Source organism: Prochlorococcus sp. MIT 1307, from assembly GCF_034092395.1.
GTDB lineage: Bacteria > Cyanobacteriota > Cyanobacteriia > PCC-6307 > Cyanobiaceae > AG-363-K07.
The window spans coordinates 1437424-1494439 of record NZ_CP139301.1 but is presented as its reverse complement, the minus strand read 5'-3'; the positions used below and the strand labels follow the sequence as shown (position 1 = coordinate 1494439).

General features: G+C 41.5%; 58 protein-coding genes, 2 tRNA genes, 1 other RNA gene and 1 riboswitch (2 of these 62 running past the window's edge). Of the genes, 17 read left to right on the top strand and 44 right to left on the bottom strand.

Features of this window, described 5'->3' with window-relative positions:
* Positions 1-942, bottom strand: partial view of a lipid-A-disaccharide synthase-related protein gene (locus SOI82_RS07590; RefSeq protein WP_320668388.1) — the 5' portion only. 372 nt of this gene lie to the left of the window's left edge; only the first 942 of its 1314 coding nucleotides appear in the window; the start codon lies at positions 940-942; the stop codon falls past the left edge of the window.
* On the opposite strand from SOI82_RS07590, the gene SOI82_RS07585 reads away from it, so the two are divergent.
* Positions 907-977, top strand: a tRNA-Cys gene (locus SOI82_RS07585). The genes SOI82_RS07590 and SOI82_RS07585 overlap by 36 nt on opposite strands.
* 438 nt (positions 978-1415) lie before the next feature.
* Here SOI82_RS07585 and SOI82_RS07580 read toward each other — a convergent pair.
* Entirely contained in the window at positions 1416-1727 is a 312-nt protein-coding gene (locus SOI82_RS07580; protein ID WP_320666834.1) for a hypothetical protein, read from the bottom strand.
* Positions 1728-2949: 1222 nt separating this feature from the next.
* Between SOI82_RS07580 and SOI82_RS07575 the strand changes: the two genes are divergently transcribed.
* Entirely contained in the window at positions 2950-3381 is a 432-nt protein-coding gene (locus SOI82_RS07575) for a hypothetical protein (protein ID WP_320666833.1), read from the top strand.
* 55 nt (positions 3382-3436) lie between these two features.
* Here the strand turns inward: SOI82_RS07575 and SOI82_RS07570 are convergent, their stop codons facing one another.
* From SOI82_RS07570 to purM, 4 genes are all read right to left on the bottom strand, one after another.
* Positions 3437-3823 (bottom strand): hypothetical protein, encoded by a 387-nt coding sequence (locus tag SOI82_RS07570; protein WP_320666832.1) that lies wholly within the window; start codon positions 3821-3823, stop codon positions 3437-3439.
* A gap of 339 nt (positions 3824-4162) precedes the next feature.
* Positions 4163-4330: a hypothetical protein gene (locus SOI82_RS07565; protein WP_320666831.1), complete on the bottom strand. Its 168-nt coding sequence runs from the start codon at positions 4328-4330 to the stop codon at positions 4163-4165.
* Positions 4331-4432: 102 nt separating this feature from the next.
* Entirely contained in the window at positions 4433-5083 is a 651-nt protein-coding gene (locus SOI82_RS07560) for a histidine phosphotransferase (protein WP_320668387.1), read from the bottom strand.
* Between the two features lie 158 nt (positions 5084-5241).
* Positions 5242-6279: a phosphoribosylformylglycinamidine cyclo-ligase gene (purM, locus tag SOI82_RS07555; RefSeq protein WP_320666830.1), complete on the bottom strand. Its 1038-nt coding sequence runs from the start codon at positions 6277-6279 to the stop codon at positions 5242-5244.
* Positions 6280-6418: 139 nt separating this feature from the next.
* On the opposite strand from purM, the gene SOI82_RS07550 reads away from it, so the two are divergent.
* Positions 6419-7966, top strand: coding sequence for a bifunctional pantoate--beta-alanine ligase/(d)CMP kinase (locus SOI82_RS07550; protein ID WP_320668386.1), 1548 nt, complete (start codon positions 6419-6421; stop codon positions 7964-7966).
* Here SOI82_RS07550 and SOI82_RS07545 read toward each other — a convergent pair.
* The 4 genes from SOI82_RS07545 to SOI82_RS07530 form a co-directional block, all read right to left on the bottom strand.
* The gene (locus tag SOI82_RS07545) at positions 7950-8429 is read right to left on the bottom strand and encodes a low molecular weight protein-tyrosine-phosphatase (protein WP_320666829.1); all 480 of its coding nucleotides are present in this window, start codon (positions 8427-8429) and stop codon (positions 7950-7952) included. The two genes, SOI82_RS07550 and SOI82_RS07545, sit on opposite strands and share 17 nt — an antisense overlap.
* 89 nt (positions 8430-8518) lie before the next feature.
* Complete coding sequence (locus SOI82_RS07540; protein WP_320666828.1) at positions 8519-9304, bottom strand: phycoerythrobilin:ferredoxin oxidoreductase; 786 nt, start codon at positions 9302-9304, stop codon at positions 8519-8521.
* A 31-nt stretch (positions 9305-9335) separates the two neighbouring features.
* On the bottom strand, positions 9336-10043 hold the full coding sequence (locus tag SOI82_RS07535; protein WP_320666827.1) for a 15,16-dihydrobiliverdin:ferredoxin oxidoreductase: 708 nt from the start codon (positions 10041-10043) through the stop codon (positions 9336-9338).
* A gap of 137 nt (positions 10044-10180) precedes the next feature.
* Positions 10181-10894 (bottom strand): heme oxygenase (biliverdin-producing), encoded by a 714-nt coding sequence (locus tag SOI82_RS07530; RefSeq protein WP_320666826.1) that lies wholly within the window; start codon positions 10892-10894, stop codon positions 10181-10183.
* Between the two features lie 307 nt (positions 10895-11201).
* Between SOI82_RS07530 and SOI82_RS07525 the strand changes: the two genes are divergently transcribed.
* A complete protein-coding gene (locus tag SOI82_RS07525; RefSeq protein ID WP_320666825.1) occupies positions 11202-12626 on the top strand; it encodes an NADP-dependent isocitrate dehydrogenase in 1425 nt (474 codons plus the stop codon).
* Positions 12627-12701: 75 nt separating this feature from the next.
* Here the strand turns inward: SOI82_RS07525 and SOI82_RS07520 are convergent, their stop codons facing one another.
* From SOI82_RS07520 to SOI82_RS07495, 6 genes are all read right to left on the bottom strand, one after another.
* The gene (locus SOI82_RS07520) at positions 12702-14060 is read right to left on the bottom strand and encodes a four-carbon acid sugar kinase family protein (RefSeq protein WP_320666824.1); all 1359 of its coding nucleotides are present in this window, start codon (positions 14058-14060) and stop codon (positions 12702-12704) included.
* A 44-nt stretch (positions 14061-14104) separates the two neighbouring features.
* Positions 14105-15283: an alpha-hydroxy acid oxidase gene (locus tag SOI82_RS07515; protein WP_320666823.1), complete on the bottom strand. Its 1179-nt coding sequence runs from the start codon at positions 15281-15283 to the stop codon at positions 14105-14107.
* A 112-nt stretch (positions 15284-15395) separates the two neighbouring features.
* Complete coding sequence (gene dld / locus SOI82_RS07510) at positions 15396-17096, bottom strand: D-lactate dehydrogenase (RefSeq protein WP_320666822.1); 1701 nt, start codon at positions 17094-17096, stop codon at positions 15396-15398.
* A 162-nt stretch (positions 17097-17258) separates the two neighbouring features.
* On the bottom strand, positions 17259-18113 hold the full coding sequence (locus SOI82_RS07505) for a galactose mutarotase (RefSeq protein ID WP_320666821.1): 855 nt from the start codon (positions 18111-18113) through the stop codon (positions 17259-17261).
* A 64-nt stretch (positions 18114-18177) separates the two neighbouring features.
* Entirely contained in the window at positions 18178-19131 is a 954-nt protein-coding gene (locus tag SOI82_RS07500; protein ID WP_320666820.1) for an alpha/beta fold hydrolase, read from the bottom strand.
* Positions 19132-19261: 130 nt separating this feature from the next.
* Complete coding sequence (locus SOI82_RS07495) at positions 19262-20635, bottom strand: cation:proton antiporter (RefSeq protein WP_320666819.1); 1374 nt, start codon at positions 20633-20635, stop codon at positions 19262-19264.
* 230 nt (positions 20636-20865) lie between these two features.
* On the opposite strand from SOI82_RS07495, the gene SOI82_RS07490 reads away from it, so the two are divergent.
* A complete protein-coding gene (locus SOI82_RS07490) occupies positions 20866-23418 on the top strand; it encodes a glycogen/starch/alpha-glucan phosphorylase (RefSeq protein WP_320666818.1) in 2553 nt (850 codons plus the stop codon).
* A gap of 92 nt (positions 23419-23510) precedes the next feature.
* Here the strand turns inward: SOI82_RS07490 and SOI82_RS07485 are convergent, their stop codons facing one another.
* The 3 genes from SOI82_RS07485 to SOI82_RS07475 all read right to left on the bottom strand — a co-directional run bounded on the left by SOI82_RS07485 (position 23511) and on the right by SOI82_RS07475 (position 24515).
* Positions 23511-23975 carry a hypothetical protein gene (locus SOI82_RS07485; RefSeq protein WP_320666817.1) on the bottom strand — a complete coding sequence of 155 codons (465 nt, stop codon included), beginning with the start codon at positions 23973-23975 and terminating at the stop codon, positions 23511-23513.
* A 38-nt stretch (positions 23976-24013) separates the two neighbouring features.
* Positions 24014-24343 carry a hypothetical protein gene (locus tag SOI82_RS07480; RefSeq protein WP_320666816.1) on the bottom strand — a complete coding sequence of 110 codons (330 nt, stop codon included), beginning with the start codon at positions 24341-24343 and terminating at the stop codon, positions 24014-24016.
* A 98-nt stretch (positions 24344-24441) separates the two neighbouring features.
* Positions 24442-24515 (bottom strand) — tRNA-Arg (locus SOI82_RS07475).
* A 38-nt stretch (positions 24516-24553) separates the two neighbouring features.
* Between SOI82_RS07475 and rnpB the strand changes: the two genes are divergently transcribed.
* Both rnpB and rnc read left to right on the top strand, forming a co-directional pair.
* Positions 24554-24962, top strand: an RNA gene (gene rnpB / locus SOI82_RS07470) — RNase P RNA component class A.
* A 64-nt stretch (positions 24963-25026) separates the two neighbouring features.
* Entirely contained in the window at positions 25027-25767 is a 741-nt protein-coding gene (gene rnc / locus SOI82_RS07465) for a ribonuclease III (RefSeq protein ID WP_320666815.1), read from the top strand.
* A 37-nt stretch (positions 25768-25804) separates the two neighbouring features.
* Here rnc and SOI82_RS07460 read toward each other — a convergent pair whose 3' ends face one another.
* Positions 25805-25990, bottom strand: coding sequence for an NAD(P)H dehydrogenase subunit NdhS (locus SOI82_RS07460; protein WP_320666814.1), 186 nt, complete (start codon positions 25988-25990; stop codon positions 25805-25807).
* A gap of 51 nt (positions 25991-26041) precedes the next feature.
* Here SOI82_RS07460 and rimM point away from each other — a divergent pair, with 51 nt between their 5' ends.
* Both rimM and SOI82_RS07450 read left to right on the top strand, forming a co-directional pair.
* Entirely contained in the window at positions 26042-26575 is a 534-nt protein-coding gene (rimM, locus tag SOI82_RS07455; protein WP_320666813.1) for a ribosome maturation factor RimM, read from the top strand.
* Between the two features lie 64 nt (positions 26576-26639).
* The gene (locus SOI82_RS07450) at positions 26640-28109 is read left to right on the top strand and encodes a mannose-1-phosphate guanylyltransferase/mannose-6-phosphate isomerase (RefSeq protein WP_320666812.1); all 1470 of its coding nucleotides are present in this window, start codon (positions 26640-26642) and stop codon (positions 28107-28109) included.
* On the opposite strand, the gene glmS is transcribed toward SOI82_RS07450, so the two are convergent.
* Together glmS and psaC are read right to left on the bottom strand one after the other, a co-directional pair.
* Entirely contained in the window at positions 28096-30000 is a 1905-nt protein-coding gene (gene glmS, locus SOI82_RS07445; RefSeq protein WP_320666811.1) for a glutamine--fructose-6-phosphate transaminase (isomerizing), read from the bottom strand. The two genes, SOI82_RS07450 and glmS, sit on opposite strands and share 14 nt — an antisense overlap.
* A gap of 83 nt (positions 30001-30083) precedes the next feature.
* On the bottom strand, positions 30084-30329 hold the full coding sequence (gene psaC, locus SOI82_RS07440; protein WP_320666810.1) for a photosystem I iron-sulfur center protein PsaC: 246 nt from the start codon (positions 30327-30329) through the stop codon (positions 30084-30086).
* Between the two features lie 137 nt (positions 30330-30466).
* On the opposite strand from psaC, the gene acpP reads away from it, so the two are divergent.
* The 3 genes from acpP to tkt are packed head-to-tail and all read left to right on the top strand — an operon-like array spanning position 30467 to position 34029.
* Positions 30467-30709 (top strand): acyl carrier protein, encoded by a 243-nt coding sequence (acpP, locus tag SOI82_RS07435; protein ID WP_320666809.1) that lies wholly within the window; start codon positions 30467-30469, stop codon positions 30707-30709.
* 7 nt (positions 30710-30716) lie between these two features.
* Positions 30717-31964 (top strand): beta-ketoacyl-ACP synthase II, encoded by a 1248-nt coding sequence (fabF, locus tag SOI82_RS07430; RefSeq protein WP_320666808.1) that lies wholly within the window; start codon positions 30717-30719, stop codon positions 31962-31964.
* A 55-nt stretch (positions 31965-32019) separates the two neighbouring features.
* Positions 32020-34029, top strand: a complete 2010-nt coding sequence (gene tkt / locus SOI82_RS07425; RefSeq protein WP_320666807.1) for a transketolase — start codon at positions 32020-32022, stop codon at positions 34027-34029.
* Positions 34030-34183: 154 nt separating this feature from the next.
* Here the strand turns inward: tkt and thiC are convergent, their stop codons facing one another.
* From thiC to ruvB, 5 genes are all read right to left on the bottom strand, one after another.
* Positions 34184-35584 carry a phosphomethylpyrimidine synthase ThiC gene (thiC, locus tag SOI82_RS07420; protein WP_320666806.1) on the bottom strand — a complete coding sequence of 467 codons (1401 nt, stop codon included), beginning with the start codon at positions 35582-35584 and terminating at the stop codon, positions 34184-34186.
* Between the two features lie 47 nt (positions 35585-35631).
* Positions 35632-35736: riboswitch (TPP riboswitch) on the bottom strand.
* A 206-nt stretch (positions 35737-35942) separates the two neighbouring features.
* The gene (locus SOI82_RS07415; RefSeq protein WP_320666805.1) at positions 35943-36161 is read right to left on the bottom strand and encodes a DUF3188 domain-containing protein; all 219 of its coding nucleotides are present in this window, start codon (positions 36159-36161) and stop codon (positions 35943-35945) included.
* The gene (locus SOI82_RS07410) at positions 36158-37354 is read right to left on the bottom strand and encodes an amidohydrolase (RefSeq protein ID WP_320666804.1); all 1197 of its coding nucleotides are present in this window, start codon (positions 37352-37354) and stop codon (positions 36158-36160) included. The genes SOI82_RS07415 and SOI82_RS07410 overlap by 4 nt, the downstream gene beginning before the upstream one ends.
* The gene (locus tag SOI82_RS07405) at positions 37351-38142 is read right to left on the bottom strand and encodes a tetratricopeptide repeat protein (protein WP_414153505.1); all 792 of its coding nucleotides are present in this window, start codon (positions 38140-38142) and stop codon (positions 37351-37353) included. Before SOI82_RS07405 ends, SOI82_RS07410 begins: the two co-directional genes overlap by 4 nt.
* A gap of 13 nt (positions 38143-38155) precedes the next feature.
* Positions 38156-39211, bottom strand: a complete 1056-nt coding sequence (gene ruvB, locus SOI82_RS07400) for a Holliday junction branch migration DNA helicase RuvB (RefSeq protein WP_320666803.1) — start codon at positions 39209-39211, stop codon at positions 38156-38158.
* 50 nt (positions 39212-39261) lie between these two features.
* Between ruvB and smpB the strand changes: the two genes are divergently transcribed.
* Entirely contained in the window at positions 39262-39759 is a 498-nt protein-coding gene (gene smpB / locus SOI82_RS07395) for an SsrA-binding protein SmpB (protein ID WP_320666802.1), read from the top strand.
* A 159-nt stretch (positions 39760-39918) separates the two neighbouring features.
* On the opposite strand, the gene SOI82_RS07390 is transcribed toward smpB, so the two are convergent.
* The 6 genes from SOI82_RS07390 to SOI82_RS07365 form a co-directional block, all read right to left on the bottom strand.
* Entirely contained in the window at positions 39919-40176 is a 258-nt protein-coding gene (locus tag SOI82_RS07390; RefSeq protein ID WP_320666801.1) for a hypothetical protein, read from the bottom strand.
* A 62-nt stretch (positions 40177-40238) separates the two neighbouring features.
* Positions 40239-41729, bottom strand: coding sequence for a lysine--tRNA ligase (gene lysS, locus SOI82_RS07385; RefSeq protein WP_320666800.1), 1491 nt, complete (start codon positions 41727-41729; stop codon positions 40239-40241).
* A 72-nt stretch (positions 41730-41801) separates the two neighbouring features.
* Positions 41802-42614: a response regulator transcription factor RpaB gene (gene rpaB, locus SOI82_RS07380; protein ID WP_320666799.1), complete on the bottom strand. Its 813-nt coding sequence runs from the start codon at positions 42612-42614 to the stop codon at positions 41802-41804.
* Between the two features lie 491 nt (positions 42615-43105).
* Positions 43106-43627, bottom strand: coding sequence for a rod shape-determining protein MreD (mreD, locus tag SOI82_RS07375; RefSeq protein WP_414153504.1), 522 nt, complete (start codon positions 43625-43627; stop codon positions 43106-43108).
* Positions 43627-44370: a rod shape-determining protein MreC gene (gene mreC, locus SOI82_RS07370; protein ID WP_320666797.1), complete on the bottom strand. Its 744-nt coding sequence runs from the start codon at positions 44368-44370 to the stop codon at positions 43627-43629. The genes mreD and mreC overlap by 1 nt, the downstream gene beginning before the upstream one ends.
* A gap of 4 nt (positions 44371-44374) precedes the next feature.
* Complete coding sequence (locus tag SOI82_RS07365; RefSeq protein ID WP_320668384.1) at positions 44375-45427, bottom strand: rod shape-determining protein; 1053 nt, start codon at positions 45425-45427, stop codon at positions 44375-44377.
* A gap of 139 nt (positions 45428-45566) precedes the next feature.
* Here SOI82_RS07365 and SOI82_RS07360 point away from each other — a divergent pair, with 139 nt between their 5' ends.
* On the top strand, positions 45567-45956 hold the full coding sequence (locus tag SOI82_RS07360; protein WP_320666796.1) for a single-stranded DNA-binding protein: 390 nt from the start codon (positions 45567-45569) through the stop codon (positions 45954-45956).
* A gap of 3 nt (positions 45957-45959) precedes the next feature.
* Here the strand turns inward: SOI82_RS07360 and SOI82_RS07355 are convergent, their stop codons facing one another.
* Both SOI82_RS07355 and ahcY read right to left on the bottom strand, forming a co-directional pair.
* On the bottom strand, positions 45960-46619 hold the full coding sequence (locus SOI82_RS07355; RefSeq protein WP_320666795.1) for a DedA family protein: 660 nt from the start codon (positions 46617-46619) through the stop codon (positions 45960-45962).
* Positions 46620-46670: 51 nt separating this feature from the next.
* Positions 46671-48092 carry an adenosylhomocysteinase gene (gene ahcY / locus SOI82_RS07350; RefSeq protein ID WP_414153503.1) on the bottom strand — a complete coding sequence of 474 codons (1422 nt, stop codon included), beginning with the start codon at positions 48090-48092 and terminating at the stop codon, positions 46671-46673.
* A gap of 58 nt (positions 48093-48150) precedes the next feature.
* On the opposite strand from ahcY, the gene tsaE reads away from it, so the two are divergent.
* The gene (gene tsaE, locus SOI82_RS07345) at positions 48151-48651 is read left to right on the top strand and encodes a tRNA (adenosine(37)-N6)-threonylcarbamoyltransferase complex ATPase subunit type 1 TsaE (protein WP_320666793.1); all 501 of its coding nucleotides are present in this window, start codon (positions 48151-48153) and stop codon (positions 48649-48651) included.
* Here tsaE and SOI82_RS07340 read toward each other — a convergent pair.
* The gene (locus SOI82_RS07340; RefSeq protein WP_320666792.1) at positions 48611-49633 is read right to left on the bottom strand and encodes a carbohydrate kinase; all 1023 of its coding nucleotides are present in this window, start codon (positions 49631-49633) and stop codon (positions 48611-48613) included. The two genes, tsaE and SOI82_RS07340, sit on opposite strands and share 41 nt — an antisense overlap.
* Positions 49634-49674: 41 nt before the next feature.
* Positions 49675-50862, bottom strand: a complete 1188-nt coding sequence (gene mutT, locus SOI82_RS07335; RefSeq protein ID WP_414153502.1) for an 8-oxo-dGTP diphosphatase MutT — start codon at positions 50860-50862, stop codon at positions 49675-49677.
* A gap of 47 nt (positions 50863-50909) precedes the next feature.
* On the opposite strand from mutT, the gene SOI82_RS07330 reads away from it, so the two are divergent.
* Positions 50910-51827: an alpha/beta fold hydrolase gene (locus SOI82_RS07330; RefSeq protein WP_320666791.1), complete on the top strand. Its 918-nt coding sequence runs from the start codon at positions 50910-50912 to the stop codon at positions 51825-51827.
* Here the strand turns inward: SOI82_RS07330 and SOI82_RS07325 are convergent.
* Entirely contained in the window at positions 51812-52780 is a 969-nt protein-coding gene (locus SOI82_RS07325; protein ID WP_320668382.1) for an RpoD/SigA family RNA polymerase sigma factor, read from the bottom strand. The genes SOI82_RS07330 and SOI82_RS07325 overlap by 16 nt on opposite strands.
* Before the next feature lie 130 nt (positions 52781-52910).
* Entirely contained in the window at positions 52911-54332 is a 1422-nt protein-coding gene (gene mgtE / locus SOI82_RS07320) for a magnesium transporter (protein ID WP_320666790.1), read from the bottom strand.
* A 62-nt stretch (positions 54333-54394) separates the two neighbouring features.
* Here mgtE and SOI82_RS07315 point away from each other — a divergent pair, with 62 nt between their 5' ends.
* Positions 54395-54874, top strand: a complete 480-nt coding sequence (locus tag SOI82_RS07315) for a glutathione peroxidase (RefSeq protein WP_320666789.1) — start codon at positions 54395-54397, stop codon at positions 54872-54874.
* On the opposite strand, the gene SOI82_RS07310 is transcribed toward SOI82_RS07315, so the two are convergent.
* The 5 genes in view from SOI82_RS07310 to gyrB are tightly spaced (at most 23 nt apart) and all read right to left on the bottom strand, a layout consistent with a single transcriptional unit that may run on beyond the window.
* A complete protein-coding gene (locus SOI82_RS07310) occupies positions 54849-55223 on the bottom strand; it encodes a fluoride efflux transporter FluC (RefSeq protein ID WP_320666788.1) in 375 nt (124 codons plus the stop codon). The genes SOI82_RS07315 and SOI82_RS07310 overlap by 26 nt on opposite strands.
* The gene (locus tag SOI82_RS07305; RefSeq protein ID WP_414153528.1) at positions 55213-55395 is read right to left on the bottom strand and encodes a CrcB family protein; all 183 of its coding nucleotides are present in this window, start codon (positions 55393-55395) and stop codon (positions 55213-55215) included. The genes SOI82_RS07310 and SOI82_RS07305 overlap by 11 nt, the downstream gene beginning before the upstream one ends.
* A 23-nt stretch (positions 55396-55418) precedes the next feature.
* Positions 55419-55619, bottom strand: coding sequence for a FluC/FEX family fluoride channel (locus SOI82_RS10535; RefSeq protein ID WP_414153501.1), 201 nt, complete (start codon positions 55617-55619; stop codon positions 55419-55421).
* Positions 55612-55935, bottom strand: a complete 324-nt coding sequence (locus tag SOI82_RS07300) for an SH3 domain-containing protein (protein WP_414153500.1) — start codon at positions 55933-55935, stop codon at positions 55612-55614. The genes SOI82_RS10535 and SOI82_RS07300 overlap by 8 nt, the downstream gene beginning before the upstream one ends.
* An 8-nt stretch (positions 55936-55943) precedes the next feature.
* Positions 55944-57016 carry the 3' portion of a DNA topoisomerase (ATP-hydrolyzing) subunit B gene (gene gyrB, locus SOI82_RS07295; protein ID WP_320666785.1) on the bottom strand. Its footprint extends 904 nt past the window's final position, so only the last 1073 of its 1977 coding nucleotides appear in the window; its start codon lies beyond the right edge, outside the window — the gene reads right to left on this strand; the stop codon is at positions 55944-55946.

Here is a 57016-nt window from a genome sequence, read left to right as displayed (position 1 = left end):
CCAAAAGGTATTTACGCCAATTTGATTGCCAGGACATGAAAATTGTCGATATCCCAATTCATCCAATAACTCTTCAAGTTCAGTTACTGAAGGTGAGGAGCCCAAGGGGACCAAAATCTTGATCGGAGTTTTGCTGTTTAAAAATGAAATGGCATGTATGAGGCGTTTAAAATTAACCTTCGCCTCTGGGACCCGACTACCACAAAGTAATAACAAACGACGAAAGCCTTTTAAAGCTTGAGGTAATTCAACTCCCTGAAGGTTATCCATCATGGGATTACCAGGGAAATAAGCTGCCACTCCATGCTTTCTTAATCCACGTGCAGTCAAATGATCCCGTACTGCAACCATCTTGCAGCGAGAAGACCGCATAAGGGCATACTCCCAAGGATCCCATTCAGTACCTTTCCATGAATGGTAATAATCACTAAGTGCATAAGCAGGACCACTTCTCCAGGTGTAATCACTCTTTGGAGTCCCTATAAATCCAAATGAGGCTCCGCTGCACCATCCAAAAAGTAATGGCAAAAAGTCACCAACAGCAATAATGACTCTTCCGTTACGAGCCTTGGTCTTAATACAACACCATTGCTCCCAAGTACCCTTCACAAGCCCCGCGAAAATATCCTGAACTAGTCCCCGAAAACTCTGATTGCTAAAACCACCACTAGGCAAACGCAGCGAAGGGCCAACTCGACGAAGCCACCCTTCAGAGATTGCAGTCGCATATGCCTTGCCTTCTCCCACCAGAGGTAATACCTCTAAATTCAAGCTAGGGTGAAGTTGATGCAAAGATTGAAGAACTTGGAGAGCTATTAAGTCCTCACCATGTCCATTCGAGAGAAATAATAGATTCGCAGGAGTGTGACTGATACGATCCGCTAAAGAGCTTAAATGCTCAGAATTGGCGGCATGGCCAAGTGGTAAGGCAGAGGATTGCAAATCCTTTATCCCCAGTTCGAATCTGGGTGCCGCCTCCTTACCTTTCCCGCAAATCAACTGCAGAAACTCGATTATTAAATCTCTCTTCCTAATTGACACGGTAAGTAGCCGGTAGCTAAGTCAGTTCGCAACTGAGTAGACCTATAGATCCAATTCTTACCTACCAACGCGCAAAAAGATACTCTCTGACTGGACCAATCCAGATCATCTTGCTCAAAGATACCCACCATCTAAAAATCCTTGGATACGTAAGTCAGGATTTATTGCTGTACAAACCACCCAAAGGTTCGTTATAAGAGCTCCAGCAATCCAAACAAGACAGGAAAAGCCTTAGTAAACAAGGTTCAATCATCTTTCAAGAAACAGACGATTTGAAAGAAAAAATCAGTCAACAAATTATTGGTTACGAGGTAATTAGTACTTCACATCAAGCCACTGAACGTCAAGTTGATATTTTCCAAGAAAGTCGTGACTCAATTAGATACAAGGAATACTCTCTGCCTAATAGCTTGCCTCTCATTCCTTCTCATAAATAGAGTATTTATACCCAGCATCTGCATCATTGCTGGAATAACAAATCTCTTCCATTTTTCATTCAGTACTTCCTGTTTATTGTCACCACCCAAGAGAGTGCGGATACATGTATGGCATGAGCGATTCAAACCTGAATTATCGCAAGGTATCCATCGATAGAGATAGAGGGCCAGAAGAACAGGCATGAAAAAGGGCGTCCTCATCGAGCAACGCCCATACCGACAAACTTGTGTGAGGAGTGTCGTATACATGTTCTAATGCTTTGATGAGTATTTGTCAGCGAGTGGTATGAAATATCTGCAAACAAAAGGCTAAAAAAAGCATCCTGCTTGCTCACTGGTAGATAACTGGATGCCTTTTTAAGCATCAGTCTCACAAGAAGAGCTGTTCGAACTTTCTCATCGATCTAGCCCGAAAGAATCTGAACATCAAACAAGGATTGGAGCCACAAAAGCTCTGATCACTCACTCATCCATTTCCAAGCCACCTCATCAATTTTCAAAATCACCATCGTCCAAGAAATCAATTTTGCTCATATTCATTACCCAGGAATGAAACAGGTCTTGCTCTCTCCCGAATCAGCAGGATCATTGAAGGAGAACCTACCCAATACATGCACCAAAGAACTAATGACAAGACAAGTCATTTGACAGAAGGCTTGCAATGTTGAAAAACCTCTTTCTTGGCACACTGCTGATCATCGTTTGGACTTCACCAGGCTTAAGATCAGTGACCGCCAATGGTTTGCGATCCCTGGCCAATTTAATTGAATCCAAAGAGCCGCAAAGGAACTCCCAAAAACACTTCAAGATACCCAACCCCTTCTATTCCGAAGAACAAGGGGAAAGTACCAAGTTTGAAAAATCTCACAAAGTTCAATAGTAACCATAAGAGCCCTGCTAATACTTGCACCGCCTTTTAGACAAATAAGCATTTAAAGCGGTTGAGAAAACATTAAGAACTCAGGATTATGAGGAGTAAGTCAACAAAGTTAAGCTTAATTTATCGTACTAAATATTTTTCTAATTGCAAAATCATTGATAAAGAAAAGAAATAGGGATTTAAAGACACAGCTCTTTACTTATCCTGTCTCCCATCGCTAGATTATTTATCTGAAGACATGCCTTTCATACATTCCTCAGAAAAGCATAATGCACAACATTTTACAGTTAGCCATCTTACGAAGAAGAAGAAAGAGTTAAATAACAATTATAGTGCCAAAAAAAGACAAGCAATTTAATATTACACCTCAATATTGCTTTAAAGAAGGTTACAATTAATTTTCCAAAATTTAATCACGGTAAAGCTATTTACAAAAAATTGCCCTTCCTTCTAAGAAATAATGCAATCTAACGTGATAAGCAGTCATCAAAAAGCTGATTTACTAAAAATTACTTCCCAAAAGGGATGCAAAGGTCATAAGGCAACAGTACTAAATTTCAGTAGTATGGTCGATATTGCCTGACCTCTATTGTGGAAAAACCAGTTGAATTCAGCAAATTTTATAGGGTTCTATATGCAGCTAAGGAAGGGGAAGAGGGCAAGAGCATCGAATTAGAATCAATGTTAAAGCAATATGAGGCATCAGAAGAAAGCGAAGGCCCTTTACATCAACTAGGTGAGATTTTCTTATATGTGGGGATAATGGAGCTATATAAATACTCTGGATTAAAAGATATTCAAGCGATTGGTTTATTAGATACAGAAAGTTGGGATAAATTAGCAGAAGAAAACAAGGCAGACCTCCCACCACTACTTGCGAATACTATGATTAGATACTCAAAAACCAATAAATTATCTAAGAAAATATCAACAAAATGGGGTACAGCAAAGCGTGATATCGACAATAATATAATGCAAATGGCTAGATATATTACAGAAGGTATAATAGATGCCTTAGAGTAATAAGTAGAAATCGCTCAAAGCATATTTCATAGAAAAACATGAAGCCGTTCTTTCTCTAATTAATCTTCGAAGAAGAAGCCTCTTCATAAGGAGTTTTTTCACTCCCATTTCTTAAGGTTACATACCCTGTAAGAATCAAAAGAACCAGCAAAATCAAGCCAGTAAATATCTTACCCAGAGAAGACCATGTAACAAGGATTTCCTGATGATCCTTATCAGAATTATTTTGATAGTATCTCTGAGTTCTACTTAATAACAAATCAGATTTAGTGGGAAAGTCCTGAAATGCACTTTCTGTGAGAAGTTTATAAGGCTTTGTGGAAGGTGATTTGAACTTCTCCAAATCAAAGCAAGACCTACATAAGATTCTGTCTTTATTCCAAGAATGGCGAGAAGTTAAAACTTGCTTACCACACAATGGACAGAGTTCGAGCTCAGGCACATCCAAAAGTCTCTAATACAATTCCTAGGGTGCGGCTTTTTCAACAAGATGACAAGGCAAATATTTACAAGCAGATTACTAAAAAGCAATCTTGCATTTGAATTTTCTGAAACAAAGACCTTGAATCACATTAGAGTCTCGTTTAGCCTAGAAATATGAATTATCCAATAATTAAGTATAAAAAGTTTCCTACGTTTAAAAGCTTCTTTAATTAATTTCTCTTATATAAATATAAAATCCAAAACAGCCACTCTCCTCTAGAAGATCAATGCAATTTCTCTTACTAAAAACTATCTGATCTAACCCTATTTGACCTATGCAATATTCAGGTAATGGATCTTAATATTCACTATCTGCCACACACTTGCCAATACATCTCTTTGAGTTCTTTAGCGTTCGCAAGCAATGATGGCAAAGAACCTTATTTTCATCAACTATTTCAGAGGCTGCAAACTCGCCAAGCAACGAAAGATTATTTAAGTCAGTAGTTATTGGATTCGTTTCCATTTAAATAACTAATACAACCAAGACCACTAATAAAATCAACTTTCAAAGAAACTATCTTATGTGTAAAGCGTGACCTCGTAAAAGAAGTAAGTTCCTAACTCCTCAAGCAATTGTTGTATTTTTGAGGTTTGGGTCAGGACTGACGACGACAGGCATACTATTGGAATTGGAGCGTATAGGAACAACCTTCACAGGTGGTGGTGATTGCGTTGGTGTTGGTGTTGGAGGTTCATCCTTAGCTTGTTCCTCTTGAGCACAGGCTTCTAAGGCTTCTCGTAAAAGAGAGTCAAAAGTTGAACCAGGCAATCTATGCCTAGCAACTTCAAGAAATGTACGAGGCAAGGATTCAGCTGCGGCACTCTTTAATGCTGGATTATTACGGCGATGATCCTGCTCATCTTGAATAGCTCTAATAAAACGGAGAGTTACATCTCGTTTCGTAGATGCCTTAATTAAAGTGTCATTATCACCTAAACCATTGGCAGCATCACGCTCCAAATCACTAAGCCGTCTTTCAAGACTAGTAAGCACCTCTTCAGCTTCATTACGAATATGTGCTAATTGTCCATCCGAGAGATTTGGTAAATCCGCCACATAAACCTTGCCATGATCTCTCAAAGTCAAGAAAGTCGGTCTTGGACCTTGACGATGAGGGCTCATGCCATCTAATCCATTTCCCAAAGGACGTCTGGGTGGCACGGGACCTGCTGAGCTACGTCGACGCGTGAGACGCTGAGGATTCTCAAAGGGCATAGAAATAATAGATAGATCTAACTTCGCAGCTGCTAAAAACTCAGCTTGCATTTAATACCTAATTTTACTAGGACAATTGACAGTTTGTGGACATAAGTTTCTGCTTGTTGAACTCCGAAGCAATACAACTGATGCCAAAGCAACCAAATGCAGCTCAATTAAAAAGGCAAGCCAAGCAAGCCTTTGCTATTAGAGGTAATTGAGTCTTGAACTCGCCCCATAATCCATGCTCCAAATCCATTATCACAACAAATATCGACTGTAGCTTGTGCATCTTCAGAAGGAACAACTAGGCAAAATCCAACTCCAAGGTTAAAAGTATTCCACAAATCTATTTCAGGAATATTTCCAACATTCTGAAGCCACTTAAAAACCTCAGGTCTCTCCCATGTCGTGATGTCAATCGAAGCTTGAAGGCCTTTTGGTAAACACCGAGGTAAATTTTCTGGCAAGCCCCCACCAGTGATATGCGCCATAGCACGAATTGGAATTCCCTCTCCCAAAAGAGCTTTTACTAGCTGAACGTAAAGAGATGTTGGCCTAAGCAAAGCATCAATCACAGGCAATCCATCAGAAATCAAATCGCCTTTATCATGAATTGGACAATCATTTAAGACCTTGCGCACAAGACTAAAGCCATTACTGTGCACTCCATTACTTGAAACACCAACAATCTGATCACCACTTTTAATCTCAGTGCCATCAATCAGATCAGCTTCTTCCACCACCGCAACACAAAAACCGGCCAAGTCATATCTCCCTTTTGCATAAAAGCCTGGCATCTCTGCTGTTTCACCTCCTAACAATGCACATCCACTCAACTGACATCCCTTAGCAATGCCCTCCACAACTTCGGCCATAGCCTCTGGAGTCAAAACACCTGTAGCGATGTAATCAAGAAAAAACAATGGCTGTGCACCACTTGTAATGACATCGTTGACGCACATAGCAACCAAATCAATGCCCACACCAAAGTGGGCTTGATAATCCTGAGCCAATTCCAATTTTGTACCTACACCATCAGCCCCTGCGACTAAAAGAGGACTAGATAGTCCACTAGGCAAACGCATCACCCCTCCAAAACCACCTAGACCTCCAAGTACCCCTGGCAAATGAGTAGCTTCAACACTGGACCTAATGCGATCAACAAAAGCCCTTCCCGCTTCGACATCAACACCAGCAGTCTTGTAATCCATAGTTTTAAATGATTCCTATGTTGTTGTTGTCCTGCACTTTCTCGATAGGTATCTACTGGGCCAGTATGCAACAAATCCTTTAAAGGGTGAAAGCAAACCGAAAAGCTAAAAAAACTCACATCATTGGCAAGGCATTGTGCTGAACTTTTCTGTAATCCGAACTCAAACCGAACTGTTGAATTGGCGCAAGCAACAAGAATCTCCAGTGAGCTTCGTTCCAACTATGGGCGGGCTACACCTTGGTCATGAAAAGCTAATTAAAGCCGCTAAAAGTAATTACTCGAATGATGCGCCAAGCGTGCTAGTCAGCATTTTTATAAATCCTTTGCAATTTGGAGCTGAAGAAGATTTCAACGATTATCCAAGAAACCTGGAAAGTGATATTGAAACTGCAAATCAATCTGGTGCGAATGCAATCTGGGCTCCTGCAATCAATGAAATTTACCCTGGCGGACCAGAAGAAAATTTCAAAGTAAAAGTCCCTACGGGACTCAATTCAAAATTATGTGGATCCATACGAAAAGATCACTTCGACGGCGTAGCTTCAGTCATGCTTCATCTATTAAGACGCATCAAGCCAAACTTGCTGGTGCTTGGTGAAAAAGATTGGCAACAATTTGTGATTCTGCGCAAACTCATTAAAGATCTAGATCTCCCAATTAAAATTCGTGGAGTGGCAACTGTCAGGGACTTTGATGGACTCGCATACAGTTCTCGTAACCAATACTTAAACCATGCAGAACGAGAACAATCCTTGGCCCTACCCAATGAATTAGCACAAGCAGCTCAAGATGTACTTAAAGGGAAAAAATTAAACCTTCAAGCAATGAAATCTAATTTGGAACTCAAGGGTTTAAAAGTGGAGTATCTAGATGTCGTAGATCCAGCAACCCTACAAGCAACAAATCCTGATAAACATTTTTCTCTATTAGCTGCAGCCGTGCGCTGTGGAAAAACACGTCTCATTGATCACACCTTCCTTATGACTCGCAAACCGATTGTTGCCATCGATGGACCTGCTGGTGCAGGGAAAAGCACAGTTACAAAAGCTTTTGCAGAAAAGCTAGGGCTTCTTTATCTGGATACAGGGGCTATGTATAGAGCTGTCACATGGCTGATTCAGCAAAAAGGGATAGACCCAAAAAATCAATCTGCTGTAGCAAAATCAATTGAAAATCTGAAACTCGAAATAGAACCATTTGGCAAAAATCCTCAGATCATCATTAATGGAAACAACGTTACTGAAGCAATTCGCTCTCCAATAGTCACATCCCTAGTCTCGGAAATTGCCACCCAAGGGTCAGTGCGAGAAGCTCTGACTACTCAGCAAAAAGAAATTGGGAAGTCAGGAGGACTTGTGGCAGAAGGCAGAGATATTGGCAGTGCTGTTTTTCCAAATGCAGAACTAAAGGTCTTCTTAACTGCAAGTGCATCAGAGCGTGCACGAAGACGAGTTATTGATTTGCAAAATCAAGGTTATTCAATTCCAAGTTTGAATGAATTGGCAGCCCAAATTAAAATGCGTGATCAAATGGATATCTCGAGAAAAATTTCTCCCTTAGTTAAAGCTAAAGATGCAAAAGAAGTAGTAACAGATGGAATGCAGATTGAGGCAGTGATCGAAAAAATAGAAGAATTATTCCGCCTGGTAGTGCCAGAAGAAGTTTGGCCTACTCCTTCAAAATAAGCTGCTCGAGCAATCCATCACATGCATCCTCCAATAAATCTAGAACCTTTTCAAAGCCAGTTTCTCCTCCATAGTAAGGGTCAGGAACTTCAATTAAGTTTGTATTCCTTGCATAATCAAGAATTAGTTTAATTGTTTGAGAATCTTGAGTTCCAAACTCTTGAGAAAATGAGTTCAGAGATTCTAAATTATCATTATCCATAGCAAGAATTACATCAAAAGATTCCAAGTCATCTAAATGTATCTGCCTAGCAATGCTATCAATTTGTATTCCTCTTTTTTGAGCTGCCTTTATCATTCTGCCATCAGCTTTGTGCCCTACATGCCATCCTCCAGTACCTGCAGAGTCAACAAAGAATTGTCCTGCAAGACCTTTCTTTTTGATCAAGTGTAAAAAAACAGCCTCAGCTGCAGGTGATCTACAAATATTACCTAGACAAACAAATAGGATTTTTTTTTGCATTAAAAAAATATCATCGCAAAGACGATAACATAAAATAATTAAGCGAAGGCATTAAAAGTGGAAAATCAAAATCTTATAATCCCAAAAGTTCATTTTTCTTCTGACAAGTCAAACAAGACATCATGTATATAAAACTCTGTCCATTCTTTGCCGAAGAAACTAGTTAACATTCTTCTGGCAGGATCTTTCTCTGCACGATATCTCATATAAGATTCCTGCCCTAATAAAAGATCAGAGGACCTGCCTTTAGTTACTTCTATCGCATTATTTACTAAATTTAAGTATAGAGAAAAATAATCTTTAAAAGCAGGCATAATCACCTCTGAAATTATTCTATCTGCTTCAAGGCCTAAAGGCAGTCTTGTCCAAAGAAAACCTGGTGAAAAATAAGGTTCAGCCTCTTTAGGAATAGGACCTCCAGGCGGTAATATAGATTGCCAGCGCGCATGCATAGGGAGTAAATCCCTCCAAACAGCTTGTGTATGTAACTTGTCACTTTTAATAACTGGTTGCAAATCTAGTGCTAATAGATGACCAGAGGAAAGAGTTACAAAATCAGCACCAAAAAAAGGAAGATCATAACTCTCTAATGGATGCACAAGAAAATTCAACACTGAAGCTGTGCCTGATGCTTCAACACAAGCAGCTCGTACATGTCTTAATTTATTTGTTCGACAAGCCCAGGTTTGGGTCTGCACTTTTTGAGGCTTTATCTTGGATCCAAAGGTGGATTCTTTGTTCAGGAAGTCAGCTGCAATAGGAGATATTGTCGGCTGCAAAGATGAAAAAGAATGGATTATCTCATTGAGGAATGGAGCCCATCGCCATCCCTCAAGTTCTACAGGGTCTAAACTTGTAAGTCGTTTATAACTCATATGGTTGATCTAATTCACCTGAGGAAGCATATTAATTAACTGAACTAGATGGGAAGAGAAACTCATTAACAAAACGTTCGGTCCATTCTTTACCGAAATAACTAGTAAACAAACTGTGAGCAGGATCCCTCTCAGAACTATATTGATCGTAAGCAATTTGTAAGCGTTTCACATCTCCAGGCCGCATGATCGAAGAACGATTCATTGAGCTTTGATGTAAAGCCCAATAGGACTCCAAAAAAGCTGGAAAGGCTTCTGAAATTAGTTTCTTTGCCTGTTGAAGGCCTCCTCGGCAAAACAGCAACCAAGGGGAAAAATATTTATGTGGATCAAATGAACGCATGATTTCTTCATTGCATAGTTCTGGAAAGCGTTTTCGTAAAGACTTCAAGCCACAAAAGTAACGGTCAAAGTAATCCTCTTCTTGAAGCAGTGGCTGAAAATCTAGGACTGCAACAAGCTTGGATGTTTTTCCAAACCACAAAAGGTCAATTCCCATCAAAGGCTGTTCATTCATGTAATCGGGATATGCCACAGAGTTCAAAACTTGCAAACCCTCTCCTCCATCAAGTCTTGTAACCCTCCAGCGACGAAAGCCAGGGACCGTCCAGAGCCAATTACGAATAACACTGTTTCCTTTCAGGGAAGAACATTCATTCAATCCATAAGGGATCTCTTGAGGTACGCCTCCTCGAGCCTGGATACTTCTATTCAATTGCTCAAGCAAAGGGTCAAACATCTACCTCACCTAACGAGTGTGATCTTAAGCAAATTGATCTAAGTATGGATCTCCAATCTTTCTTAAAAAAAAGCTCATTTTGTAGTATTCAACTAACCAATGGGATCATCTTCAAAGGTATCTCAAAATCTTTAATGTCAGGTCTTTTCAGTGCTGCCCTTACGTTTTCTCCTAGTCAGGAAGCCAAATAGGACTTTACCAATAGCAGCAATAAGATTACCTTCTAACTCTTTAAAGATCTCCATATTCCATTTAAAAGCTTGATTGGCTTCCTCAACAATCAAGTCTGCAGTTGTTTGATTGATCGGTAATGAGTCCAAAGTTGCGCTGTATTGTTTTTTAAAGCCCTTTTCATCATCGATACTATCAAACTCATAAAATCTCAATCCATCTTGCTCTGGCAGATTCATAGCTTTCTGAGCAATGTTTTTCAGAATTTGTCCTCCTGATAAGTCGCCTATATATCTTGTGTAGTGATGGCCAACCAACAATTCAGGAGAATTCTTGGCAACTTGGCGAATTCGCTCTACATAAGCTTTTGCGGAACTAGTTGGCTCCAAACTTTTTAACCAATCTGCACCAAAATAAAAAGTGAGGTCTTGCTCAAGAGATTCTCGCCGATTGAGCTCTGGGTAGGAAATGCGGCTAACAACAGGGTGTCCATCTAAGGCAAGCCTGCCAATTTCCTCTTCCATCGCTCTATAAACAAAATAAAGATCTGCTAATAATTTGCGATAAGTCGACTTATCCACAACACCTTTCAGGAAGCAACTCACAAAGCCTGTATTTTCGGCCATTGTGTGAGCTTTTTTCGTTCCTTCTCTAAGTTGGCTCGCTAGGGCTAGAGACATTGGGGAGAAGCAATGAAAGAATTAAACGAAGCTATAAGCACCCATAGACTTTAAAATCTTGAGTCCGATGGGTTCAACAAATCCCTTGATTACGAAGGAGAGAGTATCAAGTTATACAAATGCAGCCATCAAAGCCTGCAGAATCGACTTTCACTCTCCAAATGATTAGGGATTACAACTCTCAAAGGTCAAGCATATCCTAGATATATCTGCATTATGAACATGAAAGCATAGTGCTTATAGAACTTAGAGGACCTCATTTAGTCATAGGCTCCCTTAGGTCAAATAATCGCCTAATTCAATCTTTATGGCCCAGTTTGAGAAACTCAGCACTCCCAGGCAAGGCACAGCGATTCGTTTCGTTAACGGTAATCCGGAAGTTCCCAATGATCCAATCATCCCTTTCATTAGGGGAGATGGTACTGGTGTAGATATCTGGCCTGCAACACAAGCGGTAATTGATGCAGCAATCAATAAAGCCTATGGGACTAAACGACGAATCGAATGGTTCAAAGTCTATGCAGGCGATGAAGCATGCGACCTTTACGGAACTTATCAATACCTTCCTCAAGATACTCTTACCGCAATTGAGACTTATGGAGTGGCCATTAAAGGTCCACTAACTACTCCAGTAGGTGGCGGAATACGTTCATTAAATGTTGCCCTGAGACAAATATTTGATCTTTATTCATGTGTTCGTCCATGTCGCTATTACAAAGGCACGCCAAGTCCTCATAAGCGCCCTCAAGATCTCGATGTCATTGTTTATCGAGAAAATACAGAAGATATTTATATGGGAATCGAATGGGAAGCCAATGATGAAACTGGAATTAACTTAATTGATCACCTCAACTCTAAAGTTATCCCTGCAAACGGAAAACTTGGCAAAAGGCAAATCCCTCAAGGTTCAGGTATAGGGATCAAACCAGTGAGCAAAGCTGGAAGTCAAAGACATATTCGCAAAGCTATTCAACATGCACTAAAGCTTTCAGGTGATCGACGTCACGTGACTCTTGTACATAAAGGAAATATCATGAAATTTACTGAAGGTGCCTTTCGAGATTGGGGCTATGAATTAGCAACAGATGAATTTCGTAAGGAGTGCATCACAGAACGGGAAAGTTGGATACTAGACAATGCAGAAAAGAACCTTTCAATCAATATTGAAAATAATGCAAAGATGATTGATCCTGGCTATGAATCACTAACTCAAGAGAAAAAAGATGCTATTTGTTTAGAGGTTAAATCAATTTTAGAAAACATAGGAGCAAGTCATGGGAATGGAAAATGGCGACAAATGGTTATGGTTGATGATCGAATTGCCGACAGTATTTTTCAACAAATTCAAACCAGACCTCAAGAGTACTCAATCCTTGCAACATTGAATCTCAATGGTGACTATATTTCTGATGCAGCAGCTGCAATTGTAGGCGGACTTGGAATGGCGCCTGGCGCCAACATTGGTGATAAGGCAGCCATATTTGAAGCAACACATGGAACTGCACCTAAACATGCTGGATTAGATCGAATAAACCCAGGATCATTAATGCTTAGTGGAGTCATGATGTTGGAATTCCTAGGATGGCAAAAAGCAGCTGATCTAATTACGAAAGGAATTAGTCAATCAATTGCAGATCAAAAAGTCACTTATGATCTAGCTCGTCTTATGGAGCCAAAGGTAGAACCCTTAAGCTGTAGTGGATTTGCAACTTCTGTGATTGAAAGGTATTAATTAAAAAGCAAAAAATTATATGTGAACTTTATTGATGGTCAGAAACAACAAAAAGTATTAATCAGTTAAAAATATTTACCTATCATTCTCCATTAGTTGCCATGCAGACAGGAGAGTATCTTTAAAACCTAAATTACCTGGGAAAGTAACAATTGGAAGTCCCTCTGCTAATGAATAGTCTGTCGCACATACAACAGATAAGCCTGGCAATAATTGTCCTTTCAATTCAACTGAAGCTAAGTTTAAGCCTTTCTCAAGAAAAGTATGAGTTGTAACACCACCCTTGCTAATTACATACCCCAACTTAATGATTACTTTCTTGACTACACTAGCCATGAATTCTGCCAAGAAATTTCCAAAATTGATTCTGGCTTCTATTGATGAAAAATAAATTTCTCCGCGAGTAGTGTAAATTACTGGTGTTTTTCTTGAAGCTAAAATAAGATTTAACTTGTATAAAACCTCAGTCTCGAAATCAGAAAGCAAAGTGTCTGCCAAGTCTCCCAAAAAAACACTTGCGATTTGCTTTGCAGGGAACTCAATGCCTTCACAACAATCTTGCTTCAGTAATAGTTCCAACTGCTCATCTGCAAGGCGAACATGAGAACCAACCATCACCAACCCAGGCTTTAAATCTCCAGAACTTTCTTTAAGTCTTAAAGACGCAAACTCCTCAGCATTATGAGTTTTTCCAGGCAGGTTAGATAAGCCATTAATCAAGCTTGCAGCCGAACGAAAAAGAAAACGTTTTCTTCCAATCAAAGTTCTAACTACCTTTCCTAAAACTTCCAACTGTGAAGGATGTTGAGCATCAACTACAACAGGTCTATTACCAGACAAGGCCAATAGGAAATCAATAAGATTCTTCAGGCCAGTCTTTGAGTTAATTGCTGCATCAAGTGAAGCAAAATTTAGTCGATCAACATTTTGAGCAACAATCTTTCCCCTACTCTTCTCTTGTAACCATAAATCTAAATCACTCGTTGAATATCCAAAAGCTTTATCTCGAGCAAACTCAGTAGTATGAACCGGTTTTCCATGTAAAAAATGCACACCATTTACAGTAGTCCTTCCACCTTCTAGAAACGCTGGCACATGCAATGTTGCATCAAAAGGTCCGAGTAAACTATTAATTACTTCTGGCTCAAGAGTACCATGTCCTCGCAAAGTTGAGTCTCCTCGACTAACAAAACAAATATTTTCCAAGAGAATTTCTTGCTCAATTAATACTTGTTTTATAGATTGACAAATTTCACCTATTCTTTTCTCTGCTAAAACTGGATTCATAGAGCGAGTATTTGCCAAAAGGAATAATAAAGGTGAAGGATGATTAATAGCTTGAACTAAACTAGATTTATCCCAACGCAAAAGTAAAGGGCAACCATAAACAGTTTGAGAACCTGTAGGGTCATCATCAAAAACAACAATCTTCATCCAAAAAACCTTTAATTATGAGTCAAGCTATGATTAAATTGGATTTAATATTGCTTCCAACTTTCAGGGAAAGTAACAAAGGATGAATCTAACTTATTAACTGAGTCACAACCCAAAAGCTTCATTGTGCGCAAAATATCAGTACGAATTATCTCAATTGCTCTTGCTACTCCAGGCCCCCCTCCTGCAGCAAGTCCATAAGCATACGCTCTACCAATGAGGACTCCCTTTGCACCAAGACATAAAGCCTTTACAACATCCCCGCCTCTACGTATACCTCCATCTAAAAGAACATCTATTTGACCATTCACAGCTTTCACAATTTCAGGTAGAACCCTAATTGTTGGCGCAACACTATCAAGCTGTCGAGCACCATGGTTAGAAACAACAATCGCATCAACTCCTAAGTCAGCAGCCTTTCTGGCATCATCACCTACATGCACACCTTTAACAATAATTTTGCCTCCCCATGCTTCACGAATCCAATCCAAATCATCCCAAGTAACAACTGATTGCTCTAAAGCTGGGCCTATTTCTGTATAACCCATTGGCCCATCATCTAGTTCAACATTTGGAAAATTCATCAACCCCCCATCCCCAAGCCATTGAGTAAGCCAACAAGGTTTTATTAACATCTGGGAGATATAAGGAAGCATAGAAAATGGGTTCATAGAGAGCAATTCTTTTGTCCCATTTCGTACATCACGTTCACGCAATCCAGAAACAGGAGTATCAATAGTCACCACGATTGCTGAAAAACCTGCAGATTTAGCTCTTTGAATTGTTTTTAATGCCACATCCCTACCACCAAGCAGATATAACTGGTACCAAGCAGGAAAATTTGTTGCTTCCTTTACATCTTCTAACCTGCATCCTGAAAGAGTCGAAAGGGTATAACCAGTTCCAGCAATTCCTGCCTCACGTGCTGCAACAATTTCACCTTTTGGATAAAACATCCTGCTACTACCTACTGGTGCCAAAAGGAAGGGTAATTGGAATTTCTGATCAAGAACTTTAATCGACAAGTCACAAGAAGGAGTGGCTACTGCACATCTAGGCCGGAAATAAATTTCGTTAAAGGCTGTGCAATTTTGCAATAAAGTTTGTTCTCTATCAGCACCACTATCTATATAGTCGAAAACCATCTGAGGTAAACGATTCTTCGCCAAATCCCTAAGATCTCGGACATTTACAACCTTTGGTGCTGAGACATTGCCAGCCATCTTAATAAACGTAAGAATTAATTATATATTCTAAAATATAGCATCAGTTTCCGTAGGAAAAAATTATTAAAAATCAAATCTCAAATTAGCAAAAATTTGAATCGACTTAGAACTACTCATAGTGCTTCTTTTTCGATGTTTTGCCTATCCCAGGGTTAAAGCTATTAGTCGGATCCAAACTTCTATAAAAGCTCTCTAGGCACTCATCAGCCTTATACAAATGACCAACATTATGCTCAGCAGGATACTTTGCATTATTTTTATCTAAAATTGTTAAAATTTGTTCTTTCAAATCATTTAGATTTGCTCCTTTCTTTAACACAAAATCCCAATGAAAAACCATACACAGGAAATGACCCATTTGGAATGATTCTGCCATTTGGCTTATAATCTCACGTGGAAGAATTTGATACCAAGAAGTACAATTTCTTGGAAGTGCAACATCCAGAGGAAGCAATTCTCCAACCTTTGAAGAATTAATAATTCGATATCTAACTGGCGCTGCTCCAGCTACATACCTATGCAAAAGGAGATCCTTACCTTCCGAAGATGTGCATTTAATGTAATCATAATCATCCTCAAGTGATATTGCTAAATCTAATAAATTCTGAGTTGGTTCAATAGATTTATCACTAGTCAAAAGAACCATGTAATGTTCGTATTTTCTGCGAATATCTCTTATTCTTTCAGGAAGGTGGTCAGGAAATATATTCGCTATAAATTGCAAAACTTTATCAGAAAAGTGTTTTGGTAAAAAGCGAGTTTTAACAGCTATGTAATCTAACTTCCTCTTGATAGCTAAAAGTTTAGGAAGGAACCTTGTGCCAAAATATTTAATAATCAAAAATGTATCCTTGCAATATTTATCTGAGCCATCGAAATAGCTACGGTGCATATATTCACCCATATCAGGTAAATGATCAAAAGTTAAAAGAATCTTTTCTCTCAACTCAGTAAATCTCCTAGGGTTATTCGTTCCTACAAGGAATACTTGCTCATCTTTTGGTAGTGGAAAAGTATCTAGCCTCACAGCAAAAACGGCGATTTTCCCTGCACAGCCACTAGCCTCATAATGGCGCCGTTTGTCTGCATTAAATCTAGAAGGTGTAATCGCATGAAAATCACGTACTCTTTTCTGATATGTACGATCAGATGCCATTCTGTCAGAATCTTGTAAACCTTTTTTCTTAAAATTTGCCGATTCGAGATTAGTTAAAATCTTCTCGGGTGAGTCTCCTAGCTCAATATCAAGATGATTGACTAATTCTAATTGCCCTTTTTGATTTAATCTTGCAAATAAAGATAATTCAGTATACGCAGGGCCCCGATTAACTAAATTTCCTCCAGAGTTGTTGCATACACCTCCTACAACTGATGCCCCAATGCACGAGGAACCAATGACGGAGTGTGGTCCTCTCCCGAGAGGAAGCAATTGCTCTTCTAATTGAAATAATGTTGTCCCTGGGAGCGCAATAACTTGAGAGCCATTATTCAAAATAAATAACTTGTCCAAGTGAAGAGTATTAATAATAACAACATCACGATCATAATTATTACCATCTGGAGTCGAACCACCAGTCAAACCTGTATTTGCAGCCTGAAGAAGAATAATTTTGTCGAAAGATATTGCTGTTTCCAATATTTTCCAAAGTTGTATCAAGTCTTTAGGGAAAACGACTGCACAAGCATCACCAAAACCAACACGAATTCCGGTACTATAAAATCGAATCTTGCTTTGCTCAGTAATTACTTTTTCACTTCCAACAATCGCAATTAACTCTTGCCTGAAATCCAACAAACGATAATTTCTCATCTCTTAATACCTCATAAGAGGTTATCCAATCACCTATAAGAGTAAATCCATCAAGTAGAGATGTAAATCACTATGAAATGAAGTTTCATGAGTAAGATAATTATTTGGATATTGGAAATGCTTTAAAAAAGATTTGAAATAAGCAAGCTCGTCAGCATTAAATTAATCAGTCATAAGTCTACAATCTAACTTTTGGATCGCTCCTGGCTCCAGTAAAAGTATACGTTCTCCATTAATCAACGACTCACGTGGGCTTGTCCAAGGCTCTAAACAAATCATTTTTCTAGGTGGGTCCGTCCATAAAACAGTTAGATTCATGGGCTCTTGTTGTTGCAAATGAACTCGGGTACGAGTTAACAAATCAACCACAGTTACAAGTTTAGAAGGGCCACAAATAAAATCTATCCCATCTGAAATAACAGCCAGTTGTTTTTTAGTATCATCTTCTAACATATTCAAGTGATTAATACATTTAGAGGGCAATCCATCAACTTCTATTTTCCCCAAGTCCGTTACATTAAAATAGGGGTGCATACCAAAAGAAAAAGGCATTTTTTCTTTACTACGATTTTCAATATTAATTAAAAAATTAATAGCATTAATCTCTAGTTTAAACTTAATTTCAACCAGGAAAGAATATGGATACATTGCACGCGAAGCTTCATTATCACACAAACTTAAAACACAACATTTATCATGATGCATGAAATCTATTTTCCAAGGAAGATCTCTCGAGAAACCGTGTTGTGGGAGCCTATATTCATGATTACCTGATTTCCAAGAATTACCAGGCAAATTTCCGCAAATAGGGAATAAAATAGGGATTCCACCACGAACACTTTGGCCGATTTGGTTAAATCGCTCGTAGTCAAAATAAAGAACCTCTCGTCCATTACAAAACCATTCAGTGATCAAGCCGCCTCGCTCTGGAACTATTCTTATACGATCACAACTATCAATATCCAAAAGTTCCCAATGATGATAGGGCACTTCTTTTCTAGTAAAAGTGATTGGCATAAATCAATTCTTACGAATAATCCAAATGGTCAGCTAGAAGCTTATTTCTCAACCCGACAAATTACTAACCTTTCAACCACGTAAGCATTGCTTCATTTACCTTATCGGGCACCTCATCATGAGGGCAATGACCAGCCTTTAGAAGAACCTCTTTAACTTCTAAAGAAGCTTTTTGAGCAAATGCCCGAAATTTATCTTGTTTGGCTTTTGCATTCCTCAGCCAAGGGTCACTATCACCCCAAAGCAAAAGGAGAGGCGCTTTTAAATCTTTAAATAATTCATCTATCGGTTTACCCTTCAATCCACGTGCTTGAAAAACTTTACGAAACACCTGAAATGCTCCTGGATCCAAAGAAGGCCGACGAATCGACTCAATTAAATAATCATCAACATTAGTAGGATCTATATAAACCTGTTGGAGAGTACTCCGAATAACACCAGGTCTACGTAAATTTTCAAAAATCAAGCGTTGCATTAAAGGATAAACAACCCACTTAACCAAAAGATCCCTTGAAAGGCCCAAGCCAACCATTTGACGCAACTTTGCTCCAAAATCCTTTGGCTTAGAGGGGAACTTCTCATCACTGAAATATCCCGCTGCATTTAATAAAACCACACCAGCAGAATCAGATTCCAATGCAGCTCCTGCAGCCAAAGCGGCATAACCACCAAGAGAGTTACCAACAATCACCGTAGGTCTTCCTATTCGCTCTTTTACATATGCAACAACCTGTTCCTTCCATAACTCTCCCCCATATTCCAATTCTGAAGGTTTTGCACTTCTGCCAAAACCAAGCAAATCAATGGCATGAACCTCATAAGTTCGAGCAAGTACTGGAATGTTGTAACGCCAATGGTCTGTTGATGCCCCAAACCCATGAACTAGCAAGACTGCTGGGCTCTCTTTGTTAAAGCTTGCCACCTGCAAAGGAGCATCAGCAGGGCTACAGCTCACCGAATAAACGTCATGACCTAAATAGCTCCAAGGGGCATTAGGCGTACCAGCTAAAGCAGACATCGAAAGAGTGAGCTGACTGAACTAAAGAATGAGATGTTAGGCAACCAACTCTCATCTCGGACGGTAATTATTTAATTGCTCATCCTTATCTCCAAAGTCAATCCTGTGCCTGGATTGAACAGTAAAGATGTTAGACAAGTCCAACAGGGTTAGCTGCTACATCATCAGGGATGGTATTACCACCACCTGGGGTTTTATCTTTAAGCACAATTCGGAGCAAAACTGGTGCAAGAAAAGTGGTTCCTATAACCATTAATAAAACTGCTGCTTCTAATGAAGGACCTAGCAGGCCTGCACTGGTTCCCAATCCAAGAAAAATCAAACCAACCTCTCCACGAGGCATCATTCCCAAACCAACCACTAATCGATCAGTAGGCTTGTCAATAACGAAACACCAACCTGCAGCTATCTTCCCAACAATTGCAACTAATAACATAAATCCTGCTACTACCAATGCTGAGCGACTGCTGGGATCAAGTGGATTAATAACTGAAAGATCCATTCCTGCGCCTACAAGCACAAAGAAAATAGTTGCAAAAAGAGAGACAAGTGGTAATACGGACTGTTGAATGGCGTGATTGTTTTTAGAACTACTGAGGATCAAGCCAGCGGCAAAGGCTCCTAACGCTGCTTCCAACCCAATTGCAGTTGCAACAAAACAACTCAACACAAGAATTACGAACGAAGCCACCACGACAGCTCCTGGAGCTTTCAGTCTTTCTAGTACCCAATCAAAAGCAGGTGCAGCTGTTCTACTAAGAACTATTGCCCCAACTACAAATACAGTGGCCGCCAAAACAAGTTTGACAATGGGAGCAATCTGCAGTGAGCCTCCTGTAGCCAAAGCAACGACCACCGCAAGGATGACGATGCCCAAAATGTCATCAAGCACTGCCGCGCCTATAACAATCTGTCCTTCTCGAGTTTTGAGATAACCAAGTTCCCCAAAAACACTGGCAGTAATACCAATACTTGTTGCTGTCATAGAAGCACCAGCAAAAACCGCAGGTATCAAATCAACCTGAAAGATAAACATCAAGCCAACAGTTCCAGCGACAAAAGGCAAAATCACACCTGCCATGGCGACTGTGAAAGCTTGCGCACCAACAGCAACGAGTTCTTCTAACTCGCTCTCTAAACCAGTTAGGAAAAGCAGCGCATATAAGCCAAGAGTTGCAACTGCCTGCAGCGAAGGAAAAGTTTCGAAATAAAGATCAGGAACAGCCTCAGGGGGAACTGACGCCAACGAACTAATCACATTTACAAAGCCCGCATTTAATTGCGCCCCAGTAGTTGGAGGTATTAACAAATGCAATCCCGAAGCTCCAATCAGCACCCCAGCCAAAAGCTCCCCAACAATCGTTGGCAAATTAATCCTGACTAGAACCTCAGCCAAAGTCCTTGCGGCTAAGAAGATCAAGAGGAAATTAATTACACCGATTAAGGTTTCTGCTACTTCGACTTCATGCGTGCTGAGCACTGAAAACACTTGAGGCAAATCCATAGATTGAAGTTTTCAAACTCTTTTCCTTCTTGAAACATAAAGGACCGAGAAACATTATCTTGCCATTTCATACGAAAATAATCTTCCGCTCACTTCCAATCAGGTGTGGATCTGAAGTCAAGAAGATTCCCACTTCAAAAGTAGAGCTACCGTCTTCGAATATTAATCACAAATATCCCTGAACACTGCGGGAACAATCTCTAAGAAGCCAATCAATCTCTTATTTCGTTATGAGCAGCACCAAGCCTTTAGAACTAAAGCTTCCAACACCAGGTTGTTACTCCGACCATGAAAGAGCAGGCATAGGAGCTGATGCAGTATTTGATGGCATCACCGAGCATTTATTTTTCACGCTTGGGAAACTAGCTCCAACTGCAAGTCTGCATGATCTTTATATGGCACTGAGTTATGCAGTCCGAGATAGGCTCATGACGCGGTATCTAGCAAGCCAAGAGGCCATACGTGCAAAGCCACAAAAAACAGTGGCCTATCTATCTGCTGAATTCCTCATTGGTCCACAATTAAATAACAACCTTTTAAATCTTGGAATACAGAAGGAAGCCGAGACCGCATTAAAACGATTTGGTATTCAATCTCTAGGTCACATTCTGGAAGTAGAAGAAGAACCAGGCCTAGGGAATGGAGGGTTAGGACGTCTTGCAGCTTGCTATATGGAATCACTCGCAAGCTTGCAAATTCCAGCTACTGGTTATGGCATTAGATACGAGTTTGGAATTTTCAATCAACTCATTAGAGATGGCTGGCAGGTTGAAGTAACAGACAAATGGCTTAAAGGAGGCTGGCCTTGGGAGCTTCCTCAACCTGATGAAGCTTGCTTTGTTGGCTTTGGTGGAAGAACAGAAAATTACATAGACGAAAATGGTAAATACCGATCACGGTGGATACCAACAGAACACGCAATTGGTATTCCGCATGATGTTCCTGTTCTTGGATATCAAGTAAATACTTGCAACCGTTTAAGGCTTTGGAGAGCAGACGCTACAGAAAGTTTTGATTTCTACGCTTTCAACATTGGCGATTATTACGGAGCAGTAGAGGAGAAGGTAGCTTCAGAAACGTTATCAAAAGTTCTATATCCCAATGACGGCACTGATGAAGGACGTCGATTGAGATTAAAGCAACAACATTTCTTTGTTAGCTGTTCACTTCAAGACATGCTAAGAAGCCTCGAAAAAAGAGGTATAGCAATAGAAGAATTCTCAAAACATTGGACAGTACAACTTAATGACACACATCCCGCAATTGCAGTCGCGGAGATGATGCGCTTGCTTATAGATCATTACCATTTGGAATGGGAAAAAGCATGGGAAGTCACTAACAGCTCAGTTGCATATACAAATCACACTTTGTTACCTGAAGCACTTGAAAAATGGGATTTAGATCTATTTAGCAGCTTGCTTCCTCGTCACCTTGAGTTGATATACGAAATCAATCGCAGATTCCTCCAACAAGTTCGCCTGCGCTACCCAGGAAATGATTTGATTTTGAGAAAGTTATCAATCATTGATGAAGACGGTGGCAAAGCAATAAGAATGGCACATTTGGCGACCATCGGTGCCCACCACATTAATGGAGTTGCTTCCTTACATTCTGACTTAATCAAAAGACAGTTATTACCAGAGTTCGCAGCACTCTGGCCAGAAAAATTCACCAATGTAACTAATGGAGTTACACCTCGCCGCTGGGTTGCCTTGGCCAATCCTGAACTATCAAAACTACTGGCAGAAGAAGTAGGAACTGATTGGATTACCAATATGGAATTACTTACAAAATTAGAAAATAAACAGCTTGACAAAAGCTTTCTCGAAAAATTTGGTGCCGCTAAATTATCAGGAAAAAGAAAACTTGCTGGTTACATCCATCGTCAAACTGGTGTCCTTGTTGACCCTGCCAGCATGTTTGATGTGCAAGTCAAAAGAATCCATCAATACAAGAGACAGCATCTAAATGCACTGCAAGTAATTGCACAATATCTTCGTATAAAAAATGGAAAAGCACAGGGAATGGCTCCTCGAACAGTCATTTTTGGAGGCAAAGCAGCTCCTGGCTACTTCATGGCAAAACTAATTATTAGGTTTATCAATGGCATTGCTGAAATGGTCAATGCGGATCCTGATATGGACGGTCGCCTAAGAGTTGTATTCCTTCCTGATTACAACGTAAAGCTTGGAGAGCAGGTTTATCCAGCTACTGACCTTTCAGAACAAATTTCTACTGCTGGAAAGGAAGCTTCAGGTACAGGAAACATGAAATTTGCAATGAATGGTGCATTGACAATTGGAACTCTTGATGGTGCGAATATCGAAATTCGTGAACAAGTGGGAGCTGAGAATTTCTTTCTTTTTGGGAAAACAGAAAGTGAGATCATGAAATTGAGAAATAACAATTATGACCCAAAAAGTTATATTGAAGCCTTGCCAGAGTTAAGTGAAGCAATTCGATTAATAGAGTTAGGCCACTTCAGTAATGGTGATACAGAGCTCTTTCAACCTTTATTAAATAGTCTTACAGGTAATGATCCATTCTTTGTAATGGCTGACTTTGCTGACTATTTAAGGTCACAAGACAATGTCAGCCGTGCATGGCAAGATCGTGAAGAGTGGAATCGCATGTCACTTATAAATACAGCAAGGTCTGGATTCTTTTCATCAGATAGATCAATTCGTGAATATTGTGAATCAATATGGAATGTTCAGCCATTCCCTGTTGAAATAACCTGTGATGTTAATTCATTAACTAATTCTTCAAATAAATTATCATAGGCTAACAACCTTAACTATAATTTTTCCCATTAATTGTTAAACTATATACAATCATCTTAAAGCTAAGCGTGAATTTATAAGAGTTAAGATAATTAGTTTTTATCAGGAACGTCAGGCGTCTGATGAAGCAATCTATTTAATCTGAGACGGTCTGCGTTAAGAGGATCAGGAGCCAATTCATCGGCTAATTCACGGAATTTTTGTTCTATAGCTTCTGGTACTTTCACATCAAAAACTCTTTCCATCAATGCTTCTATTGAAAAAAGATGAGCATTAATATTTTCAAGATCAGCTATTGCTTGCTGAAGAGAGTCAGCTTTTTCTTCAGCTTCTCCAGCAATGGAAAGCGATGTAGCAGAGTCATCCTGATGACTAGCCCTAGCACCATATTGCTTTTGTAAATCCTCTAACACTCTTCCTGAAAGAGTCCTAAAAGATTGCAAAGCTGCCCAATTCAACTCTTGCTGATTGCGAAGAGTGGGAAACTCACGAATTAACCGATCATGCTCCCTATAAAACCTTTGACAGTCAGGGCATTGGCAGGGCTCTTCAGTCACCGGAGTCCCTCTTAGCGCTTCCACCATCATTACATCTGCTATGCCGCTAATGGAGGTTCTTCAAAAGAATTGTCCTCATCCCCTTCAAGGTGAAGGCTATCTGGGAGAGGAATCTCAACACTCGTAACAACCTGTATGACATCCCTCAATCGCATTGAATCTGCAAACCAACCCATTGCCTGTTCAGTGTCACCTCGTCGTTCAGCATCACTAGCCTGATCCTCATGGGCTTCAGCCAAAAGAGCTAACCAGCAGAGGCATCTAGCTTGAACAACTGAAAGATCTAATTCAGTCGATTGTAAATTTGCGATTTTCTCACTTTCCTGCTGTACAAGAAGTCGAAGTCGAAGATCGTGAAGCTGGGTCATAGCGACTGTTTCACTTCACATACGCTAGCGGCAGGGTGCCATGTTTGCCCACCCCACCAGATGTAGCACCGACCACTAAAAAACAATCTTCAACATCACGGGGCTGGCGGGACTCGAACCCACGACCTACGGTTTAGGAAACCGTCGCTCTATCCGGCTGAGCTACAGCCCCACTGGAATGAATTATGCCTTCAAGGCATTATGGACTGTGAAAGCAGGAGAGGTGATCGCAATCGTTACTTATTTGCTATACGCATTCTGTATTCGATTGAGGAAAGTCCGGGCTCCTCGATGGCCAGGCTTGCTGGGTAATTCCCAGTGCGGGCAACCGTGAGGAAAGTGCCACAGAAACACACCGCCAATGGCTATTACTGGGGCATTTACCCCAAAGCACAGGCAAGGGTGCAAAGGTGCGGTAAGAGCGCACCAGCAGCATCGAGAGGTGCTGGCTAGGTAAACCCCGGCCAGGAGCAAGGCGAAGGAACTAATGCTGGTCATCTGCCTTAGTTCCATTACATGAGCCGCTAGAGGCTGTCGGTAACGTCAGTCCCAGATAGATGATCACCCACATCTCTTTCGAGAATGTGAACAGAACCCGGCTTATGACCTGCTTTCACCCTTTTTATATATTTAGCAACCAATTCAAATAGTCAAGATATTAAACAACAATAAGCAAAATTACAATGAAACAAAAGACAAATGAAAAAATTTCCACGAAACGAACAAATCAGTTGCAATTACTATTGGCACGCATAAATATTGACCCCAACAAATTTGTTCTTCAAAAAACAGATTTAGGGTTCAAAATTATCAACGAAGCATTAACTCATACCTCTGCAAATTGCTCATACAATCATGAGAGATTGGAATTTCTAGGAGATGCAGTTCTTAGGCTTGCTGCTACAAAGTTCATTGACTACAACTTTCCAAGAATGACAGTTGGCGATAGATCGGCCCTTAGATCAATCCTCGTAAGCGATGATTGGTTAACAAAAGTTGGAAAGAATATAAAGATAGAAAAAGTACTAATTATTGGCCCTAAAGCCGAAAAGGACTTTGCTGCACTTTCCACTCTTCAGGCGGAAGCAACTGAAGCCTTAATTGGAGCTATATACGAATGTTTAGAAGATCTCAGTCAAATTATTATTTGGCTCTCTCCATATTGGCAAGAAGAAACATTCCAAGTTATGAAAGACCCATACCGACACAATTCTAAGTCTGCTCTTCAAGAATGGAGCCAAGGCAAAGGACTTAACTTACCGAAGTATGCAGTGCAAGAAGTTTCTCAAGAACATGGAGATCCTAAAAGATTCTTTTGTAGAGTAAAAATCGAAGATAAAGTAATAGGAGAGGGCTGGGGAAGCTCTCGCAAAAACGCAGAAAAAGAAGCAGCAATTTCAGCCTTAAAAAGTCTTAAAATCTAAGCAAGTTTATAAATTAAGAATATATATAAAATACAAATTAAATTAATTGAAGATGCTTAATTGGAATTGTTATTAACTTATCCCAATTGCCTCCTTCAAAAAGTACCGCAGCCTGGTCTCCACTCACTCTCTGAACAAAGCCTGTATAACCTTTGTAAATTGAGCGAGAGTCATTTACTTGCACAGTGGCTCCAGGCAAAATTGGTGTTGAAGATTCAGTCACCTATCAAATCCTCTTGCGTAAGGTCAAGTCCAAACAATCTATCCTTCTCGCATGATTAGCAACGAAAATTGGCTAAGGATAGGAAAGCTTGTTACGCCCCAAGGCCTCCATGGCGAAATCAGAGTCAAACCATACAGCGATTTTGAAGAGCGGTTCACTCAACCTGGTAAACGCTGGCTAAAGAACAAAGAAGAAACTGATCTCCTCCAAGTCAAATTAATCTCTGGTAGACGAGTCCCAGGAAAGGAAATTTTTGTAGTGCGCTTCGCTGAAATAAATAATCGGACTGAGGCTGAAAAACTTATTGGTGCAAACCTTCTAGTCCCTTCAAGTGATCGACCAAAGCTTGCTGAAAATGAATTCCATCTTCTGGATTTAGTTGGCTTAGAAGCCAGACTGAAGCCAAATGGACCTCTAATAGGAATGGTGACCAACCTGACTAATGGTGGCAACGATCTACTAGAAATCAAACTTTTAGAAGGACGAACAGTATTAATACCATTTGTCCATGCAATCGTACCCGTAGTAGATCTCAAAGAAGGGTGGCTCCTGCTAACTCCACCACCGGGACTTCTAGAACTTTGAAATAGTCGACAAAAGTCAAATCTGAGGAGATCCTTAGAAGAAGCACAGTAATTCAGTAATAGAAGTGGAAACATCCTCCATAACCCCTGTCATCCTTTGTGGCGGATCAGGTAGCAGGCTATGGCCCCTTTCTCGTGCTAGCTATCCAAAACAGTACTGGGCTTTGTATGGCGACAACAAAGAAACATTGCTTCAACAAACTCAGCAAAGATTGAAAGGGTTGCAAGGCCTAGCCGAACCATTATTGATCTGCCACGAAAGTCATCGTTTCATCGTGGCCGAACAAATGCGACAAATAAATGTTGAGCCAAGCGCAATTTTGCTTGAACCAATAGGCCGAAATACAGCCCCTGCAATTGCAATAGCTGCATTAAAAGCTACAGACAAAGGGGAAGATCCTCTTCTATTGGTCTTAGCAGCAGACCATGTAATAAGAGATGAAAAACAATTCCTACTTGCTATTGAAGCTGGCAAAACCTATGCAGAAAAAGGAAGACTTGTCACGTTTGGAATAGTGCCGACCAAACCAGAAACAGGCTATGGCTATATCGAAGCATCTCATTCTCTAGAAAATGATTCTCTCGAAGGAGTAACAATATCGAGATTTATTGAAAAGCCAAACAAAAATACCGCTCAAGAGTTTTTGAAAGATACTCGGTTCACTTGGAATAGTGGGATGTTTCTTTTCAAAGCAAGTGCAATTATCAGTGAATTAGATCGCTTAGTACCAGAAATTGTTAGCTCCTGCAGAGCTGCATTAGATCAAGAGATCCCTGACCTTGACTTCTTCCGCCTGGAAAGGGAGGCCTTTGCAAGATGTCCAAATTTGGCAATTGACGTCGCAGTTATGGAGAAAACTCAATTGGGAACTGTCATACCTCTAAAGGCAGGATGGAGTGACATTGGGAGCTGGAATGCTCTATGGGAAACAACAGATCAAGACCAGAATGGCAATGTCATTACAGGACGAGTAATAGCCGAAAAAACTCGCAACTGTTACTTGCGAAGTGAGCACCGACTAGTTGTTGGCCTTGGGGTAGAGAACCTACTAGTAGTAGAGACTGACGACGCAGTTCTCATAGCTGACCAAAACGAGGCTCAAAATGTCAAAAATATAGTCAAGCGTCTTGAAAATACTGGAAGTCCTGAAGGTATTGCACATCGAAAAATATATCGCCCATGGGGAAATTACACAGGTGTCATTAAAGGCAACCGCTGGCAAGTCAAGCGGATTGAAGTTAAGCCAGGCGCCAGTCTTTCACTGCAACTACATCACCACAGAGCTGAGCACTGGATAGTTGTAAAGGGAACTGCTTTAATCGAAAGAGATGGAGAAAAAAGTTTATTAGGTGAAAACCAAAGCACTTACATACCCTTAGGTTGTAAACATCGTCTAACAAACCCAGGGCGTATGCCAGTGGAATTAATTGAAGTTCAAAGTGGTACTTACTTAGGCGAAGACGACATTGTTCGATTCAAAGATCGTTATGGTCGAATTGCTGAAGTCCAAGAGCATTCAGCTACTCAACTGTGACACTTTTCGCTAAATTGCGAGGCTGATCAATGTCTAGACCCCTATTTGCTGCAATGTGGTAACTAAGCAATTGCATTGGAATAATTGACACTAAAGGACTAATCAATTCACTTACCTCAGGAATTGGAAGCAAAGCATCAAAAATTTCTGTCGCAAGCCCCTCAGGTGCAACGCCTATAAGCTTTGCATCACGTGCTTTTGCTTCTTGTGCATTACTTAAAACTTTCTCAAAAACTATTCCTGGTGTAGCAATAGAAATAACTGGAACCTTTTTTTCTAATAAAGCTATAGGGCCATGTTTCATTTCTCCAGCTGGGTAACCTTCTGCATGTATATAACTAATTTCTTTCAGCTTTAAAGCTCCTTCTAAAGCAATTGGATAGTTAATACCCCGTCCTAAAAAAATTACATTTTGTGTATCTGAAAAAAGTTGAGCTAAATTTGCACAAATTTCATTATGTTTCTCAATTAATACAGCTAACTGGTTCGGTAGGGCTCTAAGTTCATTTGTCAAATTACGTATTTCTTTTGCAGAACAACTATCACTTCTAGATGCAAATGACAGTGCTAAGCCATAAAAAGCCAATAATTGACCTAAAAAGGTTTTTGTAGCGGCAACTCCTACCTCAATCCCTGCTCCTATATCAAGAATATTTGAAACCTGACGGGTAATAGAACTTTCAAGTCTATTGGTAATACCTAACTGACGAGGTAAAAAAGCAGGGTTCCCATATGCCTCTCGTCTTTTAGATTCCATTGCTAACGCAGCTAGTGTGTCAGCAGTTTCTCCTGACTGAGTGACGCCAATAGTCAATGTATGAGGGGCTAGCGGTGGTGGCGCATAGCGAAATTCACTGGCATAAAACACTGATGTAGGTATCCCTGCAAACTGTTCCAAAAGATAAGCTCCAACCGTCGCGGCATGGCGACTAGTTCCACAGGCAAGAATCTGAATACGCTCGATACCTTCATAAAAAGAATCTTCAAATGGATAAACCACTGGAGCTTTTTCAGGAAGTCCCAATGGAAGATGCCTATCCACCCAATATCTTGCCGTTTCCGATTGCTCAAAAATCTCTTTAAGCATGAAATGACGAAAATGTCGCTTATTGACAACATCTTCTTGCCCATTCAGCAAAGAAGGGCTTCTGAGTTGTCGTTTTCCTTGAATGTCATAGAGCTCAATTCCAAGAGGAGTTAATAACGCAACCTCGCCATCTTCCATTGGCAAAATCGTCCGGGTAAAGCCAGCTAGTGCAGGGGTATCACTTGCACAGATAAATTCACCTTCTCCAAGACCAATTAATAGTGGGGCCTGTCGCCTTGCTACTACTAATGCATCTGGAGTGGCATCCCAAACGACTGCAAGAGCATATGCACCTTTCAATTGCAAGGTGACTTTTTGAACAGCTTCTAAAAGCAACGAACCGTTTGAAGCACGGCCATCAGATTTGAGCAACTTAAGTTCTCGAGAAATTAAATGAGGTATAACCTCTGTATCAGTCTCGGAAGCAAATTTGATGCCTTCTTTCTGAAGGTCTTTTCGTAAAGAGCTGTGATTCTCAATAATTCCATTCTGAACTACTGCCAAACTGCCAGAACTATCCCTATGAGGATGAGCATTCCGCTCATCAGGCTTCCCATGCGTTGCCCACCTTGTATGCCCAATTCCTAATTGGCCAGAGGCACCCTCCTTATCAACCACATTTATAAGATTTACCAATTTTCCACTGGCTCTTCTACATGTAAGAGAGCCTTTCCCCCTTAGAGGCGATTCGTTGACTGTTGCAAGTCCTGCTGAGTCATAGCCTCTGTACTCAAGACGCTTTAATCCTTCAAGAAGCAAAGGAGCTGCATCTCTAGAACCAATTACAGCAACAATTCCACACATTTATTAACCCGGGTGGAACCCAGGCTGAGGTTATTTCTTTAGTTTCTAGAAACTAACCTAGAGGCTAACAAAGTTGGGGAAGGTCAATAGGCTAGGCCCATGCTGCGGGTGGTTTCATCGCCTAGATAAACCCTGATACTGATGAAATCTGTTGGGCAAGCCGTTTCACAACGTTTGCAACCAACACAATCTTCAGTGCGAGGAGATGAAGCAATCTGTCCTGCTTTGCATCCATCCCAAGGGACCATCTCAAGCACGTCGAGAGGGCAAGCCCTCACGCATTGTGTGCAACCGATGCATGTGTCGTAGATCTTGACGGCGTGGGACATAAGTCCTTTTCCGGAACTGGCCTGTAACAAACATTACTCCGCCTTGGACAAATTAAATACATTCGCCAACCTGCCGTCACTCTTGTTAACTACTTCCGTCAGCTCGTAGGATACAGATCTGGTTTTATCGGTTATTTATGGCTGCGGAAGCGATCCTAGAAAAAGTTCGTTCTATCGTTTCAGAACAACTCAGTGTTGATGCCGGTGAAGTAAAGCCGGAATCAAATTTCCAAAATGACCTCGGAGCAGATTCGCTGGACACAGTCGAGCTAGTCATGGCTTTGGAAGAAGCCTTCGACATTGAAATTCCCGACGAGGCTGCAGAAGGCATCGCCACAGTTGGTGATGCTGTTAAGTACATCGAAGACAAGCAATCCTGAGGATCTAATGGTGAAGGGTCTTCATCGCGTTGTGGTCACTGGCCTCGGCGCGATTTCACCTATCGGCAATACCGTCGAAGAGTACTGGGAGGGTCTAACTGCAGGCCGTAACGGTGTTGCGGGCATCACTCTCTTTGATGCTTCTGCTCATGCCTGTCGCTTTGCTGCCGAGGTCAAAAACTTTGATCCAACAGGACTCTTAGAGCCAAAGGAATCTAAAAGATGGGATAGATTCTCAAAGTTCGGTGTAATAGCAGCAAAAGAAGCACTAGCTCATTCAGGAATCACAATTGAAGAAAGCAATGCCTCTCGCATTGGTGTAATCATTGGCTCTGGAGTGGGTGGGTTACTGACTATGGAAACCCAAGCTCATGTACTCGCTGACAAGGGTGCATCTCGAGTAAGCCCCTTTACGGTTCCAATGATGATCCCCAACATGGCTACAGGACTAGCCGCTATTGCCCTTGGGGCAAAAGGGCCTAGTTCAGCAGTCGCAACAGCATGTGCTGCAGGTTCTAATGCAATAGGAGATGCCTTTCGAATACTTCAACTTGGAAAAGCTGATGCAATGGTATGTGGCGGCGCCGAAGCAAGCATTACTCCTTTAGGAGTCGCAGGATTTGCAAGTGCTAAGGCTCTCTCATTTAGAAATGATGATCCATTAACAGCTAGCAGACCCTTTGATGCACAAAGAGATGGCTTTGTGATAGGAGAAGGGGCTGGAATATTAGTACTAGAGACCTTAGATAATGCAAAAAAACGAGGTGCAACTATTCATGCCGAGATCATTGGATATGGCACAACCTGTGATGCGCATCACATCACTTCTCCTTCTCCAGAGGGAGTAGGGGGTGCAGAGGCAATTCGACTAGCTCTCCAAGATGGCGAGATAAGCCATGAACATATCGATTACATAAATGCGCATGGAACTAGCACACCAGCCAACGACAAAAACGAAACATCAGCAATAAAAACAGTGTTTGGGGAAAAAGCTCATCAAATCCCTATTAGCTCTACAAAATCCATGACTGGTCATCTTCTTGGAGGCTCAGGAGGGATTGAAGCTGTAGCGTGCGTGCTCTCTCTAAAGCATGGAGTAGTACCTCCAACCATCAATTACTCCAATAAAGACCCTGATTGTGATCTGGACTATGTACCGAACACAGCCAGAGTTCACAACTCAAAAGTTGTTCTATCAAACTCTTTTGGTTTTGGAGGCCATAACGTCTGCTTGGCCTTTAGGCAATTGATCTAAAAAGGTCTGCCAACAACACCTCTCATCTTCACATCACTAATCCGCAATTAACGAAATGGTCGCCGCGACAGCCTCTCTAGAAACGCTCTGCATCAACAGCATTCGCATGCTGGCCGTCGATGCGATCAATAAGTCCAACAGTGGGCACCCTGGTTTGCCAATGGGATGTGCCCCTATGGGATATACCCTCTGGGACAAATTTCTTCGCCATAACCCGAAAAACCCTCAATGGTTCAATCGAGACCGCTTTGTCCTGTCAGCTGGTCATGGATGCATGTTGGTCTATGCGCTCTTACACCTCACTGGATATGACTCAGTCACCCTTGAAGATATCAAGCAATTTCGTCAATGGGGCTCAAGAGCCCCTGGTCACCCAGAAACTTTTGAAACCCCTGGCATAGAAGTAACCGCAGGTCCTTTAGGGGCAGGTATTTCTAATGCAGTAGGTCTAGCTATTGCAGAAGCTCATCTCGCCGCCAAATTCAACAAAGTAGATTCAAAAATTGTGGACCATTTCACCTATGTAGTGATGGGTGATGGTTGTAACCAAGAAGGAATCTCTTCAGAGGCCTGTTCTCTGGCAGGCCATTTAAAACTTGGCAAGCTAATTGCTCTCTATGACGACAATAGGATCACCATTGATGGGAGGACAGACGTTTCATTCACTGAAGATGTCCTAAAGCGTTATGAAGCTTATGGCTGGCATGTACAGCATGTGGCTGATGGAGACACAGATATCAATGCAATTGAAAAAGCAATTGAATTAGCAAAAACAGTCACAGACAAACCCTCAATTATCAAAGTCACCACAACCATCGGTTATGGCTCACCTAACAAAAGTGATACCGCTGGCGTACATGGGGCTCCTCTAGGAGAAGAAGAAACCCAGCTGACTCGCAATCAACTTGGATGGAACTATGGCCCATTTGAAGTTCCGGAAGAAGCTTATGACTGTTATAGAAAAGCCATTAATCGTGGAGCCAGCTTAGAAGCTGAATGGAATCAAGAGCTAACTAAATACCGCACCAAATACCCCACTGAAGCTGCTCAATTTGAAAGAATGTTGCGTGGTGAACTTCCCCAAGGATGGGATAAGGATTTACCAACCTATACAGAAGAAGAGAAAGGTCTTGCAACTAGAAAGCACTCTCAAATCTGTCTAGGAGCCCTAGGACCAAACCTTCCTGAACTCATTGGAGGGTCAGCAGACCTAACCCATTCAAATTACACAGATATAAAAGGAGAAACAGGGTCTTTCCAATCTGGAACACCTGAGAAACGCTATCTCCACTTTGGAGTCAGAGAACATGCAATGTCTGCAATTCTCAATGGGATCGCTTATCACAACAGTGGACTTATTCCTTATGGAGGAACCTTCTTAGTTTTTGCAGACTACATGCGGGGCTCAATGCGCCTTTCAGCACTAAGTGAATTAGGAGTGATTTACGTACTTACGCATGACTCAATCGGAGTTGGGGAAGATGGCCCTACTCATCAACCAATAGAAACTATTCCATCTTTACGCGCAATACCCAACATGTTGGTTTTCCGTCCTGGTGATGGAAATGAAACTAGCGGGGCTTATAAAATTGCTATTGAAAACAGAAATCGACCAAGCGCCCTTTGCCTAAGCAGACAAGGCATGGCGAACCAAGCAAATACTTCATTAGCAAAGGTTGCTCAAGGCGGCTATATCCTTGAGAATTGCGAAGGTGAGCCTGAGTTAATTCTTATCGGTACAGGGACCGAACTAGATCTCTGTGTACAAGCAGCCAAACAACTCACAGCAGAAGGCCGAAAAATACGAGTTGTATCTATGCCTTGTGTAGAGTTATTCGAAGAGCAAAGTGAATCTTATAAAGAGGAAGTACTCCCATCAAGTATTCGCAAAAGAATCATCGTAGAAGCAGCTGAGGCCTTTGGCTGGCACAAATACATTGGTCTTGATGGTGACAGTGTGACGATGAGTAGTTTTGGAGCATCTGCACCAGGTGGAACATGCATGGAGAAATTCGGATTTACGGTTGAAAATGTTATAAATAAAGCCAAAAAGCTATTGAATTAAATAATATTTATAAATAAATCCTAGTCAAATCCTACATGCTTCTAATATCTACTCTGCTTATTCGGCAAAGTAGATATTAGAACTAGTTAACAAGTAATAACTCCACTTATCGTGGCTTGATAACAAATTTAAGCTATCTCTTCTAAAGATAATATTAATCGTCTTTGTTTAGCTTAAGTGCTATTAATTCAGACGCTCCTTTTTGACTTATCGCCTTTTCAAGGCCTTCTAAATCAGCTTCCGTTATCTTGGTCTGCATTGGGCAGTGCTTTGGCCCACACATTGAACAGAACTCAGCTTGTTTATATATATCTGCAGGCAAAGTTTCATCATGATATTCACGAGCTCGTTCAGGATCTAGAGCTAATTCAAATTGCTTATTCCAATCAAAGGCATATCTAGCACGACTTAACTCATCATCTCGATCACGAACTCCTGGGCGATGTCTAGCTATATCGGCTGCATGTGCAGCAATTTTATAAGCAATTAAACCCTCTCTTACATCATCAGGGTTAGGGAGCCCTAAATGTTCTTTCGGTGTGACATAACAAAGCATCGCTGTTCCATACCAGCCAGCCATTGCTGCACCAATTGCACTTGTAATGTGATCGTAACCAGGTGCTATGTCAGTAACTAAAGGGCCAAGAACATAAAAAGGGGCCTCAGCGCAATCTTCCATTTGCTTACGAACATTGAATTCAATCTGGTCCATTGGCACATGACCTGGACCTTCAACCATCACCTGAACATCATGTTTCCACGCACGCTGGGTGAGTTCTCCAAGAGTTTTCAATTCAGCGAGCTGCGCCTCATCCGATGCATCATGCAAACAACCAGGGCGAAGAGAGTCTCCTAAGGAAAAGGCACAGTCATAGCGTTTGAAAATCTCACAAATGTCCTCAAAGCGAGTGTAAAGAGGGTTTTGTTTGTAGTGATACAACATCCATTGGGCAAGAATTCCCCCTCCTCTACTAACAATCCCAGTTAACCTTCCTTTGACCTTGGGAAGATGCTCAATTAATAATCCAGCATGGATAGTTTGATAATCAACACCTTGTTGACAATGCTTTTCAATAATGTGAAGAAAATCATCCTCAGACAATTTTTCGATCGAGCCATGGACACTTTCTAAAGCCTGATATACAGGAACGGTGCCTATTGGCACTGGAGATGCATTAATAATCGCAGTGCGAACCTCATCTAAATTCACTCCTCCAGTCGAGAGATCCATAACAGTATCTGCGCCATATTTGACAGCAAGTTTCAATTTTTTTAATTCCTCATCAACGTCACTGGCATTAGGTGAAGCTCCAATATTTGCATTCACTTTGCATTTAGAAGCTATCCCTATAGCCATAGGCTCAAGGTTTAGGTGATTAATATTCGCAGGAATTATCATCCTTCCTCGAGCCACCTCCTCCATAATTAAGGATTCAGGCAAGCTTTCTCTGTTGGCCACATAAGCCATTTCTTCGGTAATAACTCCCTGACGAGCAAAATGCAATTGAGAAACATTGCTTTTGCCCTTGCGAGAAGCTACCCAGGAAGTTCGCATGACCTAAACGTAATCAGAACAGAATGGTTGGAGTAGCAAAGCCTGAGATCACACTTGATTCACTTCCCTTCGCCGACGCAAATCGGATCAGGTTCGGAGGGTTTGATCTCAGCCATCAAAAAGAAATTTGAATGGCACCCCTAGTGATTGTCTAAAGCTAGCTCTATTTCATTAATTCAGCCGTAATCTATTTACCAAACCAAATTCTTTTCCCACGAACCCAAAAAAGAACCAAGTCAAATGAAAGTTAAATAGATTGAAGGAAGTAGTGCTCGATATTAAAATTTCTCTGAAGAGTTTAACTAGCAATTACAAGATAAATAATATCTGAACCTTAATTATTTATATTGAGAATTGATCAATTTATAGGCTGATTTCGATTGCGAATTGCCAAGAGTAACTTCTTTCGACGATTGCGGCGCTCCAGAGCCCCACTAATTATTAACCCTACCCCTGCTAATAAAGCAGGCAAAGATTGCAATCGCTCACTGCCTTCACGTTGAAATAATCCCAATATTGAAATCAAAATCAAACAAGGAGCAGAAAGTGATAACAATCGATTATGGAAGTTCTTCATGAATCCTTACTATCAATTATAGAGTGCTCTTGCATCCATTCAAAAAGAGTAGCTAAAAGCACCTCAATACCAACCTCAAGACTTCTCTCATCTGGCGCAAAATGACCGTTATGAAGTGGGGCGCAACCGTTCTCACTAGCAACACCTAAGCGGAACATTGTGCCTCTAATACCTTGCAATAGTTCAGCAAAATCCTCTGCACCTAAAGAGGGTGTGGCCAGTCTTAAGACATTAACTTCTCCCAAAACAGAAATCGCACATTTTTCAAGCATAGTTGTCAAAATAGGATCGTTATAAACAATTGGTGTAATACAGCGGTATTTGACAATTGCGCTAGCGCCAAAGCTAGAAGAAATCGATTGGACAATCTCTTCTATCCAATTTGGCAATGTCTCATGCAAAGTGTCATCCAAACAACGAACCGTTCCCAAAAGTTTCACCCGATCGGCAATTACATTGAAAGCCTTCCCTCCTTCAATTCGTCCAAAACTAATCACCACTGGATGTAATGGATCTAGTCGTCGACTAATCGATTCTTGTAAACCACTTATTACCTTTGAGGCAATCCATATAGCGTCAATAGCTTGGTGAGGCCGTGCTCCATGTCCACCTTCTCCAATAATTTCAATTTCCAACTCTCCTGCTGCTGCAGTTAGGCTTCCACTTCTAACGCCAATTTTTCCTACAGGTAAATCGGGGTATACATGCACCCCAAAAAGAGAGTCCAAACCTTGAATTGCACCATCTGAACGCATCCATCGGGCCCCTGCTGCTATTTCTTCTGCTGGTTGAAACAACAATCGAACACCTGTCGTCAGGTCTTTTTCCTCGGCTAAAATCCTTGCCACACCAAGCCCTATACAGGTGTGTAAGTCATGTCCACATGCATGCATCAAGCCTTGACTCCGAGATGAATATTCCAACCCCGTTAGCTCCTCGACAGGCAAAGCATCCATATCCACTCTTAAACCAACCAATGGACCATGACTAGGCCCAAGTTCAGCTAAGACTCCAGTACGACCGACAGCCTCTGTTACCCGCCAACCATATTTTCTTAATTCTCCAGCCACAAGGGCGGCAGTCTGATGTTCATTACCACTTAACTCTGGATGTGCATGCAAATGGCGACGCAGCTCTATGAGATCAGGTAAATAATTTTTCAGGCGAGTCTTTAAAACATTTGCACAATTCATGGTTTCTCCAATGCTAAAAATGCAAGAAGGTCGTTGGCTGGTGCAGGAGGCCAACGACGAATATGCAACAGCCAATCTTTCTCTCTGTAACGACTATCCAATCCAACTGCTGCAGCCCAATGACTCTCCGCCTCACCAAAACGACCTTGATGCCACAAAAGTGCAGTCAATGCAGCCCTCGCATCAGCGAACATAGGGTACCTCCGAATAATTGCTCGAAGTTCTGATTGCGCTTTGTCCAAATCACCAAGCTGGTAAACCATTAAAGCCTTACTTGAACGAGCCATAACAAAACCCTTTCGTCCCAATGAAGCATTTTGAAAAAGCACTTCGGCCTCTGCCCAGCTAGTTTGTGCAACTCTCACATTGCCAAGGTTATACATTGCAGAAGGATCTTCAGGATCATGTTGAAGAATCCAGTTGTAGTCAGCTGCTGCTTCATCCCACAACTGCAACGCTTCCTCTGCTATTCCCCTATTTAAATGAGAATCCACCTCAGAAGGCAGAATATCTATGGATTTTGTTTGATCCGCAATAGCGCCTTCTAAGTCTCCAAGTGCAAAGCGTACATTTCCTCGATTACTCCATGCCAAAGCATCCTCTGGAAATAATTCCAAGAACTTATCCCATCGTTCTAAAGCTGAGATCAAATCTCCATCTTTACTAGATTGAATAGCCTTTTCAAAGAGTGGTTGCGGTAATTGCGAAGCCCCTACTGGCAGCTGATTAGTAAATAAAAAACAAACCAATAAAGCCCTCAAACCAAACAAAATAAGTTTTTTGTGCACTAGAAAAAGCTCATTAATTCTCTTTTGATGCCATATGAAGCTTGCCAGCAGGAGTAACCACTCTCCCCCTTGGAGTTCTTTGAAGAAACCCAATTTGCAAAAGAAAGGGTTCAACAACTGATTCTAAAGTTGCAGAATCTTCTCCGAGGGCAGCTGCCAAAGTATCGAGCCCCACAGGCCCTCCTCCATGAACCTCAAGAAGAAATTCCAATAATCGTCTATCGCTTTGATCTAAACCTCGATCATCTACACGGTGCAATCTGAGAGCCTCATCAACCAAGTCTGGATTAATCAAATCAACAGCTCCTCGAACTGTTGCAAAATCCCGTACCCGTTTTAATAACCGATTCGCAATTCTTGGAGTGCCTCTACACCTTCTAGCTATCTCAAGACAAGCTTCTGGAGTAATTGACACGCTAAGCAAACGTGCAGTTCTTTCAACAATGGCCTGAAGGTCTTTCAAATCATAAAATTCCAACCTTTGACTCAGGCCAAATCGATCTCGCAAAGGCGAACTAAGCGAACCAGCTCTAGTTGTAGCGCCAACAAGAGTGAAGGGTGATAGTTCTAAAGACCTCATACGGGATGAACTTCCTTTCCCAACTGTGAGATCCAAACGTTTGTCCTCCATAGCGGGATACAGCAGTTCTTCTGCGACCCGTGGTAGTCGGTGAATCTCATCAATAAAAAGCAAATCACGAGGCTGAACATTGACCAACAAGCCAACTATGTCGCGTGGTCGTTCAAGCGCAGGGGCACTCGTAATGCGACATCTCACTCCCAATTCCGAAGCCAAAACAAGAGCCATAGTTGTCTTACCTAATCCAGGCGGCCCATACAACAAAACATGATCAAGAGCCTCCCCTCTTCCAATTGCAGCCTTTATGGCGATACCAAGAACTTCTTTGAGCGCAGACTGGCCAATATAATCTTGTAACGATTTGGGCCTAAGTCCATCGTCACGGAGCGGACTTAACTCTTCGATAAGAGGTGAAGCAGATAAATAGCGATTCTTACCCCTTAAAGCTTGAGAATCGGATCGATCTGTATTAGAAGAAACAATTGCCATGATGGAAGGGTAACCATCTCTGGATATGTTCCAAGTGTTAAGAAGTAGTAATGGCTAAAACAAAAGCTAAAAAATTAAAAGCAGCTCTCCGAGCTTCAGCGCACAAAAGATTGGCAGAAAATCGTCTGGCCAGGCATCAATATGAAATTTTAGAAACCCTAGAAACAGGAATGGAGCTATTGGGAACTGAAGTCAAGTCGATACGAGCTGGAAAAGCAAATTTAAGAGATGGATTCTGTCTAATTCGCAAAGGTGAACTTCAACTGCACAACGTACATATTTCTCCTCATAAACAGGCTAGTAGCTACTTCAATCATGAGCCTCTAAGAGTAAGAAAGCTTCTAGCTCATCGCAGAGAAATCGAAAAGTTAAAAAGTCAACTAGATAGAAAAGGACTCACGTTGATTCCATTGAGCCTTCACCTCAATGGTTCATGGATAAAACTCACCATTGGGCTAGGAAAAGGCAGAAAACTTCATGACAAAAGGCAGGAGGAAAAAAGGAAACAAGCTGATCGTGATGTGAAGTCAGCTTTAGAACGTTTTTAATCAAGAGAGAATTCGAACAATTCGACACTCGCTAGACAGAAAAGTAGCCACATAAGCTTTTCAACTGTCTTATCTCTATTTCATAAAACTACTAGGTTTTCCTAGCACTGAAAACAACCTCCAGAAACGAAAAACTGATGTAATTAAGTGAGCTCAGTGTTATTGGCCAGGAGGCTGCAGGCTCACATTCTCAGGTGGGGGTGAGGGATCAGGGTCAGCTATCAACATGTGTTGAAGCACAATCTCAGGTCTTTCGCTATCACGCCAGCGGATGCGATAGGCAGGCATCTTGGTACCACGGCTAGTGGTTTGTTCAACAGGCTCCATAACCCAGCCACGCCTAGAACGTCCCTGAGGATTGCGTTTGACCACCGCATCGGCGTGTTTAAAGCGGAAACCAACGCGCTCACCACTCATCGGAACAGAACTTTGCCACTCGCTCAATTATCCACTGTGATGGGACCCCACTAGAAATGTTTTTATTTTGACTCCGGCCGAAGTAATGGAAAAGCAATCACTTCTCGAATAGAAGCACTATCAGTGAGAAGCATAACTAAGCGATCAATTCCTATGCCAAGGCCTCCTGTAGGAGGCATTCCGACTTCCAAAGCATTCAAAAAATCTTCATCTACACCATGAGCTTCAAGGTCACCTGCCTGACGACGAGCTTGCTGAGATTCAAGGCGCTTACGTTGATCTATAGGATCAATTAATTCACTAAATGCATTTGCAGTCTCGCGACCAGCTATAAAAAGTTCAAAACGTTCAACCAAACCCTTCTGACTACGATGAGGCCTCGCTAGAGGTGATATCTCAATTGGGTAATCCATCACAAATGTTGGCTGATGAAGATTTGACTCCACTGACTGCTCAAATGCTTCATTAAGCAATCTCCCAACACTATCTGCTTTTACTGGGACCTCTAAACCAAATTCAACCATTGCTGCAGCAGCGTCATCCCGGTCATTAAAAGTAGTGAAATCAATACCAGTTGCTTCCTTCACTAGATCATGCATAGTTGCCCGTCTCCATGGTGGAGTCAGATCAATTTCCATCGCTTGATACGAAATTTTGGTAGAGCCAAGAAGCTGAGCACAAACTGAAGAGATCAACTCCTCAGTCAAATTCATCATGTCTAAATAATCCGCGAAAGCCTGATACACCTCAACTGAAGTGAATTCAGGATTATGTCTAGTACTAATGCCCTCATTACGAAATATACGTCCGAGTTCATAAACCCGTTCAAAGCCCCCAACAACTAGTCTTTTTAAATGCAACTCTGTGGCAATCCTTAAATAAAGCGGCAGATCTAGTGTGTTGTGATGAGTAATAAAAGGCCTTGCCTCTGCTCCCCCAGCCTCAGATTGCAGTACTGGCGTTTCAATTTCTAAAAATCCACGCTGATCTAACCATCTCCTTATGGCACTAACCATTAAAGCCCTTCGTTTAAAAGTCTCCCTCGATTGAGGTGAAACGATCAAATCCAAATATCTTTGTCTATATCTAGTCTCTATATCTGTCAAACCATGCCATTTATCAGGCAAGGATTGTAAAGACTTTGACAGCATCTGCCATGCAAAAACCTTTACAGAAAGTTCACCCCGGTCAGTTCTACGCAATATCCCGCTAACACCTATCCAATCTCCAGTATCAACAAGATCGATTAATTGCGAAAAAGAAGTGGAGGATTCAGATTTGCCATCAATAGTGGCCTTCTCTAAATAGAGCTGCAAAGTGCCAGTTTCATCAGCCAAATTAAAAAAAGCAAGCTTCCCCATGACGCGGCGAGACATTACTCGTCCTGCTACTGAAACATTGACTAATCGTTCTTGACCGTTGGGAAGATCCTTATGATCAGCCTTTAAAGAAGCCGCATGATGAGTAATTGCATATCTCACCGCATAAGGCTCTTGACCTAAACCTTTCAATGCTTTCGCCTTTTCTAAGCGAATCTCTCGTAAATCAGACAAAGAAGGATTAGCAGACCCGCGTCATCTTGCCTGGAGATGGGCCATCTTGCACTCTTAAATGTAATTATTTCTTCAACTGGCTATAGCAGTAGGAAACTCTCCCATACGCTGTGATGCGTATCCAATTCCTCTAACAGTAAGGATCAATTCAGGATTACGAGGATCAGGTTCAAGCTTGCCTCTCAAACGCGCAACGTATACATCAACAACTCGAAGATCTGCAGCTCTTCTAGGCGGGTATCCCCAAAGTTGTTCCAGTATCTCTGCTCTAGGAACCACCCTGCCTGGTTCACGGAACAACAACTCAAGCAAACTGAATTCTGTATAAGTAAGTCCAATACGATCCCCCGCACGACTTACTTGTCTCCGATTTGTATCCACTACTAAGTCACCTAAACGTAAAACTCCCTGGCCAACAGGCAGTTCCCTTGGTTCAGCCACAGCAACACCAGGCCCCATCCTTCGCAAAATTGTCGCAATTCGTGTCTCGAGCTCTTTGGGGCTAAAAGGCTTGGAGAGATAATCATCTGCCCCCAAATCAAGCCCTGCAACTCGTTCAGAAATCGCTTCAAGTGCAGTCAAAAAGATTATGGGTACACAAGATTCCGCTCTAAGACGCCTACAAACAGCAAAGCCATCAAGCTTTGGAAGCATTACATCTAGGACAACCAAATCTGGTGACTCGTTATGAAACACCTCTATAGCCTTTTCCCCATCCTCAGCTGATAGAACCCTATAACCAGCCAATTCAAGTCTGGTCATCAAGACACGAACCACAGCTGGCTCGTCGTCCACGACAAGGATCGTGGCCCGAGGGTTACTCACTGGCGCCTTCTTTGGGGACCCATCAACGCTTTTAAGCTCTGATGGACCTCTCCTTGGCATGTTGAATTCCTCGTCAAGAAAAGCAACATTAACCTTCCAACCCAAAGAAAAAGGGTCAAAAGATCCTTCAACAGAAGAGTTTTTCGTTTTTTTTAAGATTTCTAAAGTATTTGTACCTGCGTATTTCTACTCAATTAAGGGTATTTTGGGACTGTATCAAAAATCACCTTACTAGGTAAAAAAACATCTGTCCGACTGGGCTCTTCTATTAAAAAAGAGTTTTGATATTGACCCAAAATTCAAGATAGCAATGGTGATACATATTTCTTTGCAAGTTAAGGTCCAAAGGCACCATTAAAGGTGGAATTGAGGAATTGCTAAATTCAAGTTTCTTGGAAATACTTGAATTACCTTGAATAATTTTTCGCAATCAAAAATTACCTAAAAAATTTAGCTGCTATCAGGTCAAGCTTTTAACAAGTCCAAGAGCAACTTAAAAGAAAACCATTAACCAAAGTAGAAAAAAGATCACCCCCCAAATTGGGTACTATTTATTTAGAGATAAAGGTAGATTTAGGCCCCTTAAACAGGGTCAAAAGCCAAGTACAAGCTAATGGGGCAAGTAAACCTGTAAGAATCGCCTGGCAAAGGATAGTATGCAAACTCCACGAGTTAAATAAAACCTCTTGTCTACCAATGTGTGTTAGTGAAAACTGAATCCAAAAACTTATTCCTAGAACTACACTTCCTATCCATGCCAAGCATCCAAGACTAAAGTTGCTATCTATAAGTAAATCTCTTCTTCCTATTCGACCCCACCAAAAACCAAGAAGGATTAAAACTGGTACATGAGTGCCGTCCCCAATACTAATCGCATCCAAAATCAACCCTAATGAAAAACCCGCCAAGCTCCCTGAATTAGGACCATTCACAAGTGCCCAGGGCAATAGCCACAACACCGACCAACTGGGGCCAACACCCATCAATGAGAACCAACTAGGTGATAAAAAAGTCAAAAGAGGAACTGCTAAAGCAGAAGCCAAAAAAAACTTTCTTAGCTTTTGTCTACCCATCAAGGTCTTTGCACTTGTACCCAATCAATTGCCTCTGGGGCTGCTAGCAATTGCACACTGGCCTGAGGTGCTGGTAATGCTTTTTTATCTAGAACCTGAATTACCCCAACAGGCAAATTAGGCGGCAAAATTGTGCTGGCTGGGGAAGTACTCACAACATCTCCTTCGATAACCATTGGAGCTTTATCTAGAAAAGTCAACTGAGGACGATTGGTGCCCATTCCAAGCAAGATCCCATGACTTTTGGTACGAGAAACCCATACCCCTACTTGACTCCCAGGAGCAGTAAGTAATCGCACTCTTGCAGTTGTTGGAGTAACACTTTCAACTATCCCTAATAAGCCTCCAGGACCCATTACTGCAAAAGTCGGCCTAATCCCATCGATGGATCCTTTACCAAGCTCCACTTGTTGCCACCATCCCTTAGGCCGACGAGAGATGACTGGAGCGGAGAAAAGTCCAAATTTTGATGATTGCTGAAGAGAGAGAATTGTTCTTAATCGTTCATTGTCCTGTTCAAGCAAATTCAATCTGATCTGCTGATCGAGTTGAGCCCCATCTTGAATCCACTCCCTCTGAGCTGAACCAGGCCAAAACGGCTTTGTTAATAATGCATAAGCATCAGAAAACCCTGCACCTTTACTCAATCGAACAATAAAAAGACAACTTGCAAGAAGAAACCAAGGCCACAGTTTTCGCCAAATTTTCCAACGAAAAGAAGCCAACCTAGCCCCTCCAAACATCTCTTCAATCCGTAGCTGAATTTCTTGCGAAGTCAGGAGTGTCGAGAACTCTCCGTAAACGCTTGAAATCTTCTAAAACCTGTCCACAACCCTTCACAACACAGAGTAAAGGATCTTCTGCTACGTGAGTAAAAATCCCAGTTTCATGGCTCACAAGATCACTAATGCCTCTCACTAAGGCTCCACCACCAGCAAGCATGATCCCTCTATCGGCTATATCAGCCGCCAATTCAGGGGGGGTTCTCTCCAAAGTCCGTTTTACAGCTTCAACTATTTTGCTAAGAGGTTCAGCCATAGCTTCCCTCAGATCCCCTGCTTGAAGATTAATCGACCTAGGCAGACCTGATAAAAGGTGAAGACCTCTAACATCCATCGACTTCATATCGTACTCATCGTCAGGGAAAGCCGATCCAATTCGAATCTTGATTTCTTCTGACGTACGTTCCCCGACAACCAAGTTATGCACTTTCTTCAAATAGACGGCAATAGCATCGTTAATTTCATCGCCAGCGACACGAACAGATTCACTTAGCACTGTCCCTCCCAAGCTAAGCACAGCTACCTCGGTTGTTCCTCCTCCAATATCAACAATCATCGTTCCAATTGGCTCTGTCACTGGCAGTGATGCTCCAATTGCAGCTGCAACTGGCTCATCAATTAAATGAACTTCCCTAGCTCCTGCCATACCTGCCTCACGAACAGCACGACGTTCAACACCAGTGACACCACTGGGTATACCAACCACTAAGCGTGGTGAAATTATTCCACGGCCCTCATTGCATTTTTGAATAAAGCTTTTGAGCATCTGCTCAGCTGCATCAAAGTCAGCAATCACTCCATCACGCAGGGGTCTAACTGCACGAATATTCCCAGGAGTTCTTCCCAGCATTAATTTGGCATCATCACCGACTGCCATTGGAACTCCCTCCTCTAAGTCCATAGCCACCACAGAAGGTTCTTGGAGGACGATCCCTTTCCCAGACACATAAATCAGAGTATTGGCTGTACCCAAATCAATCCCGATATCGCGAGAGAACTTAAATCGACTAAAGAACACGGGTTTTTTTCCAATTCGGCGAATCATAGAGGTACTTTGCGAAGACTCTTGTTACTTACAAAGAAGAGTCTTGAACTCCTTGCATCCATTAACCTCTGATTTGAAGCATTATTAAGCAGTATCAAAATCGGATTCATAAATGGGCATTAATTCCGTCACATTGGTAGGCCGAGCTGGCAGAGATCCCGAGGTGCGCTACTTCGAATCAGGAAGCGTTGTTGCGAACTTAACCTTGGCAGTAAATCGCCGTAGTCGCAATGATGAACCTGATTGGTTCAATCTTGAGATTTGGGGGAAACAAGCACAAGTAGCTGCCGACTATGTCAAGAAGGGTTCACTACTAGGAATCACTGGCTCATTCAAGCTAGATAAATGGACTGATAGGAATACAGGTGAAAGCAAAAGTAAGCCCGTTGTTCGTGTTGACCGCCTAGAACTTCTCGGTTCAAAACGAGATGCAGAACCTAATACGTTTGGAGGTGCAACGTCTAATTCAGGGAGTCCAAATAATGAAGAAATACCTTTTTAAAGCTTAATTTCTTTGCTTAAGCACACGCCAAGTTCGAATGGATAGCCAAATCAATCCAGATATAAATCCAATCAAAAGAATAATTTTGATGCCTTTAGATAAAGGACCCATCAAAATTGCCACATTGTTATAACTCTCACCAAGAACAAGTCCAGCAAAAGTCAACAACAAAGTCCAAATCAAACTCCCTGCAGTCGTCCATATCAAAAAAGGCACTAAAGGCATCAACTCAATGCCAGCAGGTACTGAAATGAGAGTTCTAATTCCTGGTACTAAGCGCCCCCAGAAAACCAAAGGGATTCCATATCGATTAAACCAGCGCCGGCTGCGTGAAAGATCTTCAGGACTAATGCCAATCCATCTGCCATTACGTTTCAGCCAAATTTCAAGCCTTTCTTCATTAACCAATCTACCTATTCCATACCAAGGGAAAGCACCCACAACAGTTCCTATCAAGCCTGCAAAAACAACTGGCAAAAAATGCAATTGACCTTGCTGAACATAAAATCCCCCGAGAGGCATAATCAATTCCGAAGGTATTGGTGGAAAAAGATTTTCCAAAAACATGGCCAACAAAATTGCCCCGTAACCAATCCATTGATTAGCTTCAACAGCATTACCAATCACATTAGGTAAATTGCTAATCAATTCGGTTATATTCATGAATACTTAGAAATAAAAATCTTTTTAAAAGGACTAATTAAGAATTAAAGTTCAATAGCGATAATGATCAGGCTTGTAAGGGCCTTCCACAGGAACGCATATATAATCTGCTTGCTCGGAAGTTAATTTTGTGAGCTTTGCGCCAATCTTTTCCAAGTGGAGGCGCGCAACCATTTCATCAAGATGTTTTGGTAATACGTAAACCTCATTTGAGTAATTAGAGCCTTTAGTAAATAGCTCGATCTGAGCTAAAACTTGATTCGTAAATGAATTACTCATTACAAAGCTAGGGTGACCAGTTGCACAGCCCAAATTAACTAATCGGCCTTCAGCAAGAAGAATGATCTTATTTCCACTTGGAAGAGTTATATGATCAACCTGAGGTTTAATATTTTCCCATTGATATTGTTTTAAAGAAGCAACATCAATCTCATTATCGAAATGCCCAATATTGCAAACAATTGCCTCATCCTTCATGCGAATTAAATGCTCATGCTGAATCACTTTGAAATTTCCAGTCGCAGTAACAAAGATGTCTACATCCTGCACAATCTCATCTAATCGAACAACTCGATAACCTTCCATAGCCGCTTGTAAAGCACAAATCGGATCAATCTCAGCAATTAACACAGTTGCCCCAAGCCCTCTCAGGGACTGAGCAGATCCTTTCCCCACATCTCCATAACCAATAACCAGTGCAACCTTTCCAGCCACCATTACGTCAGTTGCACGCTTAATACCATCAACTAAGGATTCACGGCACCCATATAAATTGTCGAACTTGCTTTTAGTCACTGAATCATTGACATTAATTGCAGGGAAGGGCAACTCACCACTCTTTTGCATCTGGTACAGCCGAGCTACCCCTGTAGTTGTCTCTTCTGTAACCCCTTGGATGCTTGCTTTGACTCGGGAATAAAAAGTTGAGTCCTGAGCAAGCTTTTTTCGAATAGAAGAAAACAATGAAATTTCTTCCTCGTTCCTGGGATTTTCTAAAACCGAAAGATCGTTCTCGGCCTTACTTCCAAGCATGACTAATCCCGTTGCATCCCCACCGTCATCCAAAATCATGTTCGGTGCATGTCCATCTCCCCAATCCAGAATGCTATGGGTATAATCCCAGTATTCATCTAGGCTCTCACCCTTTACAGCAAACACAGGAGTGCCTGTTTCTGCAATTGCTGCTGCTGCATGATCCTGAGTAGAAAAAATATTGCATGAAGCCCATCGAACTTTTGCTCCCAAAGCTACTAATGTTTCAATCAACACACCTGTCTGAATAGTCATGTGCAAGCTGCCTGCAATGCAAGCACCTTGTAAAGGCTGGCTACTTCCATACTTGTCTCTAAGAGCCATCAATCCAGGCATCTCAGTTTCTGCAATCTTCAGTTCCTTCCGACCAAAATCGGCTAGCCCTATATCCGCCACAACGTAATGAGCAGAATCCGCCAAAGTATTTTTAGGATTAGACATTACAACCATGATTAAACGTTAATTGAAGTTGAGGATAATGAAAAAGAGTCTCTACGGAATGTTCGAAGCTTCCGAGTGGAGTCAATGTCAATCTACAGATTCATACTGGCTACTCCAAAATCTTGAGGAAACCATTGCTTTAGGCACAAAGCTCAGTGAAAGAATTCCTGACTTAAAAATACTTTTACTCGAAGGTCCTTTAGGGGCAGGAAAAACCTCTCTTGTGAAAGGCATAGCCAGTGGCTTAGGGATTAATGAACCCATAACTAGCCCAACTTTTCCATTGGCACAGCATTATCCTGAGGGCAACCCACCCTTATTTCATCTAGATCTATATCGATTAGAAGATAAAGAAGCTGCTAATGAGTTGTTTTTACAAGAAGAAGAGGAAGCTGAAGATCTTGGTGCACTCATAGTTGTCGAATGGCCAGAACGTTTAAGTTTGTCTCTTCCAGAAGCCTGGAAAATAAAATTAAAGCACCATAGTGATGGAAAGCGATTAGCTCATGTAATCCCTCCTATAGATCCTGCAAAAAATTCTTTATCTCTTCATAAGTAGGCTGAGGATCGATTCCTCCTGGGCCGCCGCAAACTAAAGCTCCACATGCTGCTGCGAAACGAACAGCTTCTTCTACAACCTCTTGATTGAGCTTATTAAAAGAAGACGTCAAATATTGCTGAAGCAAGCCTGCAGTAAAAGCATCACCAGCGCCAGTTGTATCGACCACTGTCTGTGGCGAAAAAACCTTCATCTCTCCAGCAAAACCTCCAATTACCCAATGCAAAGGCCTAGCCCCATTGGTAACAACCACATCAGGCCGATTAGGCAATGATCTCGATATCTTCACAGGGTCGGAAGTATTGAAAAACCACCTTGCCTCTTCATTTGCAAGCTTTAGCAAAGACGCATTTTCCAATAGAATTGCAATCTTTTTAAGAGCAGCGTCATTGGGACCACAATTTGAAGAAAGGTTTTGACTCCAAAAGGTAGGGCGCCAATTTATATCTAAAGCAAATTTAACTTCTTTTTTGATTGCCTGTTCAACACCCCATAACAAAGTCTCTGCAGAAGTAGTTGTTGCCAAGGGAATTGTGCCAGCCAATAACCAGCCAGCATTGCTTAGTAAACCAGGCCATGTCTCCTTTAGTGCCTTAACCTCCAAAGCCTGGTCAGCAAAACCATGCTCCTCTCCGCCCTGAAATCCTTCAAAAGAACGATCCCCTTTTAAATCACGACGAACGAGGACAATTCTGCTAGGCCTAACTGGATCTACTTGTAAAGCTTGAACATTAACTCCACAAGTCTTAAACAATTTGTGAAATTGCTTCCCAATAAAATCGTCTCCTAAGCGCCCAGCAAAGGCAGTATTGATCCCCAGCTTTGCTAAGCCGCAAGCAACATTGGCAGGAGCCCCTCCTAAACAATCTTCAACCGGTTTATCTGCATAAGGGTCTCCACCAAGAGGGCCCAAACGGTCCAAAAGTGCTTCACCAATACAAATTACTTGAGGTGCATTTAAAGAATCCAAGTCAACAGTCATAATTTTCGCGTTCTAATAATCTGAAATTAGGAAAAATCAATTCAATTGTCTTTTTGAAGGTATGTTTTCAATGCAGATATCATCTTGGAATTAGCTACTGGAAAAGGATACTGATCGAGCTCATTTGGTTGAACCCAGCGACATTGTTGACTAGCTAAAGGTTGAGGTTTACCTGCTATGCAATGACAAATATGCACAATGAAGAGAAGCTTTTTATGGCTATATGAATGTTCTATTGAAATCAAGAGATCACCTACTTCGACTTGGATCCCCAATTCCTCTCTTAATTCACGCTTGATTGTTTCTTCAATCTCTTCATCTAACTCCTTTTTTCCACCTGGAAATTCCCACATTCCGCCCATAGAAACTCCATCCAAACGTTGATCTATCAGCACCTCTCCGAAATCATTAAAAACAACACCGATCCCTATAACTTGAAAAGGTAAGGGTCTACTAGCAGCCTTCACGGGAAATTTTTGAGTTTGCCTAGAAGAGTAAGCAATGCAATACGCATTCCAAGGACATTTAATACAATTTGGGCTGCTTGGAGTACAAACCATCGCTCCCAAGTCCATTAAGGCCTGATTGAAGTGTCGTGGATTCTGTTTATCCATTAATTGATCACTAAGATCCCATAAAACAGGCAAACAGTCTTTTGCTGGCCTGGGATTTGCGATTAATCGGCTTAATACTCTTTGAACATTGCCATCAAGAAGAGACTTAGGAAGGTTGAAAGCCGAAGAGATGATGCTTCCTGCAGTACTGCGACCGATTCCAGGCAAAGACATCCACGTCTTTAAATCACTAGGCCAAGAAGATGGGTCCAATGAGTCAGCGCCTCCTAAAACTTCCAACAATTTGTGAGCTGATTTGTGAATTCGACGTGCTCTGGAGTAATAACCAAGTCCTTGCCAAAGCAGCAAAATTTCTTGCTCAGAAGCTTGCACCAAATCGAGCAAAGTTGGCAAAGTTTGCATCCATCTTTCCCAATAAGGCAAAACAACATGCAGTTGGGTCTGCTGAAGCATCACTTCAGCAATCCAAATTCCATAAGGATTTAAGGCCTCGTTATTTTTCGGATGACTCCCATCTGATTTGAGCTTCCAGGGGATCGAATGACGTCCATGTTCAACGAACCAATCAAGCAATCCAAGTTGCATGAAATCTAATTTCTCAAATGTTAAGAAAAGCTCTCCAGACCCTTCCTCAACACTTTTTCTATTAATCACAACCAATAATCAAAAAACAACATAATTAGAGGCAATGAATTTGGCAAATGGAGGAATGTTTGTTTCATAGCAATAGCTGGCGCTGGCATGACTGGAAAATCTCCTGGAATAGTGAGGGCTGCAGTGACAACTCAAGTCCTGCAATAGTGCTCATACATGGCTTTGGAGCATGCAAAGAACATTGGCGCCATAATCAACCAGTCATAGGTAAGGTCACAATCTGCTACGCAATTGATCTAATTGGCTTTGGCAACAGCAGCCAACCAAATGCAAGATTGCAGGGAGAAAAGTCTCACTCAGGAGACTTCACCTATGGATTCGATGCTTGGAGCAAGCAAGTCGCTGACTTTTGTACTCATGTGGTGCAGAAACGAGTAATCCTTGTAGGGAATTCAATTGGCGGGGTTATTGCGTTACGAGCTGGTCAATTACTAAAAGATACCTGCTGCGGCGTAGTTCTTATCGATTGCGCACAAAGAACAATGGACGATAAACGCTTAAACGAGCAACCTAATTGGATGAAAGCAGTTCGTCCTGTGTTGAAGACACTTGTAAGGCAGCGATGGTTGAGTGGAAATCTTTTTCGAAATGCAGCAAATCCAACTGTCATTAGACGAGTACTTATGCAGGCCTATCCCAGCAAAAAGAACATTGATGAACATTTAATTAATTTGCTACATACTCCAAGTAAGCGAACAGGAGCAAAAGAAGCTTTTAGAGGCTTCATCAACCTTTTTGATGATTATCTTGCCCCTGATTTAATGAAAGATCTAGAAACTCCGGTCGACATGATTTGGGGCGACAAAGACCCATGGGAACCTGTTGAAGAAGCAAAAAGATGGTTGAAATCTTTCAAATGTATTCGTTCATTAGAAATAATCCCTGGAGCTGGACATTGTCCGCATGACGAAGCGCCTGAGCATGTAAACCGTGTCCTCTTGAAATTAATTCAACACGCAACGTAAGCCTCAACGGCATCACCAAGTCTTCGAAGACCTCTGAAGCCATCTCTCTCAAGATTCCTAACCCGGTCTCTACTGATTCCTAAAACACGACCGATTCCAGTCAAGCTCATCGGTGCCTCTCCATCTATGCCATAACGCATCCTCAAAACTCGAGACTGCAATTCCGGTAACTGCTCAAGCAATGTTTCCAAATCACCTTTCATGCATTCACTCTCAATTTGCTCACTTGGCACATCTTTTCCAGCAGAAAGCAAATCAAGCAGCTCAGTTTCATCCCCATCCCCCACACTCATCTGCAAACTCATTGGTTGACGTGCACTACACATCAACTCTTTGACATCTTCTTCGGGAAGCTCTACAAACTCAGCCAGTTCAGTCAAAGTTGGTGTTCGAGCCATTTGTTGACTCAATTCACGCTGACCCTTCTTCAACTTGTTGAGCATTTCAGTGATATGGATAGGCAAACGAATCGTTCTGCTCTTCTCTGAAATCGCACGAGTTATCCCCTGTCGTATCCACCAATAGGCATAAGTAGAGAATTTGTACCCACGCGTCGGATCAAATTTCTCAACTCCTCGAACCAATCCAATAGTTCCCTCCTGGATTAGATCCAAGAGCTCCATGTTCCGCTTTGTGTACTTCTTAGCAACACTGACCACCAATCGCAAATTGGCCGCAACCATGCGCTCTTTTGCACGCTGACCATTCTTTAACTTCTTTTTCAACTGTAAAAGAGTTAATCCAGCAGCCACTGCAAGGGCATCCTGACTAGGCTTATCACCTAAATCGGCCTGAAGTTCAGCTTCTAGAAGCTCCAGAGACATCAACTCCTGCACTTGTCGCCCCAATGTGATCTCTTGCTCATGAGTAAGCAATGGCACACGACCAATATCACGTAAATAAGAACGGACCAGGTCAACTTCTACTGGGAACTTTTGAGATGGAGCTTCCATTGCTTGATTCGACTGAAAACGGCCTGGGGCGGCAGCCATAAAAATTTTGTTGCGAGATGTAAAGAGTACTACTAAGGAGTGTAAAGCTCCATTGCGAATCGTAAATCCGCAAGAAATTAAGTATAATTACCTATAGAAGAGATGGGCTCATATGCGCAAGAAGCCATGAGGCAGTGCGCAGGTAAATCAACACTCCAGCAACATCAGTTGCAGTAGTAATAAAAGGTGCAGACATTAGTGCAGGGTCTAAGCCCATCCGATCAAAAAACAAAGGAAGTGCAGCCCCAGCAGTAGCTGCCAATGTTGTAATCGCAATGAGACTGATTCCTACAGCGGTCCCAATCAAAGGACCTTCCCCACGCCACCACGCAAAAGGAACCACTACCAACAACATCAGTAATCCCAATAGTGCCCCCGCAATAGCCTCTCTAACAATCGCTTTTGTTACTCCAAGGGTTTGAATACTTTGAGTACTTAAACCTCGAATAACCACCGTCGAACTCTGAGCACCAACGTTGCCACCTGTACCAATGAGCAAAGGAATAAATGCCGCAAGAAGCACAACCTGCTTCAAAACAGCATCATTCATTGCTATCACCTGTGTTGTAAGGCCATTTGCCAAAACCAAGGCAGATAACCAAACAACACGTCGCCTAGCGACTACAAACAAATTACTTTGAAAATAATCATCTTCATCACCAGCCTGTACCGCTCCAGCAGCATAAATATCACGTGTCGCTTCTTGCTCAATTACATCAATCACATCATCTACCGTGACTATGCCTACAAGGCGTTGCTCTAGGTCAACTACAGGTAAAGCTAGAAAGTCATATCGCTGAATAGCTCGTGCGACCTCTTCCTGGTCAGTATCAGTTCGAACATTAACGACTTCACGAGTCATAACATCTCGAATACGATCTCCTGGCTCAGCAGTCACCAAATCCCTTAAAGACAGAATTCCTGTGAGATGCCTTTCTCGATCTGTCACATACAAGCTATAAATAGTTTCTGTAAAAGGAGCCTGACGCCTCACAATCGTTAAAGCCTCTTGAGCAGTCTGGAATTCTTTAAGGTCAATAAATTCAGTAGTCATCAATCTGCCAGCTGTCTCAACTTCATACCCAAGCAATTGAGCTGTGACTCGCCTCTCTGCAGGACTCAACTGAGAAAGCAGTCGACGCACAACCTTGGCAGGCAACTCATCAAATAACTGAACTCTGTCATCAGGAGACATCTCCTCCACTAACTCAAGGACTTCATTTGAGCGGAGTCGATCAAGCAAACTTTGTTGAACTACAGGATCTAAATACTCATAAACTTCTATTGCTTCATTTTTATTTAAAAGCCTAAAAGCCAAAGCTTGCAATATCAAAGGAAGACGACCAATTGCCTCAGCAATATCCACCGGTTGAACCGGCTGAAGCAAAGTTTTAACTCCGTCATAGTTACCCGCAGACAACATCGATTCCAATTGAGCAGCCACCACATCTGCGGGATGAGGGCTATTCCTCACAAAAGCAGTTGTGTTAGGTGCCCCCGTTGCCTCATTCATCGGCCGTCTCGTCGGGCAAAACTACTTTATGGCTAAGCTCATGAATAAACATCTGTAAGTCAATGAGCGTGAACGTAAGTGAAGTGATCGTAAAAACTGCCAATGGAGATGACTTACGACTGGGGGAATACCGTGGGCAGGTACTACTAATAGTGAATGTTGCGAGTCGCTGCGGCTTCACAAAGCAATACGCAGGACTTCAAGAATTGCAAAACACTTATGGGCCAAAAGGCTTCCAAGTTCTTGGCTTCCCTTGCAACGACTTTGGAGCACAAGAACCGGGGACCATTTCAGAGATTAAAACTTTCTGCTCTGCAACCTATAACGCAACATTTACCCTATTTGAAAAGGTACATGCAAAAGGCAATACAACAGAACCCTACTCAACACTCAATCAAGCAGAACCAACAGGAGAGGTTCAATGGAATTTCGAAAAGTTTCTAATTAGCAAAGAAGGAAATGTATTAATGCGATGTAAAAGTGCAATAGAGCCTAATAGCGAAGAATTAAAAGCTGCTATAGAAAAAGCCTTGGAAGCTTAATATTTCTTCCGACCAAGAATCCAAACGCACCTGATAACAATCCGAACCCCAAAGTATACAAAATCAATCCAAAAGCCTGGATCAATGATCCATTAAGTAATAGTAAAGTAGAATCAAATATCCAACCACTAAAAGTAGTTAGAGAGCCACAAAATCCCACCCCTAGCATTAATTTCCATCTTCTATTTAATTGCAAGCCAATTACAAATCCCAATAAAGCAGCACCAGTAAGGTTAACAAAAAAATTATTATTAAGCTGCCAACGAATAACCGCTCCTGGGATAGCGCCCAACAACACAATTAAAAGCTTATAAAACTCCTTATGTACTAATTTAATTTTATAAGCCATTACCCAAAATAACACCTGCTGCCATAGCCAAGGCGCCGCCAACCAAAGAAAATAAAACTACTAATAGAAATTGCCTCCATCGCTTAACTAAAAAGGTATTGATCAAGTCAGAAATAAAACTCGAAAAAGTACTCATACTGCCTAAAAAGCCAACACAGCCAAATAAAAACAATGGGGACGTATTGTTAACAGAAGTCAAATTGTAAGCTGAGAACTGGAGCGCAAAAAAAAACCAAGAAAAAAAGTAGCTAAGACGTTCACAAAAATTGTTCCCCAATACTTAGCAGGGAAAATAATTGCAAAATAATCCGTTATATACATTCGAGTCCAAGAGCCTATGATTGCACCACTAGCAACCAAACAAAAAGGCCTAAAGCCTGCAATCAATTCAGACATTTAACCAGCCACGTCGTCCCGAAGACAATTCCATGATTTGATTAGTAGCAATGTTGACCTGGAGCCATTCTTTACCATCTGCAGCCTTCCAACTTCTTAAAACTCTTAATGGTGTACCAACACTAATAGTCCGTAAACTTGGTGCAAAGATGGATGGACTAGCCTTTAAAAGACAACAATTACCAGCCAGAAGAGGAGTTGAAGCAAAGCACCTACAAATTTTCGGTTGATATAACTGCCCACCCCCAGCGGGAAGAGCTACCGGAAAAAAAAGAGCTATTCCTAAAAGCCAGCTCCAGCGAAAAACATAGGTCACTGCAAACATCAGATATCAAGTGCAGCCATATCCAAGTCAACACTATGGGTTTCAATAAACTCTCTGCGCGGTGCAACTTTGTCGCCCATCAATATTGTAAAAATTCGATCAGCTTCTAATGCATCTTCTATCTCTACTCTTTTCATCATTCTAGAAGATGGATCCATTGTCGTCTCCCACAATTGTTTTGGCATCATCTCACCAAGACCTTTAAATCGTTGGATATTATAATTAGCTTTCTCACCAAATCCAGAAATTGTAGTTTTCAATTCACCTTCATTATAGCAATACTTATGACTCTTACCTCTTTCCACCTTGTAAAGAGGGGGGCAAGCAATATAAATATATCCACCTTCTACTAATTCTTTTTGGTATCGATAAAAGAATGTCAATAAAAGTGTTCTTATATGAGCACCGTCTACATCAGCATCAGTCATGATTACGACCCTATGATAACGAAGATTCTTAGATTGAAATTCTTCTCCTTTAATGCCTAACCCTAGAGCTGTAATAAGAGATTGAATCTCTGTATTTTTATATATTTTTGCATCATCAGTTTTTTCAATATTAAGTATCTTGCCTCGCAAAGGAAGAATCGCCTGAAAACGCCTATCTCGGCCTTGTTTTGCAGAGCCACCTGCTGAATCACCCTCAACAATATATATCTCCGACTCTGAAGGATCTCTAGAACTACAATCAGCCAACTTACCTGGCAAAGTAGAGCTCTCTAGAACACTTTTTCTACGAACAAGTTCTCTGGCTCGCCTTGCAGCTTCAGCAGCGTTAAAAGCCTGTATTGCTTTTTCTAAGATTAAGTCAATAACACTTGGGTTAAATTCCAAATATTGACTTAAAGAATCACCAACTAAAGTATCAACTATTCCTCGCACCTCAGTATTGCCAAGTTTTGTTTTGGTCTGACCTTCAAATTCAGGGTCTGGAACCTTCACAGAAAGAACGACTGTTAAGCCTTCTCGAATATTCTCACCTGCCAAATTTGTATCACCGTCCTTACGTTTTCCTCGCTTTTTAGCAAAAGAATTGAGTGTACGAGTTAAGACAGTTTTTAACCCTTCAATAT

What these genes read in the sequence shown, in the direction of transcription:
- SOI82_RS07580 (WP_320666834.1), bottom strand. Translation starts at nt 1,727, where the DNA reads ATGTATACGACACTCCTCACACAAGTTTGTCGGTATGGGCGTTGCTCG.
- SOI82_RS07565 (WP_320666831.1), bottom strand. Translation starts at nt 4,330, where the DNA reads ATGGAAACGAATCCAATAACTACTGACTTAAATAATCTTTCGTTGCTT.
- SOI82_RS07560 (WP_320668387.1), bottom strand. Translation starts at nt 5,083, where the DNA reads ATGCCCTTTGAGAATCCTCAGCGTCTCACGCGTCGACGTAGCTCAGCA.
- purM (WP_320666830.1), bottom strand. Translation starts at nt 6,279, where the DNA reads ATGGATTACAAGACTGCTGGTGTTGATGTCGAAGCGGGAAGGGCTTTT.
- SOI82_RS07545 (WP_320666829.1), bottom strand. Translation starts at nt 8,429, where the DNA reads ATGCAAAAAAAAATCCTATTTGTTTGTCTAGGTAATATTTGTAGATCA.
- SOI82_RS07540 (WP_320666828.1), bottom strand. Translation starts at nt 9,304, where the DNA reads ATGAGTTATAAACGACTTACAAGTTTAGACCCTGTAGAACTTGAGGGA.
- SOI82_RS07535 (WP_320666827.1), bottom strand. Translation starts at nt 10,043, where the DNA reads ATGTTTGACCCTTTGCTTGAGCAATTGAATAGAAGTATCCAGGCTCGA.
- SOI82_RS07530 (WP_320666826.1), bottom strand. Translation starts at nt 10,894, where the DNA reads ATGTCTCTAGCCCTAGCGAGCCAACTTAGAGAAGGAACGAAAAAAGCT.
- SOI82_RS07525 (WP_320666825.1), top strand. Translation starts at nt 11,202, where the DNA reads ATGGCCCAGTTTGAGAAACTCAGCACTCCCAGGCAAGGCACAGCGATT.
- SOI82_RS07520 (WP_320666824.1), bottom strand. Translation starts at nt 14,060, where the DNA reads ATGAAGATTGTTGTTTTTGATGATGACCCTACAGGTTCTCAAACTGTT.
- SOI82_RS07515 (WP_320666823.1), bottom strand. Translation starts at nt 15,283, where the DNA reads ATGGCTGGCAATGTCTCAGCACCAAAGGTTGTAAATGTCCGAGATCTT.
- dld (WP_320666822.1), bottom strand. Translation starts at nt 17,096, where the DNA reads ATGAGAAATTATCGTTTGTTGGATTTCAGGCAAGAGTTAATTGCGATT.
- SOI82_RS07505 (WP_320666821.1), bottom strand. Translation starts at nt 18,113, where the DNA reads ATGCCAATCACTTTTACTAGAAAAGAAGTGCCCTATCATCATTGGGAA.
- SOI82_RS07500 (WP_320666820.1), bottom strand. Translation starts at nt 19,131, where the DNA reads ATGTCTGCTTTAGCTGGTACGCCTAATGCCCCTTGGAGCTATTTAGGT.
- SOI82_RS07495 (WP_320666819.1), bottom strand. Translation starts at nt 20,635, where the DNA reads ATGGATTTGCCTCAAGTGTTTTCAGTGCTCAGCACGCATGAAGTCGAA.
- SOI82_RS07490 (WP_320666818.1), top strand. Translation starts at nt 20,866, where the DNA reads ATGAGCAGCACCAAGCCTTTAGAACTAAAGCTTCCAACACCAGGTTGT.
- SOI82_RS07480 (WP_320666816.1), bottom strand. Translation starts at nt 24,343, where the DNA reads ATGACCCAGCTTCACGATCTTCGACTTCGACTTCTTGTACAGCAGGAA.
- rnc (WP_320666815.1), top strand. Translation starts at nt 25,027, where the DNA reads ATGAAACAAAAGACAAATGAAAAAATTTCCACGAAACGAACAAATCAG.
- rimM (WP_320666813.1), top strand. Translation starts at nt 26,042, where the DNA reads ATGATTAGCAACGAAAATTGGCTAAGGATAGGAAAGCTTGTTACGCCC.
- glmS (WP_320666811.1), bottom strand. Translation starts at nt 30,000, where the DNA reads ATGTGTGGAATTGTTGCTGTAATTGGTTCTAGAGATGCAGCTCCTTTG.
- psaC (WP_320666810.1), bottom strand. Translation starts at nt 30,329, where the DNA reads ATGTCCCACGCCGTCAAGATCTACGACACATGCATCGGTTGCACACAA.
- acpP (WP_320666809.1), top strand. Translation starts at nt 30,467, where the DNA reads ATGGCTGCGGAAGCGATCCTAGAAAAAGTTCGTTCTATCGTTTCAGAA.
- fabF (WP_320666808.1), top strand. Translation starts at nt 30,717, where the DNA reads ATGGTGAAGGGTCTTCATCGCGTTGTGGTCACTGGCCTCGGCGCGATT.
- tkt (WP_320666807.1), top strand. Translation starts at nt 32,020, where the DNA reads ATGGTCGCCGCGACAGCCTCTCTAGAAACGCTCTGCATCAACAGCATT.
- thiC (WP_320666806.1), bottom strand. Translation starts at nt 35,584, where the DNA reads ATGCGAACTTCCTGGGTAGCTTCTCGCAAGGGCAAAAGCAATGTTTCT.
- SOI82_RS07415 (WP_320666805.1), bottom strand. Translation starts at nt 36,161, where the DNA reads ATGAAGAACTTCCATAATCGATTGTTATCACTTTCTGCTCCTTGTTTG.
- SOI82_RS07410 (WP_320666804.1), bottom strand. Translation starts at nt 37,354, where the DNA reads ATGAATTGTGCAAATGTTTTAAAGACTCGCCTGAAAAATTATTTACCT.
- ruvB (WP_320666803.1), bottom strand. Translation starts at nt 39,211, where the DNA reads ATGGCAATTGTTTCTTCTAATACAGATCGATCCGATTCTCAAGCTTTA.
- smpB (WP_320666802.1), top strand. Translation starts at nt 39,262, where the DNA reads ATGGCTAAAACAAAAGCTAAAAAATTAAAAGCAGCTCTCCGAGCTTCA.
- SOI82_RS07390 (WP_320666801.1), bottom strand. Translation starts at nt 40,176, where the DNA reads ATGAGTGGTGAGCGCGTTGGTTTCCGCTTTAAACACGCCGATGCGGTG.
- rpaB (WP_320666799.1), bottom strand. Translation starts at nt 42,614, where the DNA reads ATGCCAAGGAGAGGTCCATCAGAGCTTAAAAGCGTTGATGGGTCCCCA.
- mreD (WP_414153504.1), bottom strand. Translation starts at nt 43,627, where the DNA reads ATGGGTAGACAAAAGCTAAGAAAGTTTTTTTTGGCTTCTGCTTTAGCA.
- mreC (WP_320666797.1), bottom strand. Translation starts at nt 44,370, where the DNA reads ATGTTTGGAGGGGCTAGGTTGGCTTCTTTTCGTTGGAAAATTTGGCGA.
- SOI82_RS07360 (WP_320666796.1), top strand. Translation starts at nt 45,567, where the DNA reads ATGGGCATTAATTCCGTCACATTGGTAGGCCGAGCTGGCAGAGATCCC.
- SOI82_RS07355 (WP_320666795.1), bottom strand. Translation starts at nt 46,619, where the DNA reads ATGAATATAACCGAATTGATTAGCAATTTACCTAATGTGATTGGTAAT.
- ahcY (WP_414153503.1), bottom strand. Translation starts at nt 48,092, where the DNA reads ATGTCTAATCCTAAAAATACTTTGGCGGATTCTGCTCATTACGTTGTG.
- tsaE (WP_320666793.1), top strand. Translation starts at nt 48,151, where the DNA reads ATGTTCGAAGCTTCCGAGTGGAGTCAATGTCAATCTACAGATTCATAC.
- SOI82_RS07340 (WP_320666792.1), bottom strand. Translation starts at nt 49,633, where the DNA reads ATGACTGTTGACTTGGATTCTTTAAATGCACCTCAAGTAATTTGTATT.
- SOI82_RS07330 (WP_320666791.1), top strand. Translation starts at nt 50,910, where the DNA reads ATGGAGGAATGTTTGTTTCATAGCAATAGCTGGCGCTGGCATGACTGG.
- SOI82_RS07325 (WP_320668382.1), bottom strand. Translation starts at nt 52,780, where the DNA reads ATGGAAGCTCCATCTCAAAAGTTCCCAGTAGAAGTTGACCTGGTCCGT.
- mgtE (WP_320666790.1), bottom strand. Translation starts at nt 54,332, where the DNA reads ATGAATGAGGCAACGGGGGCACCTAACACAACTGCTTTTGTGAGGAAT.
- SOI82_RS07315 (WP_320666789.1), top strand. Translation starts at nt 54,395, where the DNA reads ATGAGCGTGAACGTAAGTGAAGTGATCGTAAAAACTGCCAATGGAGAT.
- SOI82_RS07310 (WP_320666788.1), bottom strand. Translation starts at nt 55,223, where the DNA reads ATGGCTTATAAAATTAAATTAGTACATAAGGAGTTTTATAAGCTTTTA.
- SOI82_RS10535 (WP_414153501.1), bottom strand. Translation starts at nt 55,619, where the DNA reads ATGTCTGAATTGATTGCAGGCTTTAGGCCTTTTTGTTTGGTTGCTAGT.